At 61.1% G+C, this 41,369-nt stretch carries 42 protein-coding genes; 33 read left to right on the plus strand and 9 right to left on the minus strand.

Annotation, left to right across the window (positions count from 1 at the left end):
* From NG900_RS25500 to NG900_RS25580, 17 genes are all read left to right on the plus strand, one after another.
* Positions 1-188 (plus strand): 2-oxo acid dehydrogenase subunit E2 (locus NG900_RS25500; protein WP_252683908.1); only part of this gene is annotated, 188 nt, incomplete at its 5' end.
* Entirely contained in the window at positions 188-967 is a 780-nt protein-coding gene (locus NG900_RS25505; RefSeq protein ID WP_252685014.1) for a lipoate--protein ligase family protein, read from the plus strand. The genes NG900_RS25500 and NG900_RS25505, both read left to right, overlap by 1 nt.
* A 73-nt stretch (positions 968-1,040) precedes the next feature.
* Positions 1,041-1,613: a gluconate 2-dehydrogenase subunit 3 family protein gene (locus NG900_RS25510; protein WP_252685016.1), complete on the plus strand. Its 573-nt coding sequence runs from the start codon at positions 1,041-1,043 to the stop codon at positions 1,611-1,613.
* A gap of 40 nt (positions 1,614-1,653) precedes the next feature.
* On the plus strand, positions 1,654-1,926 hold the full coding sequence (locus NG900_RS25515; protein WP_252685019.1) for a DUF4242 domain-containing protein: 273 nt from the start codon (positions 1,654-1,656) through the stop codon (positions 1,924-1,926).
* Positions 1,927-2,006: 80 nt separating this feature from the next.
* A complete protein-coding gene (locus NG900_RS25520) occupies positions 2,007-3,587 on the plus strand; it encodes a GMC family oxidoreductase (protein ID WP_252685021.1) in 1,581 nt (526 codons plus the stop codon).
* Positions 3,588-3,736: 149 nt separating this feature from the next.
* Positions 3,737-5,692 (plus strand): sigma-54-dependent Fis family transcriptional regulator, encoded by a 1,956-nt coding sequence (locus NG900_RS25525; protein WP_252685023.1) that lies wholly within the window; start codon positions 3,737-3,739, stop codon positions 5,690-5,692.
* A gap of 3 nt (positions 5,693-5,695) precedes the next feature.
* Positions 5,696-5,914, plus strand: coding sequence for a helicase (locus NG900_RS25530; RefSeq protein WP_252685025.1), 219 nt, complete (start codon positions 5,696-5,698; stop codon positions 5,912-5,914).
* 670 nt (positions 5,915-6,584) lie between these two features.
* On the plus strand, positions 6,585-7,298 hold the full coding sequence (locus tag NG900_RS25535) for a hypothetical protein (protein WP_252685027.1): 714 nt from the start codon (positions 6,585-6,587) through the stop codon (positions 7,296-7,298).
* A gap of 206 nt (positions 7,299-7,504) precedes the next feature.
* Positions 7,505-10,051: a tetratricopeptide repeat protein gene (locus NG900_RS25540; RefSeq protein WP_252685029.1), complete on the plus strand. Its 2,547-nt coding sequence runs from the start codon at positions 7,505-7,507 to the stop codon at positions 10,049-10,051.
* A 122-nt stretch (positions 10,052-10,173) separates the two neighbouring features.
* Complete coding sequence (locus NG900_RS25545) at positions 10,174-11,178, plus strand: protein-glutamine glutaminase family protein (protein ID WP_252685031.1); 1,005 nt, start codon at positions 10,174-10,176, stop codon at positions 11,176-11,178.
* A gap of 752 nt (positions 11,179-11,930) precedes the next feature.
* Positions 11,931-12,494, plus strand: coding sequence for a hypothetical protein (locus NG900_RS25550; protein WP_252685033.1), 564 nt, complete (start codon positions 11,931-11,933; stop codon positions 12,492-12,494).
* 508 nt (positions 12,495-13,002) lie between these two features.
* A complete protein-coding gene (locus tag NG900_RS25555; protein WP_252685035.1) occupies positions 13,003-13,272 on the plus strand; it encodes a hypothetical protein in 270 nt (89 codons plus the stop codon).
* 23 nt (positions 13,273-13,295) lie between these two features.
* On the plus strand, positions 13,296-14,066 hold the full coding sequence (locus NG900_RS25560; protein WP_252685036.1) for a hypothetical protein: 771 nt from the start codon (positions 13,296-13,298) through the stop codon (positions 14,064-14,066).
* A gap of 27 nt (positions 14,067-14,093) precedes the next feature.
* Positions 14,094-14,765 carry a hypothetical protein gene (locus tag NG900_RS25565; protein WP_252685038.1) on the plus strand — a complete coding sequence of 224 codons (672 nt, stop codon included), beginning with the start codon at positions 14,094-14,096 and terminating at the stop codon, positions 14,763-14,765.
* A 10-nt stretch (positions 14,766-14,775) separates the two neighbouring features.
* Positions 14,776-15,096 carry a hypothetical protein gene (locus tag NG900_RS25570; RefSeq protein WP_252685040.1) on the plus strand — a complete coding sequence of 107 codons (321 nt, stop codon included), beginning with the start codon at positions 14,776-14,778 and terminating at the stop codon, positions 15,094-15,096.
* On the plus strand, positions 15,090-16,043 hold the full coding sequence (locus NG900_RS25575; protein WP_252685042.1) for a hypothetical protein: 954 nt from the start codon (positions 15,090-15,092) through the stop codon (positions 16,041-16,043). The genes NG900_RS25570 and NG900_RS25575 overlap by 7 nt, the downstream gene beginning before the upstream one ends.
* A gap of 8 nt (positions 16,044-16,051) precedes the next feature.
* The gene (locus NG900_RS25580; RefSeq protein ID WP_252685044.1) at positions 16,052-17,164 is read left to right on the plus strand and encodes an RHS repeat domain-containing protein; all 1,113 of its coding nucleotides are present in this window, start codon (positions 16,052-16,054) and stop codon (positions 17,162-17,164) included.
* A gap of 195 nt (positions 17,165-17,359) precedes the next feature.
* Here NG900_RS25580 and NG900_RS25585 read toward each other — a convergent pair whose 3' ends face one another.
* The 4 genes from NG900_RS25585 to NG900_RS25600 form a co-directional block, all read right to left on the minus strand.
* Entirely contained in the window at positions 17,360-17,857 is a 498-nt protein-coding gene (locus NG900_RS25585; protein WP_252685046.1) for an OmpA family protein, read from the minus strand.
* Positions 17,858-17,981: 124 nt separating this feature from the next.
* Positions 17,982-18,707: a hypothetical protein gene (locus NG900_RS25590; protein ID WP_252685048.1), complete on the minus strand. Its 726-nt coding sequence runs from the start codon at positions 18,705-18,707 to the stop codon at positions 17,982-17,984.
* A 257-nt stretch (positions 18,708-18,964) separates the two neighbouring features.
* Positions 18,965-19,291, minus strand: a complete 327-nt coding sequence (locus tag NG900_RS25595; protein WP_252685050.1) for a hypothetical protein — start codon at positions 19,289-19,291, stop codon at positions 18,965-18,967.
* 10 nt (positions 19,292-19,301) lie between these two features.
* Positions 19,302-19,949, minus strand: a complete 648-nt coding sequence (locus NG900_RS25600; RefSeq protein WP_252685052.1) for a hypothetical protein — start codon at positions 19,947-19,949, stop codon at positions 19,302-19,304.
* A gap of 285 nt (positions 19,950-20,234) precedes the next feature.
* On the opposite strand from NG900_RS25600, the gene NG900_RS25605 reads away from it, so the two are divergent.
* Positions 20,235-20,549: a transposase gene (locus tag NG900_RS25605; protein WP_252685054.1), complete on the plus strand. Its 315-nt coding sequence runs from the start codon at positions 20,235-20,237 to the stop codon at positions 20,547-20,549.
* Positions 20,550-20,720: 171 nt separating this feature from the next.
* Here NG900_RS25605 and NG900_RS25610 read toward each other — a convergent pair whose 3' ends face one another.
* The gene (locus tag NG900_RS25610) at positions 20,721-21,608 is read right to left on the minus strand and encodes a TetR/AcrR family transcriptional regulator (protein ID WP_252685056.1); all 888 of its coding nucleotides are present in this window, start codon (positions 21,606-21,608) and stop codon (positions 20,721-20,723) included.
* On the opposite strand from NG900_RS25610, the gene NG900_RS25615 reads away from it, so the two are divergent.
* The 5 genes from NG900_RS25615 to NG900_RS25635 all read left to right on the plus strand — a co-directional run bounded on the left by NG900_RS25615 (position 21,558) and on the right by NG900_RS25635 (position 26,322).
* Positions 21,558-22,682 (plus strand): 3-ketosteroid-9-alpha-monooxygenase, oxygenase component, encoded by a 1,125-nt coding sequence (locus NG900_RS25615; RefSeq protein WP_252685058.1) that lies wholly within the window; start codon positions 21,558-21,560, stop codon positions 22,680-22,682. The genes NG900_RS25610 and NG900_RS25615 overlap by 51 nt on opposite strands.
* Before the next feature lie 12 nt (positions 22,683-22,694).
* On the plus strand, positions 22,695-24,446 hold the full coding sequence (locus NG900_RS25620) for an FAD-dependent oxidoreductase (protein WP_252685060.1): 1,752 nt from the start codon (positions 22,695-22,697) through the stop codon (positions 24,444-24,446).
* An 8-nt stretch (positions 24,447-24,454) separates the two neighbouring features.
* Complete coding sequence (locus NG900_RS25625; protein WP_252685062.1) at positions 24,455-24,970, plus strand: VOC family protein; 516 nt, start codon at positions 24,455-24,457, stop codon at positions 24,968-24,970.
* A gap of 7 nt (positions 24,971-24,977) precedes the next feature.
* Positions 24,978-25,778, plus strand: coding sequence for an SDR family oxidoreductase (locus NG900_RS25630; RefSeq protein ID WP_252685064.1), 801 nt, complete (start codon positions 24,978-24,980; stop codon positions 25,776-25,778).
* A gap of 91 nt (positions 25,779-25,869) precedes the next feature.
* Positions 25,870-26,322 carry a hypothetical protein gene (locus NG900_RS25635; protein WP_252685066.1) on the plus strand — a complete coding sequence of 151 codons (453 nt, stop codon included), beginning with the start codon at positions 25,870-25,872 and terminating at the stop codon, positions 26,320-26,322.
* Between the two features lie 324 nt (positions 26,323-26,646).
* Here the strand turns inward: NG900_RS25635 and NG900_RS25640 are convergent, their stop codons facing one another.
* Positions 26,647-27,744 (minus strand): AraC family transcriptional regulator, encoded by a 1,098-nt coding sequence (locus NG900_RS25640; RefSeq protein ID WP_252685068.1) that lies wholly within the window; start codon positions 27,742-27,744, stop codon positions 26,647-26,649.
* Between the two features lie 139 nt (positions 27,745-27,883).
* On the opposite strand from NG900_RS25640, the gene NG900_RS25645 reads away from it, so the two are divergent.
* The 9 genes from NG900_RS25645 to NG900_RS25685 all read left to right on the plus strand — a co-directional run bounded on the left by NG900_RS25645 (position 27,884) and on the right by NG900_RS25685 (position 37,091).
* The gene (locus tag NG900_RS25645; RefSeq protein WP_252685070.1) at positions 27,884-28,282 is read left to right on the plus strand and encodes a carboxymuconolactone decarboxylase family protein; all 399 of its coding nucleotides are present in this window, start codon (positions 27,884-27,886) and stop codon (positions 28,280-28,282) included.
* 35 nt (positions 28,283-28,317) lie between these two features.
* Complete coding sequence (locus NG900_RS25650) at positions 28,318-29,367, plus strand: beta-keto acid cleavage family enzyme (RefSeq protein ID WP_252685072.1); 1,050 nt, start codon at positions 28,318-28,320, stop codon at positions 29,365-29,367.
* Between the two features lie 118 nt (positions 29,368-29,485).
* On the plus strand, positions 29,486-30,307 hold the full coding sequence (locus NG900_RS25655) for an SDR family NAD(P)-dependent oxidoreductase (protein ID WP_252685074.1): 822 nt from the start codon (positions 29,486-29,488) through the stop codon (positions 30,305-30,307).
* Positions 30,308-30,425: 118 nt separating this feature from the next.
* Entirely contained in the window at positions 30,426-31,709 is a 1,284-nt protein-coding gene (locus NG900_RS25660) for an MFS transporter (RefSeq protein WP_252685076.1), read from the plus strand.
* Positions 31,702-31,908 (plus strand): hypothetical protein, encoded by a 207-nt coding sequence (locus NG900_RS25665; RefSeq protein WP_252685078.1) that lies wholly within the window; start codon positions 31,702-31,704, stop codon positions 31,906-31,908. Before NG900_RS25660 ends, NG900_RS25665 begins: the two co-directional genes overlap by 8 nt.
* A gap of 281 nt (positions 31,909-32,189) precedes the next feature.
* On the plus strand, positions 32,190-33,335 hold the full coding sequence (locus tag NG900_RS25670; protein WP_252685080.1) for a porin: 1,146 nt from the start codon (positions 32,190-32,192) through the stop codon (positions 33,333-33,335).
* Positions 33,336-33,451: 116 nt separating this feature from the next.
* Positions 33,452-33,772 carry a Rieske (2Fe-2S) protein gene (locus tag NG900_RS25675; protein WP_252685082.1) on the plus strand — a complete coding sequence of 107 codons (321 nt, stop codon included), beginning with the start codon at positions 33,452-33,454 and terminating at the stop codon, positions 33,770-33,772.
* 76 nt (positions 33,773-33,848) lie between these two features.
* Positions 33,849-35,495, plus strand: coding sequence for a fatty acid--CoA ligase (locus NG900_RS25680; RefSeq protein ID WP_252685084.1), 1,647 nt, complete (start codon positions 33,849-33,851; stop codon positions 35,493-35,495).
* An 837-nt stretch (positions 35,496-36,332) separates the two neighbouring features.
* A complete protein-coding gene (locus tag NG900_RS25685) occupies positions 36,333-37,091 on the plus strand; it encodes a GntR family transcriptional regulator (protein WP_289813984.1) in 759 nt (252 codons plus the stop codon).
* Positions 37,092-37,308: 217 nt separating this feature from the next.
* Here NG900_RS25685 and puuE read toward each other — a convergent pair whose 3' ends face one another.
* The 3 genes from puuE to NG900_RS25700 form a co-directional block, all read right to left on the minus strand.
* Positions 37,309-38,280, minus strand: coding sequence for an allantoinase PuuE (puuE, locus tag NG900_RS25690; protein ID WP_252685088.1), 972 nt, complete (start codon positions 38,278-38,280; stop codon positions 37,309-37,311).
* 68 nt (positions 38,281-38,348) lie between these two features.
* Positions 38,349-39,083: an aspartate/glutamate racemase family protein gene (locus tag NG900_RS25695; protein ID WP_252685090.1), complete on the minus strand. Its 735-nt coding sequence runs from the start codon at positions 39,081-39,083 to the stop codon at positions 38,349-38,351.
* 32 nt (positions 39,084-39,115) lie between these two features.
* Entirely contained in the window at positions 39,116-40,639 is a 1,524-nt protein-coding gene (locus NG900_RS25700; RefSeq protein WP_252685092.1) for an NCS1 family nucleobase:cation symporter-1, read from the minus strand.
* Between the two features lie 624 nt (positions 40,640-41,263).
* On the opposite strand from NG900_RS25700, the gene NG900_RS25705 reads away from it, so the two are divergent.
* Positions 41,264-41,369, plus strand: a 106-nt coding sequence (locus NG900_RS25705; protein ID WP_252685094.1) for a porin, incomplete at its 3' end; no start/stop codon positions are given.

The raw sequence follows: 41,369 nt of genomic DNA on the forward strand, positions 1-41,369 counted from the left end.
TGCCGCAGGTCGCCATTTTGGGTGTGACGCGCGTGGCCAAGCGGGTCGTGGTCAAGGACGACAGCATCATGATCGCGCCCATGATGGGCCTGCATCTGATCTTCGATCACCGCGCGGTGGACGGCTACCCGGCCGCGCGCTTCCTGACCGATCTGAAGACGCGGCTGGAAACCGTCGAAGGTCTGTGATGCTCGCCCCCGCCTTTCTCTCCGACGGCATCCACTGCGCAGACGAGCAGGAGTGGAACCGCGCGCAACTTGCAGCGCCGGTCCTGCGGCCTGCCGTGCGGCTGTGGACGTATGCCGCGCCCGGTGTCGTTCTGGGGCGTGCGCAGGCGGCCCTGCATCCTGGCATGGCAGGCGGTGCCACTCCGGTGGTCGTGCGCGATGCCGGGGGCGGTGCGGTGCTGGCCGGGCCCTGGATGTTGTCGGCGTCGATCGTGCTGCCGGCCGATCACCCGCTGGTGGGAACCGGCACCGTGTCGAGCTACCGCTGGCTGGGGGTGCTGTACGCAGGGCTGCTGCGCGATCTCGGCATTCCTGCCTATGCGGTGCCGCCCGAAGAGTTGCAGATGACACCGCCGGACCGGTCGCTCAAGTGGGCCTGCTTCGGTTCGCTGTCGCCGTGGGAGGTGGTCGTCGGGCAACGCAAGATCGTTGGCCTGGCGCAGGTACGGCGGCGCACGGGCGTGCTGCTGACGTGCGGCACGCTCATCGCGCCGCCGGACTGGCCGCTGCTGTGCGCGGCACTGAGGGCGAACCCTGAGGATGCCTTGCGCTTGCAGGCATGCACCACGTCCTGCTCGGAGCAACTGGGCGTACCGCTGATGGCCACCGTGCTGGCCGAAGGCCTGCATCACATGCTGGTCGACGTGCTCGGCGAGCAGGTCGACGCGAGTGACACTCGGCCTTCCCGCCGAGCGCCGTACACGGCGCCGGCAACCCGGCCCGCCACGGCGGGCCCGTGAGCCCACGGTCAACGTTGTGCTTTTCAACAAGATGAGGCGCGCCAAGTGCCCGCCCAACACGGAGGCAACCAACATGAAGCCCACGCCAGCCGCTGGCTCTGCCATGCGCGTTTTGGACAAGCAACCCAAGGTGTCACGCCGGGGTTTTCTACGCGGCAGCGGCTTGGCCGCCATCAGCGTCACGGTCGTTCCCACGGCCATTGCGGCCAGCAAGGACGTGGCGGTCGAGCAGAGCTTTCCGCGCCTGGGTGCGGCCACTGGCAAGACCCTGCTACGCATGGCGCGCGACATCTATCCGCACGACAAGCTGGCTGAAAAATTCTATGTCGAGGCCGTCGCGCCTTACGACGCTGCAGCCGCCAAGGACCCGGCGGTGAAGGCGCTGCTGACCGACGGCGTGCACGATCTGGATCAACGCGCCAAGCAACGGTACGGCGTGCCCTACGTCCAGGTGAAGACCGAGGACCAGCGTGTCGCGCTGCTCAAGGACATTGAGCCCATGCCCTTCTTCAAGAAGGTCCAGGGCGATCTGGTTACCGGGCTCTACAACAACAAGAAGCTGTGGCCGCTGTTCGGCTACGAGGGCTCGTCGTGGCAGAAGGGTGGCTACCTACACCGCGGCTTTGACGACATCGACTGGCTCTAAGGCTACGCTGATTTTTCAACCACACCCAAGGAGTCATGCCATGCCAAGATTCATCATTGAGCGCGAGATCCCTGGCGCCGGCCAGTGGACGCCAGCCGAACTGAAGGCGGTCTCGCAAAAGTCGTGCGCCGTGCTCGGCGCCATGGGTCCGTCGATCCAGTGGGAGCACAGCTACGTCGCGGGCGACAAGATCTATTGCGTTTACCGCGCGCCCGACGAAGCCGCGATCCGCAAACACGCCGAACTGGGCGGCTTCCCGGCCGACCGGATCGAGCAGGTGCGCAGCGAGATCGACCCCGTCACGGCGGAGTGACGGTCTGCGGCGCCAGCGCATCGCGCAGCAGCTTCAGCGTTGCCCTAAGCCTCGGCATATAAAAAACGGAGACAAGCATCATGACGGATCAGGCAAAATTTTCACTCGACGATGACAGTGTCGTCGTGATCGTCGGCTCGGGCGCGGGCGGCGGCACGCTGGCCAACGAGCTGGCACAGCGCGGTGTCAAATGTGTGGTTCTGGAAGCCGGCAAGCATTACACGCAGGCCGATTTCGAGAACGACGAATGGGCGATGTTCAACAAGATTTCGTGGCTGGATAAGCGTATTTCGGCGGGTGGCTGGCACCACACCAAGACGTATCCCAACTTGCCGGCCTGGATCGTCAAGGGCGTGGGCGGTTCCACGGTCCACTGGTCGGGCGTGGCGCTGCGCTTCCAGGAGCACGATTTCCATACCAAGACCACCTATGGCGCTATCTCGGGCGCCAATGTGCTCGATTGGCCGATCACGCTGGCCGAACTGGAACCGTATTACGACCTTGCCGAGAAGAAGATGGGCGTGAGCGGTAGCAAGGCCAGTGGCCTGCCCCCCATGCCGCCGAACAACCACTACAAGGTGATCGAGGCGGGCGCGCGCAAGGTGGGTTACAAGAAGATCGTGCGCCCAGCCGCCTCGAACTCTCAACCGTATGACGGCCGGCCTGGCTGCCAGCAGATCGGCTTCTGCATGCAGGGCTGCAAGATCGGCGCGAAATGGTCGACGCTCTACACCGAAGTGCCGCGTGCGCAGGCGACGGGCAATGTCGAGTTGCGGCCCGAGTCGATGGTGCTGCAGATCCAGCACGACAAGCAGGGTCGCGCCAACGGCGTGCTGTACGTGGACGGCAAGGGCCGCAAGCAGTTGCAGAAGGCGCGCGTGGTCTGCGTGGCGGGCAACTCCATCGAGTCGCCCAGGCTGTTGCTGAACTCGGCATCGAGCCTGTTCCCGAATGGGCTGGCCAACTCCTCGGGGCAGGTCGGCAAGAACTATATGAACCACGCCACGGCAGCGGCGGTGTCGATCCACAAGAAGCCGGTCTACATGTACCGCGGCTTCGACATTGCGGCGGTGGTGGCCGACGAGGTACCTCTGGATACCAAGCGCGGCTTTGTGGGCGGCTATTACCTCGAAGGTCTGGCCATTCATCTGCCATACACCGCCGCATTCATGAAGCCGGGTGGCTGGGGGCGCGATTTCACGTCGGCCATGGAGATGTACGATCACATGACCTGCGTTTGGGTCTGCGGCGAGGACCTGGCCCGCGAGCAGAACTCCATCACGCTGCACCCCACGGAGAAGGACCAGTACGGCCTGCCAGTCCCCATCGTGACCAAGACCTACCACGAGAACGACGACAAGATCACGGCCCACGGCCTGGTGCAGTGGCGAAAGCTGTCCGAGGCGGTGGGGGCGACACGCGTGATCGACATGCCCGCCTATCCGGCCAGCCACAACATGGGTACCAACCGCATGAGTGCCAAGGCCAGCGACGGCGTGGTCAACCGCTGGGGCCAGGCGCACGACGTGAAGAATCTGTTCATTTCGGACGGCAGCCAGTTCACCTCCAGCGCAGCGGCCAACCCCACGTTGACCATTGTCGCGCTGGCGATCCGGCAAGCCGAATACATTGCCGGGGCATTGAAGCGGAAGGAAATCTAGTCCAGTCGGCCCGGCGGCCGCTACGTTGCGGCAGCCGGTCAAATGGATTAGCTTAGAGCCGCACCGGGCTCGCGCAAGACCGGCACCAGACCGGCAGCGCGGCTTCGCATCATTCAAATGCGGCGGCGGCGGCGGCGGAGGAGACAGTTGTGCAAAGAAAAGCACACCACGACCATATCGAGCGGCTGCTCGCCTTTTCGCAGCAGCCGGGCGAGGCGCACGGCGCCATTGAGCGCTCATGGCGGCGCTGCCTGGACGACTACGGCCGCGACCCCAGTCGGCCGACGCCTGCCTACATTGTGGAGGCGCGCCTCCTGCGCGAGCACAAGGATCAGATCGAAGATTTTCTGAGCGTGGCCCGCACCGGCATGGAGCAGCTCTACAAGCGCGTTTGCGGTCTGGACTACGTGCTGCTGCTGACCGATGCCCACGGCGTGACGGTGGATTTCATCGGCAATGACACTTGGGACCGCGAACTCAAGCGATCCGGCCTCTACCTGGGGGCCGACTGGAGCGAATCGCGCGCTGGCACCTGTGCGGTGGGCGCCTGTATCGTCGAGCAGGCACCCGTGACGTGTCACCAGACCGATCATTTCGACGCATCTCACATCACGCTGACCTGCAGCAGCGCGCCGCTGTTCGACCCCGCGGGCAATTTCCTGGGCGTGCTTGATGTGTCGGCGCTGAGTGCGCCGGCGCCGCGCGAAGGGCAGCATCTCGCGCTGCAGATGACGGCCATGTACGCGCAGAAGATCGAAGACGCCAACTTCCTGCGCTACTTCCGTGATCAGTGGATTCTGCGGCTGGGCTCGACCTGGTCCTTGGTCGATGTGGACAGCGAAATCATGGTCGCCTTCGATGCTGAGGGCGTGATCCGCGGCATCAACAGCGGCGGACGGCGCAAGCTGCGGCTCGAGAGCGATCCCCACGCCGATGTGCGCGGCCATCTGCTGACCGAAGTGTTCCGCGAAAACATGAGCCAGCTGTGGCGCATCGCGCGTGCTGGCACCTCGTCGGAGCGCACCGCCGTGCGGATGTTCGACCACGGTCTGTACTACGCGACGGGGATCCCGCCGCGTGGCGCGCCCAGCAAGCCTTCCATGCCGTCTGCGACGGCCTCTCAGCCCGCACTGCTGAGCCCCGAGGCCAGCGCGGCGCTGAACGCCCTTGGCGCCGATGACCCGCAGATGCAGCGGCTGATCCTGCAGGCAAAGCGCCTGGCCAACAAGCCACTCAATATCCTGGTGCAGGGCGAGACTGGCACCGGCAAAGAGGTCCTGGCCAAGGCCTTGCACACCGCCAGCGAGCGTCGCAGCAAGCCGTTCGTCGCGGTCAACTGCGCGGCCATCCCCGAATCACTGATCGAGAGCGAGCTGTTCGGCTATACACCGGGCTCCTTCACCGGCGCACGCAGCAAGGGCATGCGCGGCCTGATCGCCCAGTCGGACGGCGGCACGCTGTTCCTCGACGAGATCGGCGACATGCCGCTGCATCTGCAGAGCCGGCTGCTGCGTGTGCTGTCCGAACGCGAGGTGATGCCGCTGGGTTCGGAAAAGCCGATTCCGGTCGACCTGCGCGTGATTGCCGCCTCGCACCGCGACCTGCGCCATCTGATTTCCGAACAGCGCTTCCGTGAAGATCTCTACTACCGGCTGTGCGGCGCCACATTGCACCTGCCGACGCTGCGCGAGCGGCGCGACAAGGACTACTTGATCGCGCGCATTGTTGAAGAAGAGGCGCGCCAGCTTGATATGCACGCAGAACTGGCGCCGGCTGCGCTGGTCTTGCTGCGGAGCAGTTCGTGGCAGGGCAATGTCCGACAGTTGCGCAACGTGCTGCGTTTTGCGCTCGCCATGAGCGACAACGGCTTGATCGACATCGATGCATTGCCGCCGGAGATTCTCGAAAGTGTGACGAACAGCCCGGCAGTTGTGGTTTCCGCCACGGCCGATGTACCGCCGGACAACGAGCGCGACATCTTGCTGGCAGCGCTGCGCCGAAACAAGTGGCGCATTACCCAGGCCGCGCACGAACTGGGCATCGCGCGCGCGACGGTCTATCGGCAGATGGAACGGTTCGGGATTGTTGCGCCGAATCAGCAGTGACTAGTGCTGGGGACGTCCCGTACGCTCGTGCTGGGGATGCCCGTGTCCTGGAGGGGGACGCTTCAGCAATATGTTGGACACCTGCATCGCGAGCATGGCAAGAAAACCGACGTACGCATCGTCGATTTCGTCGACATGGGGCAGCGGGCCCTTCTGCGCATGTGGGAGAAGCGGCAGCGCGGTTATAAGGCGATGGGCTACCGGATTGCAGATCTCAAGTAAAACTGACGCCTGCAGATGACGGCGAACGTTTGTGGTGGTTGCGATCCGTTGGGCTAACGTTTCGTCAAGACGTGCCGGGGAGACGGCTCGCCAAGCCCATCAGGTTTCCCTGTTATTCCCTGTTTCGCGTTAGACCGCGCAGCCTGCAACCGGTCGCTGCCGGCACAAGTTGTGGAACCTCGCGAGATGTGGCGGCGGTAGACGGCTAAATTCCCTGCAAATTTCCCTGTTAGCAGGGCAGTGGGGGGAGACAAACCAACCCCTGACTCACAGCTCCGCCAGCAAGTCCAGCGCCCCGGTCAAACGGAGCCTGGTTCGAACAAAGCCCCGCCATTGGCGGGGCTTTTTCGTTTACGCGTTCTTGGCGGTACCGTTCGCCTAAGTTTTTAGGGGTTTGAGGTCGACATTCTTAGCGCGACAGTGCGACGGTACCGTTAGGTCGTTTGAGCGCCCAATCGAGGCCATCAAGCCCGGGCAAGCCCCAGCAGCGCGTGCCACGCTTCGGCATCGACTGTTCAAGCCGCATGAGGCAAGATTGCCCATTGTCCCATTGCATGGGACATTCGCGGCGAAAATGGCTCACGATCGAAGAGTTAAGGTCAGCGCTGCACCGGTAAGCGTCAACAAGAACAACACAAGCTTGCTAGAAGCAGCGTAACAGGAGAGGGGTATGGGAGTCCAAGATCGCGATTGGTACAAAAATCGACGCGAGCCAAAGATACAAAACCCAAACTGGCAGAAGGAATACAACCGCTGGTACGGTCGCCCGAACACGCCGACACCCGGACGACGCGGAATGCATTGGACGCTGCAACTGATGTGCTGGGCGGCAGCATTCCTAGTCGTCTACATCTGCGCACAACAGCTAAAGCCTGCCGGAACCACACCTATAGCAACACCACAGACGTCGGCTCCATCGCCCATCGCGACACATGCCCCGCAACAACAGGCAGCAGTGCAATCGCAGTCCAAAACGACTCCTCAGGCGCGCGCAATTTACAAGTGTGATGTACGCGGCCACACGATCTATACGGAAGAGCCTTGCCAGCAGACCGTTAATGCCATTGTCGGTCAAATGACGCCGCAATCGGCAGCACCGCCTAACTTATCGGAACCGCAGGTGGAAGATTCTGCTGCCGCCGCACGACGCGCTGACGAACAGCTCGCGCGGCAGTGGGACGCGCGAATGGCGCAACGCGACCGGGACATCGCAACTGAGCAGGTGGTGATGCAAAGCCAAGCCAACGCGATCAACGCGCAATGCAATCAACTGCGAGCACAGCGTGACAGCATTCAACGCATGCCGCTACCGTATCAACAAAGCAGCCCGTGGCGCGAACAAATGAACGACGTTCGCATCCGCATGAACCAGCTGCATTGCTAGTGCGACGACGACGGCGGACCGCCAACATCTTTCCACCTTGATTGATGCTCCTAGGAGCATCGCACCTGCTTGTGACTTGTCGCTAGGGCGTGCACGAGGCTGCCGATTCCGCAACGTCCGGTGTATATCCTGCCGGGCATGAAATGGACTCTGCAACTTCACTTCGTACCCGCCATCCTGTGCTTGCGCCACCCGGAGCCATATTTATGCCCAGCCCTATTCGCCGCATTCTCGTGCTTGCAGCAGCTCTTCTTGGCGCACTATGGGAAAGCGCCCCTGCTCAAGCCGCCCCTGCACCGGAGTGTTTTTATTACGCCACCGTCCAGGTAGAGATCAAGGGCATCCCGCGAAATGGTTTCTACAACACGATGGTTCTCCTCGATGTCATCAAAGTGCCGCGGGACACGCCTCGTGGAAAGCTAGTTGGCGCGGTCCAAAATTACATTACAGCAAACAAAGAAAAGATCGGCTACGTCGACTACGAACGAATCATTCGCGGACTGTCCGACTGCTATTACGAACTAAGTTTTGCCGACGGTTTTCGCAAGGCGGAGATCGCCGGCGCCAAGGAGCAATTGCGCAAGCCCAAAGACTGGTTGAAGAAGGTTGTGCCCTTGCATGGTGTCTGGTTTGAGCAAGGAGAGGATAGCGGCCTGTCCATGATCACGGAGTTTGATCTGGAGAGAGCGCCCACAGCCGGCACGCAGCGAACGACGGGAAATACGGCTGGGTCATCTGCTAAAACGCCATCCGCGACATTATCCGCGATAGCGCAGACCATGGAGGCATTAAGCCGGGACGATCAGCTCCGTGCACTGGAGGTGCTTGAAAACGCCGCACAAGACAACTATCGCGCCCGGATCATCCTGATCAACCGTTATGACAAAAAATTGTGGAACCTGAAACCGGACGATCTGCAGCGTCACGTGGCGCAGTTGCGCCAGTCCGCGGATGCCGGCAATGCTTTCGGCATGACCATGCTGGGCATGGTTTTTCAATATGGGATAGGCGACATCGGCAAGGACAAGAAACAGGCGTTAGCGCTCTATGAAAATGCGGCCATGCTTGGCAACCCGTTGGCAATGGTGATGCTGGGGCGACTCTATGATTTTGACGGGTCGCCGGAGATCGGCAAGGACTTGGCCAAGGCTGGCCAGTGGTACAACGAAGCGGTGACGGCGGGCGATGCGCATGGCATGTACAACTGGACAACCCTGTATCCGGACAAACAAAAAACGGACGAGCAGAAAGCAGAGACCAAGATGCTCCTGCACAGCGCTGCCGTATTGGGATTCCCCACCGCCTTGCATGTGCTGGCCGAGTGTGCGGATGCGGAGTGCATAGCCTTCGGAAAGAAGGAGGCGGAAATCTCTGCCCCACATGGTCAGGCTTATCAGGCTTTTTTCGGTGCCAACCCGGTCAAGACATACCGCGATGCCAAGCCTTGGTGCACCATCGAAGAAACCTACGCACAGACAGAAATGAGCTTGGGAGTCAGCGTCTCATATGACAAAGACACTTTCTTTTACCTGAATCGTTGCGTCACGGAATTCGGCTATTTACCCAGCCCTGCTGTTCGCACATGGATGCTGAAACACGTGAAGAACACGTCGGAAAACAGGCAGACGCTGAAAACCTATTTCGCGCTGGAGGATTTTGACGAATCCTATTTTCCATTCACTCACCAAGATCGGGTGAAAAGAAGCGATGCGATTTCTGAAACATTGAGCGGATTTCGGGTCCGGTACGGTGGGTATTACGACTATGACTGCAGTTATCCAAGGATGCCCTCCTTTATCGATAACCGGCGCGATCTGAATAACGCTATCAGCGATGCCAACGCTTTCGCCAACTGCAATCGCCGCTTCCTTCAATCGCTTGCCAAATTCGATCATGCGGCCCGAATCAAGGAAATCTTGCCGGCGTATGCCTACATGACACCTAATGAGCAAAAAAAGGTGGGTGAAGAAATTGCGGATGCAGGTCGGGGAATCCTGGCGAAGATCAAGGAAGATCAAATCAGCATCAACGACCACATCGAAGAGGGAGCGCATATCGTAGGCAGTCTCGAACGCTCCCGTGCCCAGAATGCGGCGGAACTGAAAACCATGATCAGCAACATGGCTCAGCAAATGAACGACTACGCCGAGCGATTGAGACCGCCGCCGCCACCAAATCTGGCCGAGTTCAACCGTATCGTCGAGGAACAGGAGCGTAGCAACGCGAAAGGAGGCGGACGTGCCAATGAAGTCGGCGGACAAACGTCATCCGGCAGCGGGCAAAGAACCGGAAACGGACCAGGGGCTGCTGGTTCAGCGGCTGCCGGCAAGAATGGCGTAGCCAACCAAGACGCCCGAGCCGGGACGGCGGGCAACCCATCGCAAGCCACTACAACAGGTACAACAAACAACCGGGACGGAACATCGAGTGCGTCTAAGGCGGGGACTGCCGGCAAATCGACTTCATCTTCCTCAAGCGGCAATGCGTCGCGTGCCTCATTCGACATTCATTTCGTTACGATGGATCCTCCGAAAGAATACAAGCCCAGTCTCGAAGAAGAGTCTGAGGCCAGACGGAGCAAGGCGGAACGGCAGAAGATCGCCGCCGAGAATCGTGCGGCAGAGAAGGCGCGCGAAGATGCTAGAAAAGCGAGTGAACAGCAACATATTGCATCATGCGCGGCCTTGGCAAGCCGTGGCACCTATCCGTGCGGTTGCCCGTCGCCACCTGGTGCAAAAACTTGCAGCAAGTAAGCACCTTGGCACATCCTCTAACCAAACGATATGCATCTCGGATGCCTGCTGTGAGGGTCCGGCGCTTGACGGAGGGAGCGCGTCGATACGTGGCGCTGGCATGAATCAAAGGGGGGAGAGCAATGAAGCGTTCGAATACAAATACATTTTTCCATGCTGCTTTGGTCGCATTATTGGGTTCCGTGACTGCAGCAACATGGGCGGCGGCGCCTTGCCAGAGCATCGCAGGGACTTATTCCGGAACCTTCGACGCCAAGAATTCGACAGCCGAGGGACCCGCGAGTGTTCCCGGAATATGGACAATCGACATGGACATGGATTGCCGTGTCATCGGGTCCGTAATGACGGAAGCCATCGGTAGCTGGAAAAAATTGACCGGAGAGTACAAGCCGACGGGGGCACCCAATGCGACATTCGCGCCGGAACGGCTTCAGGCAACGGCATACGAAAGCGGCGGGAGTATTCTTCTCGGCGGTGTTCCCGACTCCGACAAGGGCCTGGTTCGCATCAACAAACGATATACCGGCGTCTTGCGGGTGACATCGATTGACCAGACGTCTGCCGGCACGGCAATGCTGCATTCAAAAGCCAACAATCAGGACATTGAACTCAGTGTGCTGAGCGAGGAGAAGGCCCAGCGCCTCTTCGATTTCCTCGCAGCCAGGCCGGACATCCGATACGACTGGTTGTACGAGGGGGCAATGTACCGTGCGCAAAAGATGGCCTTGCTGCTGGACGATCGCTTGGTCACGTCTGGAAAGGCGTTCGTAGAAGGGGCGTTCTACCTGGACCCCAAGCCCGAGTTTGCCGCGCTCAAAGGGATGGCACCGGTGTGGTTTCACGTGGCGCCGGTCGTTCTGGTCAGGCGCGGGTCGGAAAACGTGCCCTACATTTTGGATCCGTCCTTGTTTTCCAAGCCAGTTCCACACACGGTCTGGAAGGAAAAGCTCTTGGCCAAGCCCAAGTCGAAACTCAAGCAAGAGTATTACACCAACCGCTTCGCCTACACGCCCGACGACAAGAATGCCAAGCTCGATGACTATCAAGAAGATGCCCTGAATGACATGGATCGCGGGCTGCGCAACATCGCTCGTGATGCTTACGTTCTTGAGAGCATGAAACGATAGCTGTTGCCTTGACCGCGTGATTGTGTACCTCCGTGCCAGGGCGGGGTGATCAGATTGATTTGCTGAGTGTCTTTACTGCGAGGCGCCGGTAGCATGTGACATCGCTGCCCTCGCCTTGGCATTGGCCTCAGCTTCGGCCTTGTGCCGAGCCGCCTCGCGTTTTGGATCGGGGTGCGCTTACCGGCTCCAGACCGCCGCATGGCAGTGGTCGTTCTCTTGGCGGGTTGTCGCTAACACGCGTCGTTGCGCTGCCAGGTATGTTGATCGAGACAGGCTTGCAACGCTGCGGTGGCCATCCGGTGGCATGCCTGGAATTCGTCGGCAATGGGGGGATGCCGACCCACCCAAGCTCACGCAAAGCGGGGCGGATGCCAGCAGGGTGCGGAGCAATCCACGGGATATCATCGGCGTTATCGTTATTCCTGGACCATTGGCAATACGTTATGGAGCGAGGGTATTGCCGGACGTCGGTACCTCCTTCGAGTGGAGAAGGGGGCTCGGTCGCCGTGCCGCTCCAGGCCGTGCTGATCTTCGTCCGATGTTTGTAATGACGATTTCATCCACATGAAGGATGAACGGTAGCTTCGGCGTCAGCACAATCCATTCGACTTACTCCTTAGAATGGGTGCCGGGGAAGGAGTGATGCCCACTCGAATTGCGATGGCGGTCGATATGCTTGCCGTGTCAATTTGAAGCGGCGGCAGGAGAACACTGATGGATTGGCGAACATCAGTCCAAAAAGGAGTCTTGCGATGCCGGTGTTGAATCGGATCGGTGTCCGATTGCTAGGCTTTGCGATCGTGCTTTTCTTGCTGCAGGGCTGCATCAGCAGCCACTACGAGCAGCACCCGGCAGCGGCGGAACACACGTCTCGCAACTTGGCCGGCCGGCCACGGCTGATGCTCTCCATCACCGAATCCTTCGGTACTTCAGATGGCAGCCAGTGCAATCTGAATGATGCCTCGGCCATACAGCAGCAGACTAGCTTGGCGCTGACGGAAAACGACGTGGCAGCTTGGGAACCCTACGGCGCGCGCTGGATGCTGGACCCGACGCGGTACAACGAATCGAACATGATGGGCCGCTTGAGCGGCCATTGTTTCGTGCTCTCAATCGATGGCAAGGTCGTTAGTAGCGGGGTGGTTCTGTGGGTGTACACCGGGCAGTTGACCGGCTATGACACCCTCAACGTCATTCCCAAGGACGGCACGCTGACCCTGCAATTGACGCGGGGCAATCATCGCAACATTTCACTTCTGCACGCGCAGGCACTGGGTGAAATTCTGGGCGGCAAGCCGCCGATTCAATCCAAATAAGAGCGAGGCATTGGGTCGATCATGACGCGGACGACTTTTCCGTCGATGCGAGACATCGTGTTGTGCATGGTGTTGCTGTGTGGCGGCTCAATGGCCGTGGCATCGCCGACTTCCGATGAGTTCCAGATGTGCGGCCGAATGAAGAGGACATCGTTGCACGCCTGTTTGGGGAAACAGCCCTCGCAGCACGACAACGCGTGTCAGCAACGCGCCCAGCACGAAGAAGAGCGTTGTCGCGCAGCTGTCTGGGCACGGTACGCTCGGCCGGATCCTGCATATGAGGCTGCGCGTATGGCTGCCCAGCGCAAAGCTGAGGCCGAAGCGCGGGCTGCCATGGAGCAGGCGAAGTCCTCGCACGGGACGGGCGCCGCGCCATGAAGCCGGCGCATCCTGTCCATACAGTTCTTGAAATCCACAAGGGCAGCTTCTCCCATCCCCCTCTTGCAGGGTATGGACCAGGATGCAACGCGTAAGAATAGAATTTCCCCAGATTTTCAAAGGAGGAATCATGAGCGAATTCAAAACGGGAGCGCGGCATCCGGTGCTTATCAAAAAACTGACGAGCGTCTGCCTAGGCTGTTTTTTGGTGTTGAGTGCAACGGGGACTTATGCGGGATGCTTCGGTTCAGCAAGCGAGAAAAGATGCCAGGGTGTTCAAAACGCTTCGAAGCAGGCACAAAAAGAGGGTGAGGCCAGAAGGCAAGAGTATGTAAAAAATGGCGGGAAGTTGCAGGACACCTCAGCATCGACAAAAGCCGCCTCCACCACCTCGAAGTAAGAGCGCAAGCGCAATAGACGCCCATGACCTTCCGCCATCGAATCCAATGGCCCATTGCGGGATTGTTGATCCTGGGTCAGGCCAGCGCCCTGGCTTGTATCGATCCACGCCGCACGAGCGAGCGTCTGACGCCGCGTTTCCAGCCGCCGCTGGTTGAGTTGGCTGCCCAGCCCATGCCGCTGGAGCAGCGCATGCCTGTCGGGGCGGTGTACGCCTATCTGGCACCGGAGGGCACAGTCGCCAGCGTCCAAGTGATCCGGCAGGGTATGAGCCCGCCGCTGGAGGTGCTGAATCGTGAGACGGTGGACCGACTGGGCTATCCGGCGACGGAAGGGTCGCCAGAGCAGCGGTGGGTCTATGTGCACGCCGCAAGCTTCGGCAAGGCCGAATTGCGCCTGCGCACGCCTGCTGGCAAAACCTACGCCGTGGTGTTGGGCATGATCTATCCGCACGAGCAACCCGAGGGCGAGCCCCGGCGGCTGGAGGTTGCCGGCAGCGACGGCGAGCCGAGCTTTACCGTGGATGCCAACAACAACACCTTGTGGCTCAGCCTGCCCGGCCAGGTGGGCGACGGATGGCGCATGACTGCAGGCGACGAGACCACCTTTTCGTTGATCCGCGTGGAACAACTGGCCATGCCATATGGCGACGAACCGAGGGTTGGGTTGTTCTTGGAAGCGGGGCGATCGGTGCGCAGCGGGTTGATTGAGCTGCAGTCTGTGCCGGCGGGCCTGTTCGCTGCCCGCAAGACCTATCGCTTCAAGGTCGATGCGCGACCCGTGCCGACGTGTTGAGCAGAGCCCGATCACAAGGTGACAAGGATGCAGAAAGCGTTGAGGGTGGGACGTGGGCTCGTGTTGATTTTGGCGTGGGGCGTGCTGGTGTGCGGCACGGTGCATGCCGACGTGACGCCACCCCACATTGCGAATGCGTGGGCGCGATTGCGGGACAACCCGAAAACCTACGACCAGGCAGACCAGTTCTGCCGTGGCAAGCGGTTGGATGACGCCTGCGAACTGCCGGGCAATCCGTTACAAGGCGGCGGGGCGGGCGTGTGCCGGTCGTCGGTCAATGCCCGCGGCGAAATCGAGCGAGCCTGCGTCCGCACCACGCGCGTGGAGATCGACAGCGGTGTTGCGTCGGGCGGGTTCGTCGCCAGCCCGTCGTTGTGCAAGTCCTACATCGAGTGGGTGCAGCGCGGCAAATCTTCCGAACCCCCGCCCGTGCTGCCCTATGGCTGCGAGCCTCCCGCGCAGCCGTTGACCGACCGTTTCTGCAAAGGCAAGGCCGTCGGGGATGCCTGTGCCGTGGAGATGCGGGTAGACGGAAAGCCGGAACAATATCCGGGCACTTGCGCGAGTGAACGGCAGAGCGAGCGTTTCTATTACATGGGGTACCGAGAAGCCCACCGAGAGGTCATGAGCTGCGTGTCGCCGGCAGCGTTCGAGCGCCAGTTCAGTCCGGCGAGCTGGCTGGACAAGCTTCGGCAATAGGGAGCGCTGCGTGACGCAATGGCAGGCGATGGCGCTGTCCTGGCTGGTGGAGCTACCGCTATTGCTAGCGTTGCTGTGGCGCCGCCGTATGTGGCGCGTGTGCCTGTTCGGCCTGCTGGCCACAGGGCTGAGCCATCCAGTGGCATGGCGAGCGGTTAGCTATTTGTCGCCGCACGACTACACGCAGGGGCTGTGGACGATCGAATTGGGTGTGGTGCTGCTGGAAGCGTGTGTGCTGTGGCTGGGCGTGACAAGGGCATGGAGACCAGCGCTGGGCGCGTCGGCCGTGGCCAATCTGGCGTCGTTCATGGCGGGGTGGGCGTTATGGTGAGCCGCTCGCTGGGTGGCTTTGTGGTGCTGGCTACTGTGCTGGCAATGCTGGCGCCAGGGCCGTTATATGTGTGCGCGTTGGCGGTGTTCGGGCTGCCTCATGTCGTCTGGGAATTGGGCTTTCTGCGCAGCCGCTATTTCGCCCGCTGGCCGGCGGGGTGGTGGGGCGTGTTGATACTGGTGCTGCTGACGCACGCCGCGCTACGGGCCCTGGCCTGGATTGGCGTGGTATCGGGGCAAGCGCAACAGGTGCTGGACCTGCTGGCGCTCGCGACGCTGATGCTGGTCGTAGTTGCCGCGCCCAAGGGGGTGGGCTGGCCAGCGCGGTTGGCGGCATTGCTGGCGTCGGGCGCGGTGTGGGCGGCGCTGGAGTGCGGGCGCATTGGCGAGGTGCTGCTGGCGCTGGCTTTGCTCCACAACTTCACGCCCGTGGCCTTTGCCTGGGACATGGCCCGCGACACCTCGCGCTACCGATCGCAGGCGCAGGTGGCAAGCCTGGTGTTCATGCTGCCGTTAGGACTTGTTGCATTGGGGGGCGTAGGTTGGTGGCCTGCGCCATTGTCTGGCTTGGGCCTGGGCTGGCTGGAAGGCCAGGTGCCCGACCTTTCCGATGCCGGTACTGGTGGCGACGCGCTGCGCGCAGCATTGCTCAGCGCAGCGGTGCTGGCCCAATGCCTGCACTACTACTACGTACTGAAAGTATTGCCCCGCGCAGAAGGGGAGCGCACCGGGCATGCGCCTGTGCCGTACTGGCTGTGTGCCTGCACCGCGGTGCTGACCGCTGGCCTGGTCATCTATTTCGTGCAGCACTTTGGCGGCGCGCGCCAGTTGTACGGGGTGGCGTCCGGCTTCCATGCATGGCTGGAGTGGCCCCTTCTCGTACTCGCGTTATGCTCGCGCCCGTTACGGATCGCGGGCCGGTCCGATTTTTTAACTGTTACCGGATGATTCCGATCATGCTCCGACCTTCTCTTCTTCTTGGCTGCCTATCCGTCGCCGTGCTCGGCACCGCGCAGGCCGAGGCGCCGCGCGTGATCGACGTGCCTGCCGGCAGCTTCTACGTCGTCAATGGCGTGAACGTGCGCAATGGCAATTACTCCACCACCTTCAGTACGCTGAGGGATGCGGACGATCCTGCAGGCGAACCCTTCCATCGCGTCTATAACTCCTTCTCCGACCATCAGGGTGCTTACGGCTTGGGTTGGTCGACGGTGATGGATAGCCGGATCGAGCTCGCGGAATATAGCGATGATCTCGCGCTCGACCTGAAGGAGAACGGCGTCGCTGCGACCACACAATATGTTGTCCAGCCGGGCGGACCGGGCAGCGGGCGGACCAAGGCAATGGAGAAGGGCCGTATCGATATCCAGATGGAATACAAGTTTCAAGTCCACCAGGTTGCCACGCGCCGCGAAATGATGCAGACAGATTTTTACAGGGAGGCGGTGAAGCGAGGCGAGCTGAAACCGTTCAGCGAGAGCTCGATGCGTGATCCGGCCTATCCATCGATGGAGCCGGTGATTCCTGAAGGCGCGGTGTTCGTTGCCAAAAACACGTTCCAGGGCGATACCTGCCGCGGGAAGAGCCGGATCGTGCGCCAGGGCGGCAACCTGATCCGTACCTACCCTGAAGGGTGCGGCATCGCCCGGGAAATCTACACCCTCAACGGCGAGTGCATCCGCGTAGATAACAAGGCAGGCGATACCCTGACGATCACCAAGGATCCCGCTACGAGGCGGGTGACTTCCGTTCGCGATGAAAAGGGCGGGACGATCCGCTTCCAATACGATGCGAAAGGGCGGCTTGTGCGCGAGTCCAATCCGAAGGGGAACGCGTATGGCTTCGAATATGACGAACGCGACAACATGACGGCCATCATCTATATCGACAACACGAAGAGCCGGATGGCCTACGACGACAAAAACCGGGTGACGCTATCGGCCCCGCGCAACCGCCCGGTTGCAAGGTTCGAGTACCGTAAGGACCCTAGCAACCCCGGCATTTCGATAACGCACGTCAAGATGACCCAGGGCGACCAGACGGAAGAGGTCGATTACCGGTTGCACTGACGCTTTAGCTCGGCTCGCATCGGTTGCTACTGTGGATGCGGGCCGGCAGTCCCGCCAGCCCGAACATGCCCGCGCTGCTTATCCGGCACGGGACACGTCAAATGCGACTCGGCGTCGGCGCAGGCCACCGAGTCGACTACCTGCTTCCATGTCCCTCGGCATGTTCCTGCATCGAGACCTCCACGTATTCAGAGGCTACTTAGCAAAAGAGTAGTAGAGGTCAACCCGGCGACTTTCTTCGGGCGATGTCGCATTGTGCCCCTTCACCCTGGAGTGCTCGGCACCGCAAGAGATCACGGTGACCTGAGCGTCAGCGGCGCCACCTTCCAGAAGCATCGCGCGCACGGCCTCCGCCCGCTTCAACGCCAGAGCGAGGTCATATTCACGGCTGCCACGTGCATCGGTATGGCCAATGATCTGAACCCGCATATCGGGATGCGAAGCTAAGTACTTTGCGTGCGCTGCGATCTCCGGCTTGGCTGCCACTTGGGGCCGGTACTGATCGGCATCAAAATGGAAACGTTGCGGAGAATGGATGCCCTCGGGCAGGCCTGACGGGATTGTGAAGCAGAGGTCTTCGGCTGAGCCCTGGTGGGAGGCCCCCGGCGTCGTTCCGTGCGCGGCCGCAATGCCGCATAACCCAAGCAGGTAAGCGACGCGTGTAAGGCGCCTGACCATGCGCTGTTTGTTCATTCGCCCCCCAAATCTGGATTGCCTTGTTCGTCTCGCTGCTGCCGTGCTATTGCAGACCGCTGGCACTCATTGATGGCAAAAGGTGTGATACACCGAGGTAACGCTCCATGCCTGCCCGCCGCGACTATTCAACGTCTTTCGTCGATTCACCGGCTTGCGCTTCGGCACGAGCCCAATCCCAGGGATCGATCATGGCATTTGGTTCGATACCCCAGTGTGTCACCTGATCGTATCGGTGATTGGTAGGAGTGATCGCACGATAGTCCGCCTCCTGTGCGAGAAACCGATCGATGAAGTGGTTGAGTACATCGACGGTCAGGAACGGCACGTCGATGGTGGCATGCAGACCAATGCCATACACATAGTCGGCCTGCAGCGTCCATGCTTCGAAGACTTCGATATCGCCACGCTCGGCGATCGTTTGGTGCTGCGACTCGACCCATTCGCGGCGGGTCATGCCGTCAAGCTCGGGATACCGAACGGGCTCTCGGGGTGGAATCTCGTACAAGCCGGTCTTCGGGTTTATCACCGCACCATGCAAGAATGACGGCTCGCAATCAGGTGCACGTTCATAGGAGAGCGCCCAAGCATGCTCCTGTACGGCTTCCTTGTAGGCATGCAACGTGGTCTGGATCGACAGGTTGTAGAAGACCGGCGCCTTATGTCCGAGAAAGCCCGCGCCCAACCATCCATTCTTTCCGTGCATGTAGTCGCGCGTGAAGAACTTCCCGCCCAAGATTGGCGCCGCCCGCCGAATCCGGTTCTTCACGCCGATATATGCCGCTTTCTGGATGCGTCGTGGCTGCGATGCGAATGATGTCCGCTTCGGCTGCTGCCGTCTTTGCTTCACCAGCCGGCTCCTATGGGATTCGATGCCGTCAGAGGCGGTCTCGGTTGTTGTGTCTTCATGCTGCGTCAGATTTTTTTCCGGCTAGCGCATTTGCCATTGGACTTTCCGATAGCCATGACCACCGCTGGATCCATATTCACCATGACCACCTCCATTGTGAGCGATGGGTTCCGAAACGACTAGGCACAGCGCCATCGCGGGCAGGAGCATTAGAAAAATTTCCTGCAGAATGAAGCGTTGGCTGAGGAGCATGGGTGTTAGACAAGCCATAGCAGCCAGCCGAGGCTGAGTGAGCCGGCATTGGCGAGGAATGACCATGCCAGTGTTTTGGGAAAACCAGTTCGCAGCCAGAGCCAATACCAGCCCGCCTCAAAGGCAATGACGCTCCCCTCGATCAACCAGACGCCACTCCAATAGTTGTCAGGGGGGAAAAGTGAGGCGACGCGCCAGGCCACCGGGTGTGACAGACAGTTCGCGCTTAACGCGGCAAGCAGAACGCGCGGGGCGGGCAGGCGACGTGCCAGCCAAAGCATCAGGGGTACTTCACACGCCAGCGTGACAAGAAATGCATGCAGTTGGTCCATGCGAGGAAACCTATTGCATGAGCTTCTGCCACCACGTTGCTGGTGCGTAGGTGTGTGCCGTCTCGTTGACGGGTTCGCATTGCACGACATCGCGGCGCGCGGCGCGGGAGCCTCGAAAGTAAAAATAGTTCGTCTGCGAGAGTTGCTTGCAGACTCCCTCATACAGACCGCGTTGGCCCCGGTAAGTCAGTTCAACCGTGCAGGCGGCTCCGATTGCCTTGTTTCGACAGAACTTGTCTGCCGCAGCGGGGACCAGTGGCGTGCAGCCCCATTTAGAAGACGCCGGTGGCACACCGTTGTCAGCTTGGCCGGATTTGCAGAGTTCACGATCAGCGACGAACCCTCCTTCCGGATATTGTCGATCGATGAAAACGTCATCCTGGCGCACGCATTCCAGGTCGATCGTGGTCTCCGACGGAGCGACGCTCGTGCGGCATTGGCCTTCGCCGCCACCTGAAAAAGCGGTCCCCGGGATCGTGCACGCGGCGCCCGCAAATTTGCCGCTGCAAAACGCGTCGGTGCGATCGAACGTTTTTGGGTTGTCCTTCTGGCGCTTATATATTTCTTTCTCGGATAGCGGCGGTGGGATGACGTCAGCAATGGCGGCAAAGCTATTGGAGATCAGCGCCAATGCCAAGAAGGAACGGAGAAATAGCATCGGTAGGCGAAGGTGAGGAGCGTGCACGTATTATTGCCTGAGTTTTTGCCACCACGTCGTTGGTGTGCAGGTCAAACTCGTCCCACGTTGCGCCTCGCCCCTCGCCACTACGGGTCGCGGTCAGGATCAGGAACAGCAGTGCAGCGCGCGTGCTATCACCGATGCAGTGTTCGGCCAGCTGTCTAGTTTGCCTTGATTTTGCAACGCGTTCTCAGCGGTACCGTTGGCCTAAGTTGTAATGACCAGCGAAAACCTGCTCCTCACGTCACTTTAGGAGAAATGACGATGAGCGCGAAGATGAAAGAAGGCATCAAGCGATGGACGGCGCGGCGCAAGAGCACGCTGGTACTGGACGTCATCCAGCGCAAGACAACGGTAGCGGAGGCCCGCCGAGCCTACGATCTGTCGCCCTCCGAGGTTGAGGGCAGGGTGGATGACGGCAAGCGCGGCATGGAGAACGCGCTGCGCGCCAATTCGCTGGACGTGAAGGAGCCGTACGAGCGGCAGATCAAGGACCTGCAGGAAGCGTACGGCGAAGCCATGCCGGAGCTGCGCGCAAGAAAAAAATTGCAGTCCCTGCTGGGCGAGCACGACAAATGATCGAGATGATCCGCCAGGGACTGCAGGCCGACGGCATCACCGTCTCGATTTCGTAGCTGGGCCGGTGGTTTGCTTCATATATTCCATCGCGTGCGTTTAAGGGCAACCTGCGGCACGGCTCAAGGATGCTCGTAAAAGGGGGCTCGTTGTTGGTTTGCCTTTGGGAGTCAGTTACTTCCCATTTGGATCACGATGGAATGACCAGAGGATCCGCATCTGCGTGCGCATCGCGGGTTCTTCCACGGGAGTCAGGCAATACGCGAGTCCGATCCGGCTGATCAGCGCGATGAGGTCGTCCAGCGCGGGTACCTGCGGACCGCGTACGGCCACGTACTGACGATAAGGCTTCTCCAGTACGCGTCGCCACATCGGGGCGATATCTTCGACGATGTACCCGAACACTTCCGTAGAGACGCTCGTGGCCAGATAGTTATGGTGGAACCCGCCGTGATGGCGATCACGGTAACGCACCGCAAAGCACACGCACTCCTCGCAATACGCTTCGAAGTCGTGCGCAAAGCCGGCGAGACTGTGCTGCATTTCCTCAAAGAATGCTGCGTTCTCGACGCTGATTACTTTCTGGATCAGTTCCTTCTTCGTACCGAAGTATCGGTATAGCGTCCGCCGCGAAATGTTGGCGCGTCGTGCGACATCGTCGATCGAAAGGCCGTCGATTCCGTGTTCGACCATCGCGTCGAGGGCCGCCCGCAAAATCGCCCGCTGGCCGTCTGTAATGCTGTCCATCCTGCTGGAGTCTCCCCAGCGCAATTGCCGATCCATGCCCTTCCTCGATTCCCGCGCCGTGCTGCGTGCCGTGATCTGTTGATCGAATTCCTCTGTCAGGGATTGTCCCACGATTGGCACAAAAGTGGAATTTGTGCCAATATGCGTCACATATTGCTTTGTTTGTGACATAGAGCCGAGCTGGCCCAAATCGGCATCGGCGTTCCCGGGCAACGATCGGCCATGCCGCCGTCGAAACTCGCCCTCGTTTACTGGAGAAGATCGATGGCCGATTCCGCCATGCTGGCGAGCAAGCACGCTATTCATCGGATTCATGCCGCGCCTATCGAGGCGCGCTACGCACGCGGCTGGCATTGCCTGGGGCTTGCCGACGATTACCGGGACGGTCGCGCGCACGGGCTGTCGATCTTCGGCACTCGCCTGGTGGTGTTTCAGGGCGAGGACGGGCAACTGCGCGTGGTCGACGGCTATTGCCCCCACATGGGCGCTGACCTCGGACAGGGAAAGATCGAGGGCAATACGGTGGTGTGTCCGTTTCATGGGTGGTCATGGGCTGGCGATGGCAGGTGTGTCGCCATTCCATATTCGCAGCGCATTCCGCCGAAGGCGCGCATCAAGTCGTGGCCCGTGACGGAGCAGAACCGTTTGCTGTTCGTGTGGAACGATCCGGAAGGCAATGCGCCCGATCCGTCGGTTGCGATTCCGCGGATCAACGCGTGCTTCTCCAATGCGTGGAGTGACTGGGCGATCGTCAAATGGGTGATTAACACGAACTGCCGTGAGCTGATCGACAACCAGTCCGACATGGCGCACTTCGGCCCCGTGCACGGGGCGCCGATCGACTACTTCTGCAACACGTTCGACGGCCCTGTGGCGTATCAGAAATTGCGGGGCGGAAGCACACGGCTCGCCGGAAGCGGCGGGCTGACGGCGGACTCCGCCTATTTCGGGCCTGCATACCACATCACGCTGATGACGGGCGAGGCAGAGGGACAGCCGATCAAGTCGATCCTGCTCAACAGCCACGTGCCCATCGACACGAACAGCTTCGAACTGCGCTTCGGGGTGATGGTCGAGAAGAATCCCGCGCTGACGGAAGAGCAGAACCGGGCGATGGTCGACGGTTATGTGCAAGCTGCGCAATCGGCATTCCGCGAGGATGTGGCCATCTGGGACACCAAGACACGCGTCGACAATCCGCTGCTGTGCGAAGGCGATGGCCCGATCTACCGCCTGCGTCAGTGGTACCAGCAGTTCTACACCGATGTGGCCGCGTTGCCAGCCGTGCATTCGAATGTCGAAGTGCATGAGTATCGCGGGGAGGACGCCTGCTGGCGCAAGCTCGCCGACGTGCCGGCGCAAGCGGCCAGTCTTCTTTCCACGATCTGAGCGGAGAGCGGCATGCAAGATGGTCGACACGATCGGCTCGCAGATGCCACGTACGACGTGGTGGTGGTTGGTTCCGGCGCTGGCGCAATGACGGCAGCGCTGCGCGCGCACGATCAGGGCCTGTCGGTGCTGGTCGTCGAAAAGAGCAAGGTCTACGGCGGCACGACGGCTGTCTCCGGCGGCGGCATCTGGATTCCGTGCAACGACCAGATCGCCGCACTCGGTGGCAGCGATTCCTACGAAGAGGCGACCACGTACCTGCGCGAGGTCGTCGGCGAGGATTTCGATCCACCGCGCATCGACGCGTATCTCGAAAACGGCCCCAAGATGGTCGCCTGGCTCGCGCAGCACGCGCAGACCCAGTTCCACTCGGTGCCGCGCTATCCCGACTACTACCCGGATCGTAACGGCGGCAAGCCCGGCTACCGGACGATGGAGCCGGCGGCGTTCGACGCAGCACGCCTGGGCGAGCACTTCGCCGATCTGCGCGCACCCTCGCCGGCCACGTTGATCGGCGGGCGCATTGCGATGACGCAGATCGAAGCGCACACGATCCTCGCGAAGGAGCGCGGATGGCTTCGCCTCACCGCGCGCCTGATGCTGCGTTATGCGACGGATCTCCGGTGGCGGTGTCGTACCTCGCGGGACCGTCGCCTGACGCTCGGCAATGCGCTCGTCGCCAGCCTGCGGGCAGCGCTCGCGCAGCGCGGCGTCGCGCTCTGGCTCGACACGCCGATGCGCTCCCTGCAGTCCGACGACGGATGCGTGAACGGCGTGGTTGTCGAACGAAACGGTCAACCCTTCGGCATCCGTGCCAGGCACGGCGTCGTGCTCGCCTGCGGCGGGTTCGAAGCAAACCAGGCGATGCGCGAACAGTACCTGCCGAAGCCGACGCGCGCCGAGTGGAGTGCGGCGCCGCCGATCAACACCGGCGACGGCATTCGCGCTGGGCTTGCACTGGGTGCGGACGTCGCTCTGATGGATTTTGTGTGGGGCGCGCCGACCGTGTACGTGCCGGGTGAAGAGAAGCAGCGCGCGCTGTTCGTCGAGCGTTCGGCGCCGCGCTGCGTGATGGTCAACCAGCTCGGGCGGCGCTTCGTCAACGAATCCGCGCCTTACCCTGACGTGATCCACGCGATGTATGCCGACCATGCGCGCACACAGGCCAACGTGCCAGCATGGCTGATCTTCGACGCCGTGTATCGCAAGCGCTATCCGTGCGGCGTGCTGTTGCCCGGCAGCGTGCAGCCGGACAGCAAGATCCCGGCCGGGTGGCTCGACCGCGTCATCTATCGCGCAGACACGCTGTCCGAACTTGCCGCGAAGATCGGCGTGAACGCCGACGGGCTGGCACAGACCGTCGCACAGATGAACGGCTATGCGATCACCGGTGTCGACACGGAGTTCGGCAAAGGGAACACCGTATTCGACCGCTACTACGGCGATTCGTCGTCCAAGCCGAATCCATGCCTCGGACCGATCGAGCGAGCGCCGTTCTATGCGCTGCGTTTGGACGCAGGCGAGATCGGCACCAAAGGCGGGTTGTGCACCGATGCCCATGCACGCGTATTGCGGCCCGACGGTTCGGTGATCGACGGTCTCTATGCGCTTGGCAATACAGCGGCGGCCGTGATGGGCAAAACCTATCCGGGCCCGGGATCGACCATCGGGCCGGCCATGACATTCGGCTATATCGCAGCCAATCACATCGCGACCACGCGGGGCATCGCGCAGCCGGTTCACTTGATCGGGGGTACGTCATGAAACCTGGAATGTTGGGCCCCATTGACCAAGTGGGTTATCTCGTCAGCGATTTGGAGCAAAGCATCCATCGCTGGGTCGCGCACCTCGGTGTTGGGCCATGGACTGTGTTTCGCGACGTCACTCTGGAAGGGCGATACCGCGGCAAGCCGGTCACGGTCACGATGGACGTTGCGCTTGCCTACCAGGGCAATACGCAGATCGAGCTGATCGAGGCGACCAACAACGCGCCATCGCCGTATCGCGATGCCGAGGGAAAGCCGGTGCTGGGCATGCATCACGTCGCGTGGGTCGTTGATGACATCGACGCCGCGCTAACGCGCCTGACCGCGGACGGGCTGACGGTCGTATTCGAGGCGGAAAACCCGGCGACCCGAGTGGCCTACCTGGAGCACAGAGACGAGCCGGGCGTGGTCTACGAAGTGATTCAGGGCGCGGGGATGCGCGAGATGATCCGCTACGGCATCGCCGCTGCGCAATCCTGGGACGGCAGCAATCCCGTCCAGATCTTTGAACCGGCGGTGTGAGGGCATCATGGGAAATCGACTGAAGGACAAATCAGCGCTGGTACTCGGCGTTGCGCCGGGCAACATCGGCGAGGCGATCGCGCAGCGTTACGCTGAGCACGGCGCTCGCGTGGTGATTGCCGGACGCCGCGCGGAGGCTGTTGCGGCATCTGCGGCTCGGCTCGGCGTGGACGGGCTCGTGTGTGACATCACATCGCAGGCGGACATTGATGCACTCCTCGAGCAAAGCGTCGCGCGGCTGGAGCGGCTCGACATCGGCGTCAATGCCACGGGCTGGGGGTTGCTGAAACCGTTTGCTGAACATTGCCGTGAAGATCTGGAGGCGATGAGCGCGATTCAGTTCATCGGACCGTTCCAGTTTTTCCAGGCGCTGCTTCGGCACATGACGTCGGGCGGGTCGATCATCCAGATCTCATCGGTCACGGCGACCATCATGTTCGATCACCATGCGGCGTATATGGGCACGAAGGCGGGCATGGACCACGTCGTGCGCTGCGTCGCGCACGAGTTCGGCGGGCAGGGCATTCGCGCGAACTCGATCGCGCCGGGCGGTGTGGCCGATGCGCCAATGTCAGCGGGCGGGCTGGCGAACCCCACCGTCGCCGCGCTCTACCAGCGCGAAATACCGCTGGGTCGCAGCGGCGTATCGGCTGATGTTGCGGATGCCGCCCTGTGGCTGGCCAGCGACGAATCGCGTTTCGTGACCGGGCAGGTCATTCATGTGAGTGGCGGCCAGACGCTGCGGCGCAACCCGTCGATCGGCGAGATCTTCGAAGCGTTCGGGGTACCTGCTTCATCGCCGACTTGAAACCCTTGCTAATGAAGGCGAGGGGCGTGGGCAATCCCACCTTTACACTCAGGTTAAAGCTCATCCTGATTTTCGGTCATCGATAATTTTGATGGTTGCCGTTGGCTATCTGGGTGCCTTTACTTTCCGGTATCTCGAACTGAGCGATCTGCCAAGATTTCAGCTTGCGTTGCAACTAAGGATCGGTGCTGCGGTACTTGCTTGCTGCGTGATGGGATACCTGAGGCAATATCTGAAGGCGCTGGAAACACCGACTGGCCAGTGTAAGGATTCGGCGCAAGCCACGATTCAGACGGATGAGTCCTCGACTGAAAAGGCGCAGACACGATGCATCAAGATGGGTGGTCCTATTGGCGCGGCCGGCCTGGAATTGAATGAGAGTTTCTTGGCTGTCACGTCATGCACGGACACTACGGCACACAGCATCAAGGGGTTGCCGACGCTGTGGTCTTCCGTGGGGTGGCTTCCCTGTTATTCCTTGTTCCAAGTTGGCAGTCGCGTTGGGCAACTCATCGCAATTCGCTCAAATTGCGAGCATTGCTGAATTCTTGAAGCGATTGATGCTGCGAATTCCCTGCAAATTTCCCTGATAGCGGGGCAGTGGGGCGAGACAAACCAGCCCCAGACTCACCCCTCCGCCAGCAAGTCCAGCGCCCCTGTCAAACTGAGCCCCGCTCGAACAAAGCCCGGCCACCGGCGGGGCTTTGTCGTTTACGCCATCTTGGAGGTACCGTTGCCCGAGTACGACGAAATTGTCCCGACGATAAAGTCCATCAGGTACGTTGAGACATTGGATGCGTTCACAGAGTCGGCACGGCCCCAAAGTCAGCGCCGCACAATGTATGCCGATGCGGTGGCGCAAACTGCGCTACGGTCGCCGCGGTGTTTTCTGACTGAGCGTTGTGCGTTGGGTGTCTTTTTTCCCGGGTGTCCGGTGCGCTTTGGTTTGTTTCTTTCTCCTGAGAGTGTTCTCTGCGGACACCTGGAACTGCGTCGGACTGCATCCGAACGTCGCCCCGAACCAGCGGGTGAACGCACTGGGCTCTGAGAAGCCCAGCAAGCCCGAGATCTCGGCGCATTGGCGCTCGCCTCGGTTCAGGTAGCGCACCGCAAGCTCGCTGCGCACGGCGTCGAGAACCGATGAAAACGTGGTGCCGTCCTGCGCAAGATGACGATGAATTGTGCGCCGGTTGATTCCCAGATGCCGTGCGATGTGGTCGATTGTGCTGCGTCCGGACGGGAGCAGCATCAACACCATCTGCCGTACTTCGTCCAACATCCTCTTGCCGCCGTCCGGGTCAAGATCATCCAGGTATCGGCGAACATACCGGGCCATGACGGGGTCGGCCGATGGAAGCGGCAAATCGAGGTCACTGGCATTGCAGACGATGCCGCTAAAGGCATGACCGAATTCCACATTCGTGCCAAAGACGCGGGTATGGACGGTCCGATCTTTCGGCGCTCCATGCGCAAAGAAGATGGTCTTGGGGTGCCAATCATCGCCCAGGAAAAAGCGTAGCAAGCGGAACAAGACACCCACGACCAACTCCGTCGCCTGCCTGAGCGACCCCGCGCCGCCGGCCAGCACTTCGTCACGGATGACCGCAATGCCGTCTTCTTCTTCGACGTGAAGGAAGATCGCCTCGTTGTGCAGATGGCCGTAGCGTGCCATCGCCTGCAACGCCTGGCGCAGCGTCGGCTCGTCACGCACGAGGAGGATCAATGGGCCGAGGTTCGACGCGCGCCGTGTCTCCGCCATCCGCAGGCCAAATGTTTCGATGCCGCTGCGCTGGGCAGACAACTCAAGCAGTCTGCCGACCCTGTCGGCCGGAATCTTGAGGTCGACATCAGACAAGCTGTCCGCCGGGAGCCCCACCTCTGCCAGCATGCGGAACGGGTCGAGCCCGCCTGCGCGGGCGGCTTCGGCGTATCCAGTCAGGCTGGCGCTGCGGACAAGGTAAGGCATTAGGGTCTTCCCAGGGTGTCCCGAAATGTTAACAAAATGTCCCGTAAGGTCAATCAAAAAAAGCGAGCGGTGCCTAGAATTCAGACATCCGCAATGTGCTGCAGACCCGAGCGTGACAGCTCTGGCAAGGAACTTCGCAATGACGACAAACGCCCCGATTGACGCATCCGCAACCCCGGTCTGCGACATGATGCGCGCCACCGGTAACTGGAATCCCAATTGGGAGCCATTTGCAGAACTTGATCCGGCATGGACTGAAAAATTCATGGCCATGGGAATCAAGCCACACAGTGTGCTCGACCCGAAAACGCTGGAATTCCTTGCCATTGCCGTCGATGCGTCGTGCACGCACATGTACGGGCCTGGCGTGCGCCGCCACATCCGCAAGGCGCTTGATCTGGGTGCCACCAAGGAAGAGATCACGGCGGTGCTGCAAGCCGTGTCGGTGCTCGGCATTCACAGCATGAGCCTGGGCGCCCCCATCCTGCTGGAAGAGCTTGCAGCCCGCGAGAACAAGACCGCTGCCACCGTGGAATAAGCCCGGGCGCGAACTGATACCGATAGGAGACTCACATGCAATTCTTTGACGACTCTCTGCTTCCCGAGAACCAGGAGCCGCTGGTGATCCAGGTGGCCCCGTTTGGGCCGCAATTCTTGCCCAGCGACTCCGACGATATCCCGGTCTCGATGGACGCACAGATCCAGAAGGCGGTGGACTGCTACAACGCCGGCGCCACCGTGCTGCACGTGCACGTGCGCGAAGAGGATGGCAAGGGCAGCAAGCGCCTTTCCAAGTTCAACGAAATGCTGGCTCGCCTGCGTGAAGCGGTTCCCAACATGCTGCTGCAAGTGGGCGGTTCGATCTCGTTCGCGCCGGAAGACGAGGGCGCGGCGGCCAAATGGCTCAACGACGACACGCGCCATATGCTGGCCGAGCTGTCGCCTAAGCCCGACCAGGTGACGCTCGCCATCAACACCAACCAGATGAACGTGACCGAGCTGCTGACGCACGACGATTGCGCCGGCACCTCGATGGCCGAGCCAGCCTATTTCCAGGCCTACAAGGAAATGTGGATTCCGTCGGGCCCAGCCTTTGTGGAGGAGCACCTTAAGCGCCTGCAAGCCAACGGTATCCAGCCGCACTTCATGCTGGGTGATCTTGGACAACTTGAGACTGTGGAGCGATTGATCCGCCGCGGTCTCTATACCGGCCCGCTGGTTCTGAACTGGGTCGCCATTGGCGGTGGTGCCGACGGCCCCAACCCGCGCAACATGATGGAGTTCATCAACCGTTGCCCGCAGGGCGCTGTGCTATCCATTGAAAGTCTGATGCGCCATATGCTGCCGTTGAACACCATGGCCATCGCCATGGGCCTGCATGTACGCGTTGGAATCGAGGACAACCTTTGGAGCAAAAAAGGTGAGCGCATGACGTCGGTGCAACAGGTCGAGCAGATGGTGCGCATCGCACGCGAACTGCATCGCGAGGTGGCGACCGGCGCGGATGCCCGTCGCATCTACAAGATCGGTGAGCACTACAACAGCATCGACGAGACGCTCGCCGCCGTGGGTTATGAGCCCAACCGCAAACCGGGGCAGCGCGGCTTCCAGCTGGCGGCCTGAGAGCTGGAGCAAGCGGCAGGCGCGTCATGGCGGCGCGCCGCCTTGGGATGTTAAGGCAGGTGGGCGATGCCGCAATGGCATGCCTGTCTGTCGCTGTCTGTTTGGGAAGTCGTGACACATGAAGCTGGATAACAAAGTTGCCGTGGTAACGGGGGCAGCAGGCGGTTTGGGAAAAGCTATCGCATTGGCCTATGCCGATGCGGGTGCCAAGCTCGTTGTTTGCGACATCAACACGACGGCGCTGGAGGTAACCCGCGCGGAAATCGCATCGTGCGGCGCCGAATGCCTGGCCTTGCAATGCGACGTGGGCTCAAGCACGGCCGTCGCGAACCTCTTTGAACAGGTGGACGCGCATTTCGGGACAGTGCACGTCCTCGTCAACAATGCGGCCGTCATTCCCACCAAGCCGATCGACGAGCAGCGTCGCCTGCAGCACTACGCCTACCTCACCACGCCGCAGCCGCGCCACACGCTCGGCTTCACCAGCAGCATGACGGATGACGACTGGCACCGCTTCTGGGATGTGAATGTGCATGGGGTGTTCTATTGCACCCGCGAGGCCCTCAAGCGCATGGAGCCGCAGCGTGACGGCAAGATCATCAATATCGCGTCGATTGCGGGGTTTGCGGCGTTCAGCGCCCATAGCCCGCACTATTCGGCAACCAAGGGGGCAGTCGTGGCGTTCACCCGCTCGGTCGCGGCTGAAGTGGCTGGCGCCAATATCTTTGTCAACGCCATTGCACCCGGTGGTGTGCATACCGACCAATTCGAGGCGTTGCTTCAGAGGATAGGAGAGGAAAAGCGCAAGCAGCTTTTTCAGCTTGTTCCGCTGGGCCGCCTGGGTACGCCCGAGGAATATGCCTCGCTTGCCGTCTATCTGGCTGCCGACGGGCATTACATCGCCGGTCAGATCATCAGCCCGAATGGTGGGATGTTGTAGCAGGAGCCCAGTCGGCCGGTTGTCGCGTATTCAGAGGGCCGGTGCCGGGTTTGGCTGACACGGAAGCAAAGCCCAAGAGCAAGACGCCGTTCAAACGGTGCAATCTCAGGAGACAAGCATGTTTCAGAAACGCCCCTTTATCGCTCTGGCTGCATTGCTGTTCATCCATATCCTGGCGCATATCGATCGCAATATGCTGTTGGGCTTTTCGCCCCAGGTCATTGCCGATCTTGGCCTGAGCAATGCGCAATATGGCTTCCTGGTGGGCGCCGTCTGGGTGTTGAGCTTTGGCGTGATGGCAGTCTTCCTGGGCACATTGGCGGATCGCTTCAGCCGCACGCGTGTCATTGCCGGCGGTTTGTTGGTCTGGAGCGCTTGCACGGCAGCCTCCGGTTTCGCGCAGAACTTCGAGCAAATGGCGGCAGCCCGCTTCCTGGTCTCCAGCGGTGAGGCCGCGCTGGTGCCCGCGGCAGTGGCGATGCTGGGTGAGTTGTTCTCTGAAAAGAGGCGTGGTACGGCGATCGGGGTGTTCTTTATGGGCATCCCGGCCGGCATCGGTTTCAGCTTCCTGTTGGCAGGCACCTTCGGGGCCACGCATGGCTGGCGCTCCACGTTTCAGATGCTCGGGGTCGTCGGCGTGCTGATCGCCGTATCACTCGCCTTTGTGAAGGAGGAGCGCAAGAGCGCGGGTGCGCAACAGCGTGGCGCGCCTTTTTTTACGCAAGTGCGCAGCGCGCTGCGTGTGCTTGGTGGCAATCCTGCATTGTTGGCTGTGATCGGCGGTTTTGTGCTGGTGCACATGGTGTTTGCTGGCCTGTCATTTGCGCAGTTGTGGCTGGTGCGCGAGCGTGGATTCGATGCCGCCAACATTGCGCGGACCATCGGCATGCTGCAACTCATTTTCGGCACCCTGGGGTCGGTCGCGGGCGGTGTGATGGGCGATCGCCTCGCCAGGCGGATGCCTGGGGGACATGTAGGTTTCATGGTGCTGCTCGTCGCCATCTGCGGTCCGCTGATGATTGCCTATCGCTTCGCGCCACCAAGTTCGGCCCTGTTCTACGTGGGCATGTGCGCTGGCTTCTTCCTGCCGTTGGCACTGTATGGCCCGACCAACACGGTCATCCTGAGCCAGGCGCCGGTGCACATGCGCGCGACGATTTCTGGCTTCAGCATGCTGCTGATCAATGTGTTCGCCATCACGATCGGCAATCTTGCGGTTGGCATGATCAGCGATCGGCTCGCTCGATCGGGAACCTCGGCGCCGCTGACATTCGCGCTTTTGGGCACGGACGTGCTGGCGATTATGTCGGCTTTGTGTTTCCTGGTGGCCGCGCGTATTGGACCTCGCACCGATACGGCGCCGGGGCAGGCGGGTCCTGTGGCATCCCAGCACCATGCCTGATCAGGTGAGGGGACGCATCTACCAAAAAACGGACAAGGGGCAAGAAGCGATCCGCACGCGTGCGCACGGTCTGGACCAGAAATCTCGCACGCTCTCGTTGCTGGTGAATGGCAAGGAGACCAGCGAAGCCATTATCAACATGCTGCAACCACCGGGTTTGAGCCCTGCAGCATTTGCCGAACTGGAGGGGCAGGGTTGATTTGCCCAGTTGATATTGCTGGGCAGACATCGCGTTTGGCAAGGTGCGAACGACAAAGAGGTTGTTCCGCGCTCGGGCGACGACGCCTGGGTACTGGGTGGCATTGAGCATCTCTACCGCTTCTTTTGGCGCATCGCCTTCTACACAAGATCCGGCCTCGCCGGGCCTGGGTAGCCCATCGTGTAATCGCAAGATGGGCGCACGGTCGTGATCGGCAGCAAGCCGTTCTGAACGAACTCCGGCGTAGCCGGGGACGACAACAAAAGAGGAGACCTAGCAGCATGAAGATGAAGTACATCGGAGCCGCATCGCTGGCGATTTGCGTCGGCAGCGCATTGGCACAGTCGAACGTCACGCTGTATGGCGTGGTCGACATGAACATCGAATACGCCACTAACCAGCCGGGTGCAACCGCGGGCAACTCCGGCAACCGCGTCAGCATGCAGAGCGGCGGCCTGTCCGGCTCACGCTGGGGCTTGCGCGGCACGGAAGATCTGGGTGGCGGCAATAGCGCGCTGTTCGTGCTGGAAAGCGGCTTCAATGCCGACAACGGCACGATGGGGCAGGGCGGCCTGCTGTTCGGTCGTCAAGCGTTCGTCGGCCTGCAAAGCGCCTCGCTGGGAAAACTGACCTTCGGCCGCCAGTACACCACGCTATTCGACCTGCTGGCGAACTTCTCGCCGACTGGCTATGCGACCCAGTATGAGCCGGTGGTCGTGGGGCTTGGCCTGGATTTCCGCTCGAACAACGCGGTCAAGTACACGGGCGTGTTCGGCCCGATCACGGCGGAAGCGCACTACGCCTTTGGTACGGGCGCCAACAGCGTGAACCCGCTGAGCGTGGCAGCGGCCAACGGCGGCAACGGCCCAGTCGCGGGTCAGTTCCGCGCAAATTCGGGCTATGGCGCAGGCGTTGCGTACTCCGCTGGCCCGTTCGGCGCGACCGTCGGCTACGACCAATTCAATCCGGCGGCCTTTGCCGGCGGCGCATTCGCGGGCTCCGGTTCGGTCAAAAAGGCCGCCATTGCGGGCAGCTACACCTTGGGCCCGGCCAAACTGATGGCCGGCTACCGCTGGGGCAAGAACAAGGACTTTGCCGGCAATGAAGTGCTGGGCGACGACTACTACTGGGCGGGCGCGAACTATCAAGTCACCACCGCGCTGGGTCTGACGCTGGCCTATTCCTACGAAAAGATGAAGAACGTGGGCGGCGTGACGAGCGGTCTGAGCAACCCGTGGGAACTGCAGTTCGTTGCGAACTACACCCTGTCCAAGCGTACCGACCTGTATCTGACCACCGCCTACGCCAAGAACGCCGGCTTGGCGCTCGATCAAGCGGGCGTGGACCTGAACGCGACTGGCTACGGCCTGGCAGCTGGCAAGGACAAGATGCTCGGTGCCGCGCTGGGTGTACGCCACAAGTTCTGAACGGCCGTTAAACCACGGAGGGGCCTTTCTGTGCGATCGCCCTTTCGTCGGTCGGATTGTTTGAGGAGAGCAATCTCCTCGTTTTTTTTCTTTGAACGGATGATTGAGGGTGTGTAATGCCTCGTCAAATCCCAGTGGCCCGCGCGGATGAAATCGCGCCCGGCCATCGCAAGCTCGCCTTCATTGATGGGCGCAGTATCGTGCTGTTCAACATTGGCGGCACGCTGCATGCCATCGACAACACTTGCCCGCACCAGGGCGCATCGCTAGCCAATGGTGCACTTGACGGAACGATTCTGGGTTGTCCCGCGCATGGGCTGCGCTTTGATCTGGTCACTGGCTGCACGGCGGGTGCGGGGAGCTTGCGCCTGAAGACACTTCCCGTTTGCATCATCGACGACAAGCTCGTGGTCACGCTGGACGACATCGCCAAATGATTCGCGCCGCCACACCAACCCAAGCATCGCCGCTCCACGTTTCCAATTGAGCACGATTCCCGAGACAACGAAACCCATGCAAAGCAACCTGATCACCCCGACGCCATCGGCCTACACCTACCCGCTGCTGGTCAAGCAACTCCTGCTCAACTCGCAGAGCCTGTACGGCGACCAGGAAATCACCTATCGCGGTGAGCTGCGCTACAGCTTTCATGCTTTCCGCCAGCGCGTGGGCCGACTGGCCTCGGCGCTGACGGCGCTGGGCGTGCGCCATGGTTCAACCGTGGCCGTCATGGACTGGGACAGCCATCGGTATCTGGAGAGCTACTTTGGCATCCCGATGATGGGAGCGACGCTGTTCACCGTGAACGTGCGGCTCTCCGCGCAGCAGATTCTCTACACCCTGAACGATTCCGAAGCCGAAGTCGTGCTGGTGCATGCCGATTTCGTGCCTCTGCTCGAAGAGATCAAGGGCGACCTCGCCTGCGTGCGCCACGTGGTCGTGCTCGCCGACGGCGAGCCCATGCCGCAGACGAGCCTGCCGGTGGCTGGCGAATACGAGGTGCTGCTGGGGCAAGCCTCGCCCGATTTCACCTTCCCCGATTTCGACGAACACACCAAGGCCGCGACCTTCTACACGACCGGCACCACAGGCGACCCCAAAGGGGTGAGCTACAGCCACCGCGACATCGTCCTGCACACCATGGCCACCGCCATGACGTTGTGCTCGCCGCGCGATGGTCAGCGCCTGCACCGTGAAGACGTCTACATGCCAATCACGCCGATGTTCCATGTGCTGGCCTGGGGCATTCCGTACATCGCCGTCACGTTGGGGCTCAAGATCGTGCTGCCGGGCCGCTACGTGCCCGAACTGCTACTCAAACTGCACGACACCGAGAAGGTCACGTTCTCGCATTGCGTGCCCACCATCCTGCAGATGCTGCTGCAGGCCTCGCAGGGCGGCATGCACGATCTATCGGGCTGGAAGGTCATCATCGGTGGCTCGGCGCTATCTCCCGCACTGTGCGAGGCGGCACTGGAGTGCGGGATCGACGTGTTTGCCGGCTACGGCATGTCGGAAACCGGGCCCGTCGTCTCGCTTGCGCAATTGCCGCCGCGCTTCAAGCCGGCCAATCGGCAGGAAGAGGTGTGGATGCGCTGCTCTACCGGCCGCCCGGTGCCGATGTCTGACTTCCGCATCGTCGACGAAAACCTGTGCGACGTGCCGCACGACGGCAAGAGCCAGGGCGAGATCGTGCTGCGCACGCCATATCTCACGCAGGGCTATTTCAAGAAGCCCGACGCTTCCGAAGCGCTGTGGCAAGGCGGCTACCTGCATACCCAAGACATCGCGGTCATGATGCCCAACGGGTTCGTGCAGATCGTCGATCGCATCAAGGACGTCATCAAGACTGGTGGCGAGTGGGTATCGTCGATCGAGGTGGAAGGCCTGATTGCCGAGGTGCCCGGGGTGCAGGAAAGCGCGGTGATCGGCGTGCGCGATGCCAAGTGGGGCGAGCGCCCGATGGCATTCGTGGTGTGCAAGCCCGGCGCGAAAGTGAAGGCAGGCGCCATTCGTGAACACCTGCTGCGGTATGTCGAATCCAAGCGGATCAGCAAGTACGCTGTGCCGGAACTGGATCGCATCACCTTTGTTGCCGAGATTCCAAAAACGAGCGTCGGCAAGATCAACAAGAAGGTGCTGCGCGACCGCGCGGTGTGATGCGGGCGTCTACCGCAGCATGGCTCGTGGGCGACTACGGTTCCTAGGGTCCCGGCACGAGTCCGTCCTCCAATTTGCGACCGGTTCATTCTTGAGCTGGTACAGGCGGCGTGGTACGCTCGGAAATTGTTGAGGGCTGCAAGTCGTTGATCTATATGGAAAAGAGTGGGGCATACGATACAGTCCCACCCTCTCCGCCAGCAAGTCCAGCGCCCCGGTCAAACGGAGCCTGGTTCGAACAAAGCCCCGCCATTGGCGGGGCTTTGTCGTTTACGCGTTCTTGGCGGTACCGTTCGCCTAAGTTTTTCGGGGCTTGGGTTCGCCATTCTCAGAGCGCTGAGGTGGCAGTACCGATAGCCGGTTTTGCTGCCGATATCGGTGGTGAATCAGGCGGGGAAGAAACCGAGCTACTGGCGTTGGGTGGCCCAATCGATGGGCAAGGGTACGCGCTGCCTGAGAGCGTCGGAGGTCAGGGCCGGCGGTTGGCCGCCGTCCAACATGGCCCGCACAATGTCAGGTGCCAGGAAGGCCCTGTAAATGACGCGCGTCGCGAAAGAGCAAGTGACACCTTCCGCCACTGCAATGTCGGTGATGCTCTTGGTCCGCCCCGAGGTGCGTCGCTCCAGCCAGCGTTGCGCCTTGGCCTGCAGCGCAATCAAGCGCGTGTCGGGCTCCCGACGCTGCGGTTGATGCCAGGGTCCGGTACAGCTGCCCTCGGCTGAACGGTCTTCCGCCGTACGTGCCACATGAGCCATTTTTCTCGAGTGCCCCCCAATTTGTGTACGATGTATCCCGATTTAGTCGCCAATTCGCGACAGCTTGATGGTCCGTACTAACATGTCAACCACCCGCAGAAAAAAGGCAGAGCAAAGCTCGCCGACAGAAGCCGAGAAGGAAGCTGGCGGTACCGAGTCCTCTGCCGGCGAGGCATCGGCTACCGAGGCCATATACATGAGCCTGCTCACCGCAATCATGGAGCATCGGTTGCTGGCCGGCACCAAGCTGGTCGAAGAGCGGCTGTGCGAAGTCACCGGCGCCAGCCGGGCCCGCATCCGCCAAGTGTTCGCCCGGCTGGCGCATGAGAAGCTCGTCACGCTGGTCCCCAACCGCGGGGCCTTTGTCGCCCGCCCTACCGTGGATGAAGCACGCGAGGTGTTTCAGACGCGGCGCGTTGTCGAGCCCGAACTGGCCGCAATACTGGCGCAGCAGGCTACGCCAGCAAAATTCCGGAAACTGCGCCGACATGCGCTGGAAGAGAACGATGCCCGCGCGCGCGCAGACCGCGCGGCGATAATCCGGCTGTCAGGCGAATTTCACATCTTGTTGGCTGAGATGGTCGGCAATGCCGTCCTGGAAAAACTAACTCGTGAGATGGTCTCTCGGACCTGCCTGATCATTACGCTGTACGACCGCCCCGGTGCACCGGCTTGCCCCGAGCATGAGCACAGCGAACTCATCGACGCCATCGAGCGGCACGACGCCGCTGCCGCCAATGCTTTGATGTCCCGACACCTGCAGCATATTGAAGGCTCGCTTGACCTGAGGATGCCCGGCAGCGGCGCCCCCGATTTCTACAGCATCTTCAACAACCCCTGAGAACGACGGGACCCAGGAGGAATTGTCGTCCGCAGGGTCGGCCTGCGCACAAGGCTGCAGGCCTTTAGGCGCAGTCACCTCAGATTGCCGGATTTCAGCTGAGACGGCACACGCCTAAGATCCGCGCCTTTACCTTAGAGCAGGCAGCAAGCGGCATCGTCTGCCGTCCGCGCACGTTGTGCCCCCCGGGCTTGCGGCGCAGGGTGCTTGGCCAGGCTCAGGCGTACGTGGCTTCAGAGTAAGGTGTGGCCGCGTGCTGGAAGGGATGCGTCTCGATCCAATGGCGAGCGATATCGATGCGCCGGCAGATCCATACCTTGTCGTGGCTCTGCACGTAATCCAGGAAACGCTGCAATGCGCGCATGCGCCCGGGACGGCCCAGCAGCCGGCAGTGCATGCCGACCGACAGCATCTTCGGGCGGTCCAGGCCCTGAGGGTCGCCCTCGGCGTAGAGCACGTCGAAGGCATCTTTCAGGTACTGGAAGAACTGTTCCCCTGTGTTGAAGCCCTGTGGGGTGGCAAAGCGCATGTCGTTGGAGTCCAGCGTGTAGGGCACCACCAGGTGCGGCTTCTTTTGGCCACCGGTGATTTCCACTTCTGTCCAGAAGGGCAGGTCGTCGCCGTAGTAGTCGGCGTCATACAGCAGCCCGCCATGCTCCACCACAAGGCGCCGCGTATTGGGGCTGTCGCGGCCGGTGTACCAGCCCAGTGGTGCGTCGCCCGTCAATTCCTTGATGATCTGCATGCCGATGCGCATGTGCTCGCGCTCGGTGGCCTCGTCGATGTTCTGGTAGTGGATCCAGCGCCAGCCGTGGCCGGCAATCTCATGGCCTAGTTCCACGAATGCGCGCGTGAGCTCCGGGTGCCGCTGCAGCGCCATCGACACGCCGAAGACGGTCAGCGGCAGGCCGCGCTGCTCGAACTCGCGCAGGATGCGCCACACGCCGGCGCGCGAGCCGTACTCGTAGATGCCTTCCATGCTCATGTGCCGATCCGGGTAGGCTGCCGCACCGATGATTTCGGAGAGGAACTGTTCAGAGCCCGCATCGCCGTGCAGCACACAATTCTCGCCGCCTTCCTCATAGTTGAGGACAAACTGCAGGGCGATGCGTGCGCCGCCGGGCCAGCGGGCATGAGGGGGCTGGCTGCCGTAGCCGATCAGGTTGCGGGGGTAGTGTGACGGAAGCATGGTAGTGCGGACTCGATTGGGATGATTGAATGTTGGCCACCGTGGTTCGGTGGCCCGGGCAGCATGGTTTAGTTCAGCGCGTAGGCTGCCAGTACACCGGAATAGGGCTTGGGCAGCGGCCGCGCCCAGTCGCCGCGCTTGCTGGTGGCCAGTCGGGCCGAGACCAGCGCCTCAGCCATCTTGACCGCGCATGCCACGCCGTCGATCACCGGCGCGCCAATGGCGTCGGCGATTTCTTCGCACAGGTCGGCCATGCCGGCGCAGCCCAGCACGATGCAGTCACTGCCGTCCTCGGCGAGCGCGCGCCGGCATTCATCCGTGATGATGCGGCGCGCATCCGAGCCAGGGCATTCCAATTCCAGCACCGGCAAGTCACAGGCGCGAACGTTGCTGCAGAAACGCTTCATGCCGTAGCGCTCGGCCAAGTGCCAGGCCATGTTGCAGGTGCGTGCCAGCGTTGTGACCACACTGAAGCTGGTGCCCACCAGGCTGGCCATGTGCATGGCAGCCTCCGCAATGCCGATCACCGGGCCGCGCGCCACTTCGCGTGCGGCGTACAGGCCGGGATCACCGAAGCAGGCGATTACGTAGGCGTCCACATTCTCCTGTTCCCCCTGGAGGATCTCGTCGAGGATGCCAGGCACGGAAAGCGCCTCGTCATAGTGGCTTTCGATCGAGGCCGGGCCCATGCGCGGGCTGACCGCAACGACGTGCGTATCGGCATTGGCGACGGCGGATGCGCATTGGCCAATCTTCTCGGTCATGCTCCATGTGGTGTTGGGATTGATGATCTTGAGCTTCATGGATGTTCTCGTGAGCAGGGTCGATATCACGTTTAAGTCGGCGTGGTGGGCGTTTCAGGCAAGCGCGCAGCGTGATCGGGTATCAAGCGCGCGGCGAGCACGCGGTACACGATCAGCGCGATTCCCATACCGATGAACCAGCTGTAGTTGGCCAGCGACTGCAGGGTCGGTACCACCACACAAAGGATGGGGATGAGGGCGGCCGGGATAATGGTTGCCACTGCCGCCGGGTTGTAGCCGTTGCGGTACCAGTAGGTGGCCTTCGGGTTCTGCGTGTACAGGTCATCCACCACCACGTGCTGGCGCCGCACCAAGTAGAAGTCCGAGATCAGGATGCCGAACAGCGGGCCGATGAACGCGCCCAGGATGTCGAGCGTGTAGTGGATCACAGCCGGGTTGTTGTAGATGTTCCACGGCGTGATGAAAATCGAGGCAACAGCCGCGATCATGCCGCCGGTGCGCCAGCTGATGTGCTTGGGCGCGACGTTCGAGAAGTCGAACGCCGGCGAGACGAAGTTGGCGACGATATTGATACCGATGGTGGCCGTCATGAAGGTAAAGGCGCCCAGCAGCATGGCAAAGGTGCTGTCGATATGGCCCACAGTCTCAACGGGATCGGTGATCAGCTTGCCGAAAACGGGCAGGGTGGCCGAGGTCGTGATCACCGTCAGCAGGGAGAAACCGAGGAAATTGACCGGCAGCCCCCAGAAGTTGCCGCGCTTGACCGATTTGAAATCCTTTGCATACCGCGAAAAATCGCCGAAATTCAGCATCGGCCCCGAGAAGTAGGACACCACAAGGGCAATCGCGCTCAGCATGACCGGCACCGCATCCCATCCCTCGTACTTGAGAAAGCTCAGCGTGAGGTTCACGTTCTTCACGCCGGCTTTGCTCACCAGCCACACGGCCAGCGCGATCATCACCACATAGACTGCCGGCCCGGCCCAGTCGATGAACTTGCGGATGGTCTCCATGCCGGTCCAGAACACCAGCGCCTGCAGCACCCACAGCGTCATGAAGCCGCCCCAGCCCAAGATCGACAAGCCTGCAAAGCCGTGCAACTTGGCGTCGGCATAGGGCGCCAGTGCAGGGAAAAAGTGCAACGCCAGGACCAGGAAAGCGCTGGAAGCTAGGTAGGTCTGGATCCCATACCAGGCAACGGCGATCAGGCCGCGGATGATGGCCGGAATATTGGCGCCAAGCACTCCAAATGAGGCGCGGCAGATGACAGGGTAAGGGGTGCCAGTGACCTGACTCGGCTTCGCCACCAGGTTACAGAAGAACTGCACGATGACGATGCCAATCAGCAGCGACACCAGCACCTGCCAACTTGATAGCCCCAGAGCGAACAAGCTGCCCGCAGTGATGTAGCCGCCCACGCTGTGCACGTCTGACATCCAGAAGGCAAAGATGTTGTAGGTGCCCCAGGTTTGCTTGCGGAGCGGGGCCAAGTCTTCATTGGTCAGCCGTTCGTCGTAGCTGGGTTTGATCAGGGCGTTGCTGTGATGTTGTGCGCTGCTTAGGGAATCGGCAGTCGCGGCTGCAGGCGTTTGCATCTCGAGTGTCTCCTTTGACGGATGCGGGCAGAAGTTCTCAGATGGCATCTGGCCTTCTGTGGGCCGGATTGCCGTCACTTCGTGGAATCTATGAAAACAAAAGTGTGTACAAAATTAAGTGATTATGTATTCAGTGTTGTACGTTCATGGATCACGATTGTCAACATTGGGAAGCGCTAATGCGGGAAAGTCCTGAGGGGTGGTGCGTACGCGGGACCACTTGTGCCGAGAGAAACAGGCCCCGTGATATGTAAGCGCCGCTGTGCTAGGAGGCCGCATAGCGGGCGTGAAGCCGCCATGCGGCCACGCCTGAATGAATCAACGGTGGCTTCGATTGGTAGCCGGCGCGAAGGCTGCGGACTTCTGTGCCGCGTCGTTGGCTGTTCAGTTTGGTGTCGCGAATCAAGTGCGCAGCACTCGCGTAGGGGGGGCGTCGACCACCCCAAAAAAAACATCAACGAACTTGCTTAGCCTTACACGATTGTGCACAATTTGTTTTGCATATGTGCACACATGCAGAAGAACGTGTGAGCTGGATATGCCGGCTGGAGGACGTCACTCCAATCCAATATCAAGGAGACCACCGTAATGAACACCGCAACAAAGCTGGGCGCCTCTGCCCTGATGCTCGGGCTATCCGGCGTCGCTGCCGCGCAATCGAGCGTCACGCTCTCGGGCGTCATCGATACCGGCGTCAGTTGGACCAACCATGCCGGCAACGGCTCGCAGA

It is taken from the genome of Ralstonia soli (assembly GCF_023955655.1).
Taxonomy (GTDB): domain Bacteria; phylum Pseudomonadota; class Gammaproteobacteria; order Burkholderiales; family Burkholderiaceae; genus Ralstonia; species Ralstonia soli.

Excerpts from the sequence above, each read along its gene's own strand:
- NG900_RS25655 (WP_252685074.1), top strand. The coding sequence starts at position 29,486 with ATGAAGCTGGATAACAAAGTTGCCGTGGTAACGGGGGCAGCAGGCGGT.
- NG900_RS25650 (WP_252685072.1), top strand. The coding sequence starts at position 28,318 with ATGCAATTCTTTGACGACTCTCTGCTTCCCGAGAACCAGGAGCCGCTG.
- NG900_RS25630 (WP_252685064.1), top strand. The coding sequence starts at position 24,978 with ATGGGAAATCGACTGAAGGACAAATCAGCGCTGGTACTCGGCGTTGCG.
- NG900_RS25560 (WP_252685036.1), top strand. The coding sequence starts at position 13,296 with ATGACCTTCCGCCATCGAATCCAATGGCCCATTGCGGGATTGTTGATC.
- NG900_RS25695 (WP_252685090.1), bottom strand. The coding sequence starts at position 39,083 with ATGAAGCTCAAGATCATCAATCCCAACACCACATGGAGCATGACCGAG.
- NG900_RS25635 (WP_252685066.1), top strand. The coding sequence starts at position 25,870 with ATGGTTGCCGTTGGCTATCTGGGTGCCTTTACTTTCCGGTATCTCGAA.
- NG900_RS25680 (WP_252685084.1), top strand. The coding sequence starts at position 33,849 with ATGCAAAGCAACCTGATCACCCCGACGCCATCGGCCTACACCTACCCG.
- NG900_RS25565 (WP_252685038.1), top strand. The coding sequence starts at position 14,094 with ATGCAGAAAGCGTTGAGGGTGGGACGTGGGCTCGTGTTGATTTTGGCG.
- puuE (WP_252685088.1), bottom strand. The coding sequence starts at position 38,280 with ATGCTTCCGTCACACTACCCCCGCAACCTGATCGGCTACGGCAGCCAG.
- NG900_RS25660 (WP_252685076.1), top strand. The coding sequence starts at position 30,426 with ATGTTTCAGAAACGCCCCTTTATCGCTCTGGCTGCATTGCTGTTCATC.
- NG900_RS25640 (WP_252685068.1), bottom strand. The coding sequence starts at position 27,744 with ATGCCTTACCTTGTCCGCAGCGCCAGCCTGACTGGATACGCCGAAGCC.
- NG900_RS25510 (WP_252685016.1), top strand. The coding sequence starts at position 1,041 with ATGAAGCCCACGCCAGCCGCTGGCTCTGCCATGCGCGTTTTGGACAAG.
- NG900_RS25605 (WP_252685054.1), top strand. The coding sequence starts at position 20,235 with ATGAGCGCGAAGATGAAAGAAGGCATCAAGCGATGGACGGCGCGGCGC.
- NG900_RS25700 (WP_252685092.1), bottom strand. The coding sequence starts at position 40,639 with ATGCAAACGCCTGCAGCCGCGACTGCCGATTCCCTAAGCAGCGCACAA.
- NG900_RS25505 (WP_252685014.1), top strand. The coding sequence starts at position 188 with ATGCTCGCCCCCGCCTTTCTCTCCGACGGCATCCACTGCGCAGACGAG.
- NG900_RS25600 (WP_252685052.1), bottom strand. The coding sequence starts at position 19,949 with ATGCTATTTCTCCGTTCCTTCTTGGCATTGGCGCTGATCTCCAATAGC.
- NG900_RS25515 (WP_252685019.1), top strand. The coding sequence starts at position 1,654 with ATGCCAAGATTCATCATTGAGCGCGAGATCCCTGGCGCCGGCCAGTGG.
- NG900_RS25610 (WP_252685056.1), bottom strand. The coding sequence starts at position 21,608 with ATGAATCCGATGAATAGCGTGCTTGCTCGCCAGCATGGCGGAATCGGC.
- NG900_RS25575 (WP_252685042.1), top strand. The coding sequence starts at position 15,090 with ATGGTGAGCCGCTCGCTGGGTGGCTTTGTGGTGCTGGCTACTGTGCTG.
- NG900_RS25675 (WP_252685082.1), top strand. The coding sequence starts at position 33,452 with ATGCCTCGTCAAATCCCAGTGGCCCGCGCGGATGAAATCGCGCCCGGC.
- NG900_RS25615 (WP_252685058.1), top strand. The coding sequence starts at position 21,558 with ATGGCCGATTCCGCCATGCTGGCGAGCAAGCACGCTATTCATCGGATT.
- NG900_RS25645 (WP_252685070.1), top strand. The coding sequence starts at position 27,884 with ATGACGACAAACGCCCCGATTGACGCATCCGCAACCCCGGTCTGCGAC.
- NG900_RS25540 (WP_252685029.1), top strand. The coding sequence starts at position 7,505 with ATGCCCAGCCCTATTCGCCGCATTCTCGTGCTTGCAGCAGCTCTTCTT.
- NG900_RS25665 (WP_252685078.1), top strand. The coding sequence starts at position 31,702 with ATGCCTGATCAGGTGAGGGGACGCATCTACCAAAAAACGGACAAGGGG.
- NG900_RS25595 (WP_252685050.1), bottom strand. The coding sequence starts at position 19,291 with ATGGACCAACTGCATGCATTTCTTGTCACGCTGGCGTGTGAAGTACCC.
- NG900_RS25620 (WP_252685060.1), top strand. The coding sequence starts at position 22,695 with ATGCAAGATGGTCGACACGATCGGCTCGCAGATGCCACGTACGACGTG.
- NG900_RS25545 (WP_252685031.1), top strand. The coding sequence starts at position 10,174 with ATGAAGCGTTCGAATACAAATACATTTTTCCATGCTGCTTTGGTCGCA.
- NG900_RS25555 (WP_252685035.1), top strand. The coding sequence starts at position 13,003 with ATGAGCGAATTCAAAACGGGAGCGCGGCATCCGGTGCTTATCAAAAAA.
- NG900_RS25625 (WP_252685062.1), top strand. The coding sequence starts at position 24,455 with ATGTTGGGCCCCATTGACCAAGTGGGTTATCTCGTCAGCGATTTGGAG.
- NG900_RS25585 (WP_252685046.1), bottom strand. The coding sequence starts at position 17,857 with ATGAACAAACAGCGCATGGTCAGGCGCCTTACACGCGTCGCTTACCTG.
- NG900_RS25670 (WP_252685080.1), top strand. The coding sequence starts at position 32,190 with ATGAAGATGAAGTACATCGGAGCCGCATCGCTGGCGATTTGCGTCGGC.
- NG900_RS25520 (WP_252685021.1), top strand. The coding sequence starts at position 2,007 with ATGACGGATCAGGCAAAATTTTCACTCGACGATGACAGTGTCGTCGTG.
- NG900_RS25550 (WP_252685033.1), top strand. The coding sequence starts at position 11,931 with ATGCCGGTGTTGAATCGGATCGGTGTCCGATTGCTAGGCTTTGCGATC.
- NG900_RS25580 (WP_252685044.1), top strand. The coding sequence starts at position 16,052 with ATGCTCCGACCTTCTCTTCTTCTTGGCTGCCTATCCGTCGCCGTGCTC.
- NG900_RS25535 (WP_252685027.1), top strand. The coding sequence starts at position 6,585 with ATGGGAGTCCAAGATCGCGATTGGTACAAAAATCGACGCGAGCCAAAG.
- NG900_RS25685 (WP_289813984.1), top strand. The coding sequence starts at position 36,333 with ATGTCAACCACCCGCAGAAAAAAGGCAGAGCAAAGCTCGCCGACAGAA.